Raw genomic sequence first — 57191 nt, 5'->3', positions numbered from 1 at the left:
TTGGACGCTGGGTCTTCGCGTTAACGATAATCTTCAGCGCCGGTGCAATCTCAGCGCTGTCGTCTACCACGATGTGACATACGCCGATACCGCCGGTGATCACCGGAATCGTCGACTGCTCGCGGCATAGCTTGTGCAGGCCCGCGCCGCCGCGTGGGATCAGCATGTCGATGTATTTGTCCATGCGCAGCATTTCGTTGACCAGCGCGCGGTCCGGGCTCTCAATTGCCTGCACGGCACCCGCCGGCAAGCCACACTCTTCCAGCGCCTGCTGAATGACTTTCACCGTCGCGGCGTTGGTGCGCCAGGTCTCTTTCCCACCGCGCAGAATGGCGGCGTTGCCGGTTTTCAGGCACAGGGAGGCGACATCCACCGTCACGTTTGGTCGGGCTTCATAAATAACGCCGATAACGCCGAGCGGCACGCGACGGCGCTCCAGGCGTAAACCGCTGTCCAGCAGCCCACCGTCAATCACCTGCCCTACCGGGTCGGCCAGATTGCATACCTGACGAACATCGTCGGCGATGCCTTTCAGGCGGGCCGGGGTCAACGCCAGACGGTCGAGCATCGCTTCGCTCAGACCGTTGCGGCGCGCTTCCAGTAAATCCTGCTCGTTGGCGAGCAAAATCTCCTGAGACTGTGATTCGAGATAATCAGCGATTTTTTCCAGCACGCGGTTTTTCTCGCGGCTGGAAAGGAGCGCCAGTTTATAAGAGGCGGCCTTCGCGGCGGCGCCCATTTGTTCCAGCATGTTCTGGCTCCTTAACGAATAATCATGTCATCGCGATGCACGGCAACCGGGCCATATTCATAGCCCAGAATGGCGTCGATCTGCTGCGAATGGTGACCCGCGATGCGGCGCAGGGCATCGCTGTTATAGCGGCTTACGCCGTGGGCGATGTCGCGGCCTTCGAGGTTACGAATACGGATCACTTCACCACGGGAGAAGTTGCCTGTCACGCTTTTAATTCCTTTAGGAAGTAATGAACTTCCTCGTTCCAGAATCGCGGCGGTTGCCCCTTCATCGACGACGAGTTCACCCGCAGGCGGCGCGCCAAATATCCAGCGCTTACGGTTTTCCAGCGGGGATTCCTGAGCGTGGAAGCGGGTGCCGACGGAGATGCCTTCCATCACGTCGCCAATCACGCCAGGGCGGCTGCCGGCGGCAATGATGGTGTCGATACCGGCGCGGCACGCTACGTCAGCGGCCTGCAGCTTGGTCCCCATACCGCCCGTTCCGAGGCCGGATACGCTGTCACCGGCGATGGCGCGCAGCGCATCATCGATGCCGTGAACGTCGGTAATCAGCTCGGCTTCCGGGTTAGCGCGCGGATCGGCGGTGAACAGCCCCTGCTGATCGGTCAGCAACAGTAATTTATCGGCTCCGGCCAGAATGGCCGCCAGCGCAGAGAGGTTATCGTTATCACCCACTTTGATTTCAGCGGTAGCAACGGCATCGTTTTCGTTAATGACCGGAACAATATTGTTGTCCAGCAGCGCGCGCAGGGTATCGCGGGCGTTCAGGAAGCGCTCTCTGTCTTCCATATCCGCACGCGTCAGGAGCATCTGCCCGACGTGAATGCCATAGATAGAGAACAGCTGTTCCCAGAGTTGAATGAGTCGGCTTTGTCCCACGGCGGCCAGCAGCTGTTTGGAGGCGATCGTCGCGGGGAGTTCGGGGTAACCCAGGTGTTCACGCCCGGCGGCAATCGCCCCGGAGGTCACAATCACAATACGATGCCCTGCGGCATGTAACTGAGCGCACTGACGTACAAGCTCAACAATGTGGGCGCGATTTAGGCGGCGCGATCCGCCTGTTAAAACACTGGTACCGAGTTTTACCACCAGCGTCTGGCTGTCACTCATGATTCTCTGCCGTTCAACGATAAGGGAAAGTAATGTCAAACGAACGTTTTAACAGGAGTCAGCCCCGTTGCCAACTGCCTTAGCACATCGCGAAACACTTTGTTGCGCGGGATCAGGAAGCGTAGCGGGAGAATTTGACAGTTTTATTACCGAAATAATAAATCACAGTTTTTTAAAATTATTCTTAGTTTGTCATAAAAGTTTCATTCCAGAACGATAAAACCCTTCCTGTTTTTTCACGGGACTTAAGCATGAGCTTATCGTCCAGCGAATTTTTTAGCGCGTTTATAAGACAGGATCGAAAATGAAAAAGAGCACTCTGGCATTAATGGTTATGGGCGTAGTGGCTTCTGCATCCGTTCACGCAGCTGAAGTTTATAATAAAAATGGTAATAAGCTGGACGTGTACGGCAAAGTGAAAGCCATGCACTACATCAGCGATGATGCTACCAAAGATGGCGATCAGACTTACGTTCGTTTCGGTTTTAAAGGCGAAACGCAGATTAACGATCAGCTGACGGGCTATGGCCGTTGGGAATCTGAATTCGCAGGTAACAAAGCCGAGAGCGACTCTACTCAGAAGACGCGTCTGGCGTTCGCGGGCCTGAAGCTGAAAAACTTTGGTTCACTGGATTACGGTCGTAACCTGGGTGCCCTGTATGACGTCGAAGCATGGACCGATATGTTCCCTGAGTTCGGCGGCGACTCTTCCGCGCAGACCGATAACTTCATGACCAAGCGTGCGACCGGTCTTGCCACCTACCGTAACACCGACTTCTTCGGTGCGGTTGACGGCCTGGACATGACCCTGCAGTACCAGGGCAAAAACGAAAACCGCGACGCCAAGAAACAGAACGGTGACGGTTTTGGTACCTCTCTGACATATGACTTCGGCGGCAGCGATTTCGCCGTCAGCGGCGCCTACACCAACTCTGACCGTACCAACGCTCAGAACCTGCTGGCGCGTGGCCAGGGCCAGAAAGCAGAAGCCTGGGCAACAGGTCTGAAATATGATGCGAACGATATTTATCTGGCTGCAATGTATTCAGAAACCCGCAATATGACGCCAATTTCCGGTGGGTTTGCAAATAAAGCGCAGAACTTTGAAGTGGTCGCACAATATCAGTTCGACTTCGGTCTGCGCCCGTCCCTGGGATATGTCCAGTCTAAAGGCAAAGATATCGAAGGTATTGGCGACGAAGATCTGGTGAAATATATTGACGTTGGCGCGACCTATTACTTCAACAAAAATATGTCCGCCTTTGTTGATTATAAAATCAACCAGATTGACGACAAAAATAAACTGGGCGTGAGCAGCGATGACATCGTTGCACTGGGTATGACCTACCAGTTCTAAGATTATCCGAATAAGAAAATCCCGGCAGTTGAGCCGGGATTTTTTTTGCCCGGTGGCGCTGCGCTTACCGGGCCTACGGGATAGTGCATTTTGTAGGCCGGGTAAGGCGAAGCCGCCACCCGGCGCTGTGACGCTATCAGGCAGTCAGCTTCACCGCTTCGCTGGAAAAGTCATCTGCGGGTTCGAACTTGAGATCCAGAGTCGCCAGCAGTGCGCTCGCTTTGTCGTGAAACTCTTTCAGGGTGTATTCCAGGCGGTCAATGACTTCCTGATCTTTAATGGTGGTCGCCTGCCAGTTGCCGTCTTTATTAAACAGGCCAAACTGGTAGCTATACGTAAAGCGTTTTTCCTCTGCTTCCATTTCCATCCACCAGCCCCAGAATTCACGTTTTTCGGGTGCAGGCTTCACGTTGACGCATACAGCCAGGCAGTCGAAAAAAAAGCGATTCTCTTCACACTGCTCTTCTCGAATATACGGGCCAAGAGCCATGAACTTCTTAATCAATCTACTTTTCGGGTGTCCACTCGGTAACGTCATTGCGATCTCCTTTTGTGAAGCCACTGTTTTACCAAACCAGCGAAATTTAGCAATCTATTAACACAATCTCTGAGCTATCCAGCGCGTAATCTCTTTCAGTGCTTTGTCGAAATTCTGATAGACCGGGCTGAACGGCACCTCAAGCAATTTGCCATCCGCAGATGACGAAGTGATTAAGCGCGACTCTTCTTCCGGGCTAAACGGATCGTTTTTCCAGAACCCAGAGAGCATCGGCGTTGGGCAGCGACGTCCCAGCAAGCCTTGCGTTTTTAACGAGTAGCGATTGAGCTCAACGCGCAGCGCTTCGTCTGATGCATCATGCATGCCAAGACGGCTGGCCAGCACATCAAGGTACATTTCAGGTACGTTGCCCTGACGGGCAGGATCGCTGAGCAGGGCGTGTACGACCGGGCCGAGGCAGGCGACGGCTTTAAGGCGAGAAGATTCAAGGTAAGCCAGACGCACCGCGACGTTCGCGCCGAAACGGAAGCCGAATGCCGCCACGCTGGTGTGGTCAACCCAAGGAATGTTTTCCAGTGCTTTTAGCGCATGCTGGTGCAGCAGGCTGGAGTCCTGAGTCAGTTTCCATTTGGAGGAGAAACCAATTGAAGGCATATCAAGCGTCAGCATCGCGATCCCTTTTGGTGCGAAGTAGCGCTCATACAGGCTGTAATAGTCGATTTGCAGCGAATCCAGCCCGCCGCACATGAGGACGGTCGGGAACGGGCCTTCACCTTCAGGCATATGCAGGAACCCGGTAATGGATGACCCACCCGGAATGGTAAACTCGAGTTCGCGCATCTGGCCCGGCAGGCGTTGAGCCGCCTCTTCGTAAGCGCGATTCGCCAGCGCCTGTGCCTGCTCAGCAAGCTCATCACCTTTCAGATGTGGATAAGCGGCAATGGCGTAGAGATTGGCCGCATGCAGCCAGTGCTTGCCGCTGCGCGTGGCATCCTCTTCCTGGCTGGCTTTTTGCTGCCAGACCATCGCCTGTTTAGACCACTCATAGATCCAGTTTCCGCCACGGTAGCCCACCACGGTATCATAGAGTTCGCTGTCGGTACGCTCGGCTTCACTCATCACGATACGTGCCTGCACATCGAGGATTTCACGGGGGTCGATACCGCGCCAGATCCACATCAGGCGATTAATCATGCGATACCAGTGAGGCACGTTTTTACCGTCTAACGCGGACTGGACGGCAGGCTGGGTACCCGGATTAAAGCGACGCACCAGCGTCGACGTTTCAGGGTGTTTGAAACGGGGTTTGAAGAGTGTCTCGGTGAGATTCGCCTGCGTCATTGCGTTGCCTCCATGAATACGTCATATGAAGACTATTGTAACGCGTGGCAGGCCAAAAAGAACAACGCCCGACATAGCCGGGCGTGTAAAGTTACGTACTGGTATTAACGGCCTGAAATAGGCGGTACAAAGACCACGCCCATATCCCATGGCTGTTCAATCCAGGTATCCTGCGGGATATCAATCACGTAATCGTCAACCAGCGGGCGGCCAGCCGGTTTAGCGAAGATAGTGACGAAGTGCGCTTTAGGATACATTTCGCGGATAGCGACCGCAGTACCGCCGGTATCCACCAGGTCATCAATAACGATGAAGCCTTCACCGTCACCTTCCGCACGTTTCAGCACGGTCAGCTCGCGCTGGTTGTCATGGTCATAGCTGGAGATGCAAACGGTATCGACATGACGAATACCCAGCTCACGTGCCAGCAGCGCCCCCGGTACCAGACCGCCACGGCTGACGGCAATAATGCCTTTCCACTGTTCGGAAGGCATCAGACGCGCAGCCAGTTTGCGTGCGTGAATCTGCAACATGTCCCAGGTGACGACGTATTTTTCGCTCATGTGAAGTGTCCCAGCCTGTTTTTATACGGCTTAAAAAGTGTTCGAGGGGGAAATAGGTTGCGCGAGATTATAGAGATCTGACGCACTAAAAACCAGTGTTTAGCGCCCTCTGCCTGAGTTTTTACATGCTTTATGCTACCAGCCAGCAGAGAAAGTGGTATTCTCAGTTTCATCTCGCAAGCCTGACTTGTGGTAACTATTAACCTGCTAACCCTGTGACCTGCAACCCTGTTTGCAGCGCCTCGACAAGGAGACTTATCGTGTCTGAACTGTCTCAACTATCTCCGCAGCCGCTGTGGGATATTTTTGCCAAAATCTGCTCCATTCCACACCCTTCCTACCATGAAGAACAGCTTGCCGAACATATTATGGGCTGGGCGAAGGAAAAAGGTCTGCATGCTGAACGCGACCAGGTTGGCAATATTCTGATCCGCAAACCTGCAACCGCAGGCATGGAAAACCGCAAACCGGTTGTGCTGCAGGCGCACCTGGACATGGTGCCACAGAAGAACAACGACACCGTTCATGACTTCACCAAAGACCCGATTCAACCGTACATCGACGGCGACTGGGTGAAAGCACGCGGTACCACGCTGGGCGCGGATAACGGCATCGGTATGGCGTCTGCGCTGGCGGTGCTGGCTGACGACCGCGTTGAGCACGGTCCACTGGAAGTGCTGTTAACCATGACCGAAGAAGCGGGCATGGACGGCGCTTTCGGTCTGCAGGCGAACTGGCTGCAGGCGGATATCCTGATCAACACCGACTCAGAAGAAGAAGGCGAGATCTACATGGGATGCGCGGGCGGGATTGATTTTATCTCTACCCTGCCGCTGTCTCGCGAAGCGATACCTGCGGGCTTCCAGACCTTCAAGCTGACGCTGAAAGGTCTGAAAGGCGGCCACTCCGGCGGCGATATTCACCTGGGTCTGGGCAACGCCAACAAGCTGCTGGCACGCTTCCTGGCAGGCCATGCGGCCGAGCTGGATCTGCGTCTGGTGGATTTCAACGGCGGTACCCTGCGTAACGCGATCCCACGCGAAGCGTTCGCCACCGTAGCGGTTCCAGCAGCAAAAGCGGACGAGCTGAAAAAACTCTCCACCGTGTACCTGGATATCCTGAAAAACGAACTGTCGGCGAAAGAGAAGAACCTGACCGTAGTGCTGGAATCTGTTTCTACAGATAAAGCCGCGCTGACCGTGCAGTCTCGTGACACCTTTGTTCAGCTGCTGAACGCGACGCCAAACGGCGTGATCCGCAACTCTGACGTGGCGAAAGGCGTGGTGGAAACCTCACTGAACGTGGGCGTGGTGACCATGAGCGACGACAGCGCGGAAATCATCTGCCTGATCCGCTCCCTTATCGACAGCGGTAAAGAGTACGTGGTGAGCATGCTGGAATCTCTGGGCACGCTGGCGGGAGCAAAAACCTCTGCAAAAGGCAGCTACCCGGGCTGGCAGCCGGATGCAAGCTCTCCGGTGATGGCGCTGGTGCGTGAAACTTACCAGCGTCTGTTCAACAGCACGCCAAACATTCAGGTGATCCACGCGGGTCTGGAATGTGGTCTGTTCAAGAAACCGTATCCGGATATGGATATGGTGTCCATCGGGCCAACCATTACCGGTCCACACTCGCCGGATGAGCAGGTTCATATCGAAAGCGTCGGTCACTACTGGACGCTGCTGACTGAACTGCTGAAAGCGATCCCTGCGAAATAACATCTTCATCCCAGCCCTCTTCCTGTGGAAGAGGGTGAAAAATCCAGGCCCGGTAAGCGTAGCGCCACCGGGCTTTTTTACAATCCCAGAACCAGCTGTCGCTCTAGCTGCGGATCCAGCAGCGTGACGTGCAATCCCACCAGCCTTACCCCTCGACCGCCCCGGCGCTCTTCCCATGCCTTTTTTGCCGTCGCGATAAGATCGTCTTTATTCAGTCGCGGCCAGACGTGTTCCTGCGTGGTCTGCTGGAAATCGTTGAATTTTAATTTGATACCCTGACGGGCAATCAGCAGGTCAGGCTTCACCTTGATTAAACGCCGTTCCAGCTCAGGATAAAGCTGTTCCGTGATGATCATTTCGCATTCAGACCAGTCATGTATATCTTCAATGAGGGTGCGCTCAACGCCGACGGATTTACGGAGCCGCTCGCTGTTCACATCGCGATCGTCAATTCCCTGGCTGCGCTCCCACAGCACGCGGCCAAACTTCCCGAAACGCTTGAGCAGCATGGCGAGATCGCTATGCTGCACGTCTTCACAGGTCCGTAGCCCCATGCTTTCCAGCTTTGCGGCAGAAACTTTTCCTACCCCGGGGATTTTGCCGAGCGGCAGCGTTTTTAAAAATGCAGGCACCTCTTCCGGTGTGATGACGTACTGACCGTTGGGCTTATTTAAATCGGAGGCGATTTTGGCAAGGAATTTAACGGGCGCGACGCCCGCCGACGCCGTCAGATTCAGCTCGTTGAAAATCGTCTGGCGGATCTCCTTCGCCATCAGCGTGGCGGAGCCGTGGCAGTGAACGCTGTCGGTCACGTCCAGATAGGCTTCGTCGAGCGACAGCGGCTCTATGAGAGAGGTATAGCGGGAGAAGATTTCCCGGATGTGAAGGGAAGCCTCTTTATAGGCTTCAAACCGGCCGGGCAGAAGCGTGAGATGAGGACAAAGCTTTAAGGCCATCGCCGTCGGCATGGCGCTGCGCACGCCAAATTTGCGCGCAGGATAGTTGGCGGTGCTGATGACGCCACGCTGAACGCGGCTGCCGCCAATGGCGATGGGAATATCCCGCAGCGCCGGGTTGTCTCGCATCTCCACTGCGGCAAAAAAGCAGTCCATATCAACATGGATTATTTTGCGCATAGTATGCCCTCACTTATTACTGGATAAGTATACAGTAAACAAATGAGGGTTGAGAAGCGTGCGTGGAAATTGTCGGGTGACGGCTTCGCCTTACCCGACCTTCAAGATTAAATGATGCGCTGCTGCTCGCGCGCCATCCTTTTCTTTCGAGCATCGCACGGTTCCGGGCAGTCGCAGACCTTCTCCATACCAATGGAGGAAATACCGCCGCAGCTGCCCTGAATGCTTTTCCGCTTAACGATCCAGCCTAACGACATGCCGAAGATGACAAGCACAAAAATCACAAAGGTTGCCAGAAACGTCAGCATCATCAGCCTCCAAAGTCGTCGAGCAAGATGCTCTCATCTTCGACACCGAGATCTTTCAGCATCTTAATCACGGCGGCGTTCATCATCGGCGGGCCACACATATAGAACTCGCAGTCCTCGGGTGCCGGGTGCTGTTTGAGGTAGTTTTCATACAGCACGTTGTGGATGAACCCCGTATAGCCCGTCCAGTTATCTTCCGGCTGCGGATCGGAAAGCGCAACGTGGAAGGTAAAGTTCGGGTTTTCACGCGCCAGCTGTTCAAACTCGTCGTCGTAGAACATCTCGCGCAGCGAGCGCGCCCCGTACCAGAAGCTGATTTTACGCTTGCTGCCGAGCCGCTTGAGCTGGTCAAAAATGTGCGAGCGCATCGGGGCCATACCGGCACCGCCGCCGATAAAGACCATTTCCGCGTCGGTATCTTTCGCGAAGAACTCCCCGAACGGACCGGAGATCGTCACCTTATCTCCCGGCTTCAGGGACCAGATGTATGACGACATCACGCCCGGCGGTGCATCCGGCACATTCGGTGGCGGCGTTGCGATACGCACGTTGAGCATGATGATGCCTTTCTCTTCCGGGTAGTTAGCCATCGAGTAGGCGCGCAGCGTCGGCTCTTTTACCTCCGATACAAAGCGGAAGAGATTGAATTTGTCCCAGTCGGCGCGGTACTCATCCGGCACGTCGAAGTCCGCATACGCCACGGTATGTTCAGGACACTCAATCTGAATGTATCCTCCGGCGCGGAACGGAACATCTTCCCCTTCCGGTACCCGCAGCTTCAGCTCTTTAATAAAGGTGGCTTTGTTATCATTAGAGATAACCTCGCACTCCCATTTTTTGACGCCGAAGATCTCTTCCGGCAGCTCAATCTTCATGTTCTGGCGCACCGCGACCTGGCAGGCCAGACGGCAGCCCTCTTTCGCTTCAAGCTTTGTGATATGCGCCAGCTCGGTTGGCAGAATATCGCCACCGCCCTCTTTTACCGTCACGCGGCACTGCCCGCAGGAGCCGCCACCGCCGCAGGCTGACGAGACAAAGATCCCATTGCCCGAGAGCGTATTGAGCAGTTTGTCACCCGCTGGCGTGCGGATCTGATTCTGCGGCTCGTCGTTAATATCAATCACCACGTCACCGGAATTCACCAGCTTCGCGCGCGCCGCCAGAATTAACCCTGACAGCACCAGTACGATCAGCGTGAACATCACCACGCCAAGGATAATTTCCATCTGTTAGCCCTTATAGCTGCACACCGGAGAAGGACATAAAGCCCAGCGCCATCAGCCCGGTGGTGATAAAGGTGATCCCTAAGCCACGCAGACCCGCAGGCACGTTGGCATATTTCATTTTCTCGCGGATCCCCGCCATGGTGACAATCGCCAGCATCCAGCCGATGCCGGAACCAAAACCGTACACCACGGATTCACTGAAGTTGTAATCACGCTGAACCATAAACGAGACGCCACCAAAGATGGCGCAGTTCACCGCGATCAGCGGGAGGAAGATCCCCAGCGCGTTGTACAGCGACGGGAAGTACTTATCGAGGATCATCTCGAGGATTTGCACCAGCGCCGCGATCACCCCGATAAAGGTGATGAAATTCAGGAAGCTGAGATCAACCCCCTCCACCAGTGCGCCGTCACGCAGCACAAAGTTGTAGACCAGATTGTTAATCGGAACCGAAAGCCCCAACACAACGGTGACCGCCACGCCCAGTCCAAATGCCGTGGATACCTTTTTAGACACGGCAAGGAACGTACACATGCCCAGGAAAAACGCGAGCGCCATGTTTTCAACAAACACCGCCCGCACAAACAAACTCAGGTAATGAGCCATCGTCGGTTACTCCTTTTCCTGCTGTTCTGGTCTCAACGTACGAATCAGCCAGATCAACAAACCGATAATGAAAAATGCGCTAGGGGCCAGCAGGAACAGGCCGTTTGGCAGATACCAGCCGCCGTTCTGCACCGTGTCCAGCACCGTGATGCCAAACAGCTTGCCGCTGCCAATCAGCTCGCGCAGAAACCCAACCGTAAGCAGGATCGCGCCGTAGCCGAGGCCGTTGCCGATACCGTCCATAAAGCTCGCCAGCGGCGGCATTTTCATGGCGTAGGCTTCCGCACGCCCCATGACGATACAGTTAGTAATAATCAGCCCGACAAACACCGAGAGCTGTTTGGAGGTTTCATAGGCAAAGGCGCGCAGCAGCTGATCGACCACGATCACCAGCGAGGCGATGATCGCCATCTGGACGATGATCCTCACGCTGTTGGGGATGTGGTGGCGGATCATCGAGATAAACATGCTGGAGAACGCCGTGACCAGCGTAACCGCCAGCGTCATCACTACCGCCGTTTCCAGTTTGGTCGTCACCGCCAGGGCTGAACAGACGCCCAGCACCTGCAGCGTGATCGGGTTATTGGCGAGCAGTGGGCCAATGAGTACTTTTTTGACTTCTTTCAGTTCACCGGTATCAGCCATTGTTCAGCGCTCCTTCACGTACGTTTTTCAGGAAAGGACCAAAGCCCAGCTCGCCCATCCAGAAATCAAAACTGTGCTGCACGCCTTTTGATGTGAGCGTGGCGCCGGAAAGCCCGTCAACGGCGTAGTCGTCACCGGGACGAGCCGCCCCTTTCATCACCTTCAGCGCAGGCAGGCCGTTATCGTCGAGCACTTTCTTGCCGACAAACTGTGCCCGCCAGTTAGGGTTCTCAACTTCACCACCCAGCCCCGGGGTTTCGCCCTGGTCGTAATACGTAATGCCTTTGACCGTGCGGCCATCGGTATCAAGAGCGACAAAGGCATACATCATTGACCACAGACCATTACCGTAAATAGGAAGTACCACTTCCTGAATGCGTTTTTGGGGATCGCGAACCAGATAAACTTCGGCAAGGTTGCTGCGACGCTTAATCCCCGCGGGATCCTGGGATGCCTCCAGCGTCAGGCTCATCTGCGGATTTTTAAGCGCCAGCGCCTGGTTGAATTTTGCCGGGTCTTTATCGAGCAGTTCACCCGTTTTTAAATCCACCAGACGCGCCGAAATACGTTCAGCAAAGACGGCAGAAACGTCGTCTGCGCTCATTCCTTCCTGCATCAGCCCGGCGACGGCCAGAATGTTGCGCTGTTTATCCAGCTCACGTTGCTCCTGCTGCAGGGGTTTTAACCCCACGGCAGAGCCGGCTACGACAATGGAGCAGACCAGGCAGAGCACCAGCACCACCATCAGCGTCTTGCTGATGCTGTCGTTATTTTTTACTTCAGCCACGCGCCTTCCTCCGCTTGATGTTGGCCCGCACCACCAGGTAATCGAACAGCGGCGCAAACAGGTTGGCAAACAGAATGGCCAGCATCATCCCCTCCGGGTACGCCGGGTTGACCACGCGGATCAGGACACACATTGCGCCAATGAGCACGCCATAGCTCCATTTACCTTTGTCAGTGAAGGAGGCTGACACGGGGTCGGTTGCCATGAACATCATGCCGAACGCGAAGCCACCCAGCACCAGATGCCAGTACCACGGCATGGAGAACATCGGATTGGTGGTCGAACCGATAACGTTGAACAGGGTGGCGGTCAGCACCATGCCGATCATCACGCCCGCAACAATTCGCCAGGAGGCCACGCGGCCAAAAAGAATGATCGCGCCGCCAAGCAAAATCATCAGCGTAGAGACTTCTCCGATGGAGCCCGGAATGTTGCCAATAAAGGCATCAAACCAGGTCACGGGCTGACCCGTCGCGTTGTTCACCAGCGTTTCGCCGCCGTGTGCGGCCCACTGTGAAAGCGGCGTCGCGCCGGAAAAGCCGTCTGCCGCCGTCCAGACCAGATCGCCTGAGATTTGCGCCGGATAAGCAAAGAACAGGAACGCGCGCCCCGCCAGCGCAGGATTAAGGAAGTTACGCCCGGTCCCACCGAAGATCTCTTTGGCAATTACCACGCCGAAGCTGATGCCCAGCGCCGCCTGCCAGAGCGGCAGTGTGGGTGGAACAATCAGAGCAAAAAGAATCGAGGTCACGAAGAAGCCTTCGTTGATCTCATGTTTACGGATGATAGCAAACAGCACTTCCCAGAAGCCGCCCACGATAAATACCGTGATGTAAATCGGCAGGAAGAACACTGCGCCCAGCGTCATCATGCTCAGCCAGCCCGCATCTACAGCGAAGCTTACCCCTAACGACTGTGCCAGACGGTAGTGCCAGTCGGACTGGATCACCTGTGCCAATTGCTGTGCATCGTACATGTGGTGCAGCGCCGGAATGGTCTGCAGGCCGACGTTGTACATGCCCCAGAACATCGCGGGGAACACCGCAAACCACACAAGGATCATCATGCGTTTCAGGTCGATAGCATCGCGAACGTGCGCCGCCCCTTTCGTCACCAGCCCAGGCGTGTAGAAAATAGTCGTCGTGGCTTCATACAACGGGTAGTACTTTTTGAGCTTCCCTTCGGTAAAGTGCGGCTCAATTTTTTCAAAGAGGTGTTTTAAGCCCATCGGTTATCCTTCCTGCTCAATGCGGGTTAACACCTCGCGCAATACCGGTCCATATTCGTATTTGCCCGGACAGACATAGGTACAGAGCGCCAGATCTTCTTCGTCCAGTTCCAGACAGCCCAGCGCCTGCGCGCTATCGGTATCCCCAGCGAGCAGATCGCGCAGCAGCATGGTAGGCAGAATATCCAGCGGCATGACGCGCTCGTAGTTGCCAATCGGGACCATGGCGCGCTCGCCGCCGTGCGTGCTGGTCGAGAAGCTAAACAGCTTATTACGCAGGAAGTGGCCCAGCGTAGTCCGGGTGACGGAGTATTTTTCCGCACCGGGCAGCACCCAGCCGAACAGCTCTTTTTCGCGCCCTTCCTGCACAATGCTGACCTGCAGATGGAAACGTCCCAGATACGCGTGCGCATTGACAGCATGGCGGCCACTGAGGACCGAACCGGAAATCAGGCGGTTTTCACCCTCTTTCATTTCCCCCACCAGCAGTTCATTGATGTCTGCCCCCAGCAGCGTCTTCACCAGGCGCGGGTTTGCAGCCTGCGGTCCACCGATGGCGATTATCCGTTCAGCGCAGAGTTCACCAGTGGTGAAAAGCTTACCGATGGCGATGACGTCCTGATAATTAAGGTGCCAGACCTGTTTCGTCAGGCTTACTGGCTCAAGGAAATGGATGTGCGTCCCGACCAGCCCCGCCGGATGCGGGCCAGCAAACTCATTAAACGTGACCTGCCCTTGCGGATGCCCCCCAAGCTTGCCGCCGCCGGCCTGGCAAACGTGGACTTTCCCCGAAGTCAGGCGGGTTAAAACGGTCAGTCCGGCATCAAAGGCTTTGCGCTGCGCCAGAATAACCGGCTGCGGATCCACGCTGAGCGGGTTGGTGTCGATTGCCGTGACGAAAATCGCGGCCGGTTCCGTGCCCGGAACAGGGGATTTGCTGAAGGGACGCGTACGAAGCGCGGTCCATAAACCGGACGCCAGAAGCTGAGCCTGAACGGCGTCACGGTTCAGCGCAGCGAGTTCTGCGGCGTCATAATGGGCAAACTCACGCTTTTCATCGCCTTCAATGCGGATAACCACCGACTGCAGAACGCGCCGTTCGCCACGGTTGATGGCCACAACGGTGCCGCTCGTGGGGGCCGTGAACATCACGCCGGGATTTTTTTTGTCCTCGAAGAGCGCCTGTCCTTTGATCACGCGATCGCCCTCCTGTACAAGCATTGAAGGGCGCATTCCCAGATAGTCGTCGCCCAAAATGGCGACATGACGGACGCTTGCGCCTGTCGAAACGTGCTGCGCGGGCACGCCTGCAATCGGCAGATCAAGTCCTTTTTTTATTTTAAACATGTGGTTAGCAGGTTTCCATGAACAACAATCCAGTGGGCGCAAAGTGTAACATTTTCCCCTTTCCGCGGGCAGGGTATCCGCCATTGCGCGTGCCAAATTGCGAGCTAATGCGCAAAGTTTCTGGAGCCATCGCAATTTTGATGGTTTATTAAGTAAAACTAATTTGTAAACTCACCGCCCGGCTCTTGCGAAAATCTATAGCGGTGCTAATGTGAGCGCTCCTAACAGAATAATCTGATTTCGGGTCTCTTTTGCCGTCCTGGCAAGTTGGTCATGGTTTTATCAAGGAACTAGTAGTATGCGTAAAATCGCATTGTTCATTGCGATGCTTCTGATTCCGTGCATGTCGTTTGCCGGACTGCTCAGCAGTAATAGCTCAACGACGCCGGTCAGCAAGGAATATAAACAGCAGTTAATGGGATCGCCGGTTTATATTCAGATCTTCAAGGAAGAGCGCACTCTCGATCTGTTTGTGAAGATGGGCGAGACATATCAGCTGCTTGATAGTTACAAAATTTGTAACTACTCCGGCGGACTGGGGCCAAAACAGCGTCAGGGCGATTTCAAAAGTCCGGAAGGGTTCTACAACGTTCAGCGCAGCCAGCTCAAGCCTGACAGCCGCTTCTATAAAGCCATTAACATCGGCTTCCCGAATGCCTATGACCGCGCACACGGTTATGAAGGTAAATATCTGATGATCCACGGTGCCTGCGTGTCTATCGGCTGTTATGCGATGACCGACTCCGGCATTGATGAGATTTTCCAGTTCGTGACGGGCGCGCTGGTCTTTGGGCAGCCTAACGTTCAGGTCAGCATCTATCCGTTCCGCATGACGGACGCCAACATGGCGCGTCACAAATATTCTTACTACGCGGATTTCTGGAAACAGCTGAAGCCAGGGTACGACTATTTTGAGCAGACCCACAAGCCGCCGGTGGTCTCTATCGTAGATGGCCGTTACGTGGTCAGCAAACCGCTGAGCCACGAAGTCGTCCATCCACAGCTGGCGTCAAATTACACGGTCCCCGAGACAAAATAGCACCCACTCGCCTGGCATAATCTTTTGCCAGGTTTCGTTGCCCGTCAGCGGCTGCGTTGCGATAACAGTGACCACATCGTTCGGTGTGGTCTCCTTCTGAAAATCTATCTCCACATCCTGATCGAGAAGCGTCGCAACGCCAAACGGCGCACGGCGGGTGATCCAGAACAGATTCGTCGAGCAGAACGCCATCACATAGCGGCCGTCAGAGAGCAGCATGTTGAACACGCCTTTTTCGCGCAGTTCAGTTGCCAGCGTCGCGATATATTTGAACACGGCAGTCATGTTGCCGGGCGTGCGGGGATAGCGCTCCGTCAGCTTGTGCAGCAGCCAGCAGAAGGCTTTTTCGCTGTCCGTTTCGCCAACAGGGCGAAAATTGCCCGTCTCCAGCGATTTATAGCCCGTGAGTTGCCCATTATGCGCATAGGTCCAGTTACGGCCCCACAGCTCGCGGGTAAACGGATGGGTATTTTCCAGCGCCACTTCGCCGCGGTTAGCCTGGCGGATGTGGGCGATCACCGAGCGGGACTTGATCGGGTAGTCCTGTACCAGTTTGGCAATCGGTGAATTAAAGCTGGGCTGTGGATCTTTGAACGTGCGACACCCTTTTCCTTCGTAGAAGGTGATGCCCCAGCCGTCTTTATGCGGCCCGGTTCCTCCACCGCGCTGCACCAGCCCGGTGAAACTAAAGCAGATATCGGTTGGCACATTCGCGCTCATCCCGAGCAGTTCGCACATACATCACCTCCACAACAGCGGGGGCAAGAATGCCCCCAGCGAAGTCTTACTTAGCCATCTCTTTTTCGATCAGCTGGATCAGGATGTGGATCACTTTGATGTGAATTTCCTGAATGCGGTCAGCATAACCGAAGTGCGGAACGCGAATTTCGACATCCGCCGTACCGTCCATCTTACCGCCATCTTTACCTGTCAGGGTGATGACTTTCATCCCTTTTTCACGCGCGGCGGCGATCGCTTTGATCACGTTGCCGGAGTTACCGGAGGTCGAAATCCCCAGCAGCACGTCGCCTTCACGGCCTACCGCTTCAACATAGCGGGAGAAGATGTGATCGTAACCGAAGTCGTTGCCCACGCAGGAGATATGGCTCACGTCGGAAATCGCAATCGCCGGGTAGCCAGGACGGTTTTCGCGATAGCGTCCGGTCAGCTCTTCTGCGAAGTGCATCGCGTCACAGTGAGAGCCGCCGTTACCGCAGGAGAGCACTTTGCCACCCGCTTTGAAGCTGTCGGCCAGCAGGACCGCTGCGCGCTGAATAGCGTGAATATTGGCATCATCTTTCAGAAAGTTAGCCAGCGTTTCCGCCGCTTCGTTCAGTTCGTTACGAATAAGATCCTGGTACATGAGGATAATCCTTCAGTATTGATGAAATAACACAGTGGAGTGTACCGGATAGCGGGAAAAGCGAGAAGCTAAAGCCATGCGAATCGTCCGGCGTTTTGATTTTTTGTGCCGGCTAAAACACGAACAATGTGAACCAGGTTGTAATTATTTTGTAAACACATTGCTAAAGGAATTCACATCAACTACAACCATATCATCACAAGTGGTCAGACCTCCTACAAGCAAGGGAGCTTTTCTTTATGATGATTTTGAGCATTCTCGCAACCGTTGTTCTGCTCGGTGTGTTGTTCTATCACCGCGTGAGTTTATTCCTGAGCAGCCTGATTCTTCTGGCCTGGACGGCTGCGCTTGGCGCCGCAGGTCTCTGGAATATCTGGCTTTTAGTCCCTCTTGCCATCATTCTTCTGCCGTTTAACTTTGCCCCGATGCGTAAATCAATGATATCTGCGCCGGTGTTCAAGGGCTTTCGCAAAGTGATGCCGCCAATGTCGCGTACCGAGAAAGAAGCGATTGACGCAGGCACCACCTGGTGGGAAGGCGATCTGTTCCAGGGCAACCCGGACTGGAAAAAGCTGCATAACTATCCGCAGCCGCGCCTCACCGCTGAAGAACAGGCCTTTATTGACGGCCCGGTTGAAGAAGCGTGCCGCATGGCAAACGACTTTGCCATCACCCATGAAATGGCCGACCTGCCGCCGGAACTGTGGGCGTACCTGAAAGAGCATCGCTTCTTCGCGATGATCATCAAGAAAGAGTACGGCGGCCTGGAGTTCTCCGCCTACGCTCAGGCCCGCGTCCTGCAAAAGCTGGCGGGCGTCTCCGGGATCCTGGCGATTACCGTTGGCGTGCCTAACTCCTTAGGCCCGGGCGAACTGCTGCAGCATTACGGTACTGAAGAGCAGAAAGATCACTACCTGCCGCGTCTGGCACGCGGTCAGGAAATCCCTTGCTTCGCGCTGACCAGTCCGGAAGCGGGCTCCGATGCGGGCGCAATCCCGGATACCGGCGTGGTCTGCATGGGCGAGTGGCAGGGCGAGCAGGTACTGGGTATGCGCCTGACCTGGAACAAACGTTATATCACCCTGGCGCCTATCGCCACCGTGCTGGGTCTGGCCTTTAAGCTCTCTGATCCGGAAAGACTGCTGGGCGGCGAAGAAGATCTGGGCATTACCTGTGCGCTGATCCCAACCTCTACCCCAGGCGTTGAAATTGGTCGTCGTCACTTCCCGCTGAACGTACCGTTCCAGAACGGTCCGACACGCGGCCAGGATATCTTTGTTCCGATTGACTATATCATCGGTGGTCCGAAAATGGCCGGTCAGGGCTGGCGTATGCTGGTGGAATGTCTGTCTGTGGGTCGCGGCATTACCCTGCCGTCGAACTCAACCGGCGGTCTGAAGTCTGTGGCGATGGGGATTGGTGCCTACGCGCACATCCGTCGTCAGTTCAAAATTTCCATCGGCAAGATGGAAGGTATCGAAGAGCCGCTGGCGCGTATCGCGGGCAATGCCTACGTGATGGACGCCGCAGCCACGCTGATTACCTACGGCATTATGCTGGGCGAAAAACCAGCCGTACTGTCGGCCATTGTGAAGTACCACTGTACCCACCGCGCGCAGCAGTCAATTATTGACGCGATGGATATCGCGGGCGGTAAAGGCATTATGCTCGGCGAAGGCAACTTCCTGGCGCGCGGCTATCAGGGCGCACCGATTGCCATCACCGTGGAAGGGGCAAACATCCTGACCCGCAGCATGATGATCTTCGGTCAGGGCGCAATTCGCTGCCATCCGTACGTGCTGGAAGAGATGGCCGCCGCGCAGAACAACGACGTGGATGCCTTCGATAAGCTGCTGTTCAAACATATCGGTCACGTGGGCAGCAACAAGGTACGTAGCTTCTGGCTGGGCCTGACGCGCGGCCTTACCAGCGCCACGCCGACCGGCGATGCAACCAAACGTTATTACCAGCATCTGAACCGTCTGAGCGCCAACCTGGCCCTGCTGTCTGACGTCTCCATGGCGGTGCTGGGCGGCAGCCTGAAGCGTCGCGAGCGTATCTCTGCCCGTCTGGGCGATGTGTTGAGCCAGATCTTCCTGGCCTCTGCGGTCCTGAAACGCTACGACGATGAAGGCCGTCAGGAAGCGGATCTGCCGCTGGTACACTGGGGCGTTCAGGATGCGATGTATCAGGCTGAACAGGCGATTGACGATCTGCTGGCAAACTTCCCGAACCGCTTCGTGGCGGGTGCCCTGCGCGCGGTGATCTTCCCGACCGGTCGTCACCATCTGGCGCCGTCCGACAAGCTGGACCACAAGGTGGCGAAGATCCTGCAGGTTCCGAGCGCAACCCGCTCCCGCATCGGTCGCGGTCAGTATCTGGCACCGACGCAGCATAACCCGGTGGGTCTGCTGGAAGAGGCGCTGCTGGACGTGATGGCTGCCGACCCGATTCATCAGAAGATCTGTAAACAGCTGGGCAAAAACCTGCCGTTTACCCGTCTGGACGAACTGGCAAAACAGGCGCTCGCAGGCGGTATTATCAATAAAGATGAAGCCGCTCTGCTGGTGAAAGCCGAAGAGAGCCGTCTGCGCAGCATTAACGTGGATGATTTCGAACCGGACGAGCTGGCGACGCAGCCGGTAAAGCTGCCGGAGAAGCACCGCAAACCTGAAGCGGCATAACGCGTTTCGCTTATACAAACCCCGCCTCGCGCGGGGTTTTTTATTGCCACATTTTCTCGTTATGTCGTGCTACAGTGTCAAAAAGTGGTCGTGTGAGGAGTCTGAATTGTGCCTGGTCTGAAGATTTCTATTTTGCAGCAACCTTTAGTGTGGATGGATGGCCCCGCCAACCTGCGCCACTTTGATCGTCAACTGGAAGACATTACCGGGCGTGATGTGATTGTCCTGCCGGAAATGTTCACCACCGGCTTCGCCATGGAAGCGGCAAAACAGTCAATGCCTCAGGATGAGGTGGTCGCCTGGATGCACGCCAAAGCGCAGCAGACCAACGCGCTGATTGCCGGAAGCGCCGCTCTGCAGACCGAACGCGGGCCGGTGAACCGCTTCCTGCTGGTGGAGCCGGAAGGGAAAGTGCATTTCTACGATAAACGCCACCTGTTCCGCATGGCGGATGAGCATCATCACTATGAAGCCGGTAACGAGCGCGTGGTGTTTGAATGGCGCGGCTGGCGTATTTTGCCGCTGGTCTGCTACGACCTGCGTTTCCCGGTGTGGTCGCGTAACCGCAACGATTACGACCTGGCGCTGTATGTTGCCAACTGGCCTGCACCGCGCTCCCTGCACTGGCAGTCGCTGCTGGTGGCGCGCGCGATTGAGAACCAGGCGTACGTGGTGGGCTGCAACCGCGTGGGGACGGACGGTAACGGGCATCACTATCGCGGCGACAGCCGGGTGGTGAATCCGCAGGGCGAGATCATCGCCACCGCCGAGCCGCACCAGGCAACGCGCATTGATGCCGAACTGTCGTTGACGGCGCTGAAGGAGTATCGGGAGAAGTTCCCGGCGTGGCAGGATGCGGACCCGTTTAGCATTGAGTGAAATTATCCCCTCACCCCGCCCCTCTCCCAAAGGGAGAGGGAGGATAAAATATTAACTCACCAGCGCCTGCCCGTCCTTGCGGCTTTCCGTCGCGGCCACGTAGTGTCCTTCCGGCAGGCGGTAAATTACCTGCGCGCCACCGAAGTTGTAATCATGAAGCGGATCTTCCACCACAATCTGATGTCCGCGCTCGCGCAGGGCGGCAATCGTGTTGCGATCGAACGTCGATTCAACGATCACCTCCCTGCCCTGCACCACGCGCCAGCGCGGGGCGTCGATTGCCGCCTGCGGGTTTTGCCCGTGCAGCATAATGCGCAGCGCCATCTGCATGTGCCCCTGCGCCTGCATCGGACCGCCCATCACGCCGAAGGACATCAGCGGCTGGCCGTTGCCGTCCATCGCAAAGCCCGGAATGATGGTGTGGAACGGGCGCTTGCTGCCCGCCAGCGCGTTCGGGTGATTGGGATCCAGCACAAACCCGCATCCCCGGTTTTGCAGGCTGATCCCGGTATCCGGCACCACAATGCCTGAACCGAAGCCCATGTAGTTGGACTGAATAAACGACACCATCATCCCGCTGGCGTCGGCGGTGCTGATGTAGACCGTGCCGCTCTGGGTCGGGGAACCGTAGACAAAATCGGACGCCTTGTCATGATCGATAAGCGCCGCGCGTGACTTCAGATAATGGTCGCTCAGCAGCTCTTTCGCCGCGAACGCCATATGGTCTTCATCCGCCACGTAGCGGTCGAGATCCGCCAGCGCCAGCTTCATCGCCTCAATGGACAGGTGCAGGGACTGCACGGAATCCGGATGATGCTTCTCAATGCCGCACTGCTCAAGAATGCCGAGCGCAATCAGCGTGGCGATCCCCTGGCCGTTTGGCGGCAGCTCCTGCACCGAACCGCCCGCGAAGTCGCGCGACAGCAGCTCTACCCAGTCCACGCGATGGCTCGCCAGATCCTCGGCCGTCAGGTGCGCGCCATGCTCTTTGGCGAAGGAAGCAATTTTCTGCGCCAGCTCACCGCGATAAAAAGCTTCGCCGTTGGTACGGGCGATCAGCTCCAGCGAGTTCGCCTGCGCCGGGTTACGGAAGATTTCCCCCACGCGCGGGGCGCGGCCTTCCGGCGCGAAACAGGCGCTAAAACCCGGCTGATCTTTCAGCTTGCTATAGCCGCGCTGCCAGAGATGCCCAATCAGCGGGGAGACCGGGAAACCGTTGCGCGCGTAGTCAATGGCGGGCTGCGCCAGCGTGGTCAGCGGCAGCGTGCCGAAGCGTTCCGCCAGCGCGACCCAGCCGGATACCGCCCCCGGCACGGTCACCGCGTCCCAGCCGATTTCCGGCACCGCGGTTTTACCGGCAAACAGATCCGCATGCCAGCTCGCAGGCGAACGACCGGACGCGTTCAGGCCGTGCAGCTTTTCGCCGTCCCAGACGATGGCAAAGGCGTCGCTGCCGATCCCGTTACCGGTCGGCTCTACCACCGTCAGCGCCATCGCGGTGGCAATGGCCGCATCAACGGCGTTGCCGCCCAGCTGCAGCATCTTCATCCCCGCCTGCGCCGCCAGGGGTTGCGACGTGGCAACAGCATTATGGCCCATCATTGGCGGGCGTCGTGAAGCGTAACCGGACGTAAAATCAAGCGCTTTGGTCATCATGACTCCTTAGTCGTGGCGCGGATCGAGCGCATCGCGCAGCCCGTCGCCAAGTAAATTAAAACCCTGCACGGCAAGGAAAATCGCCACGCCGGGGAAAACAGACATCCACGGCGCCTGCTCAAGAAACCCTTTCGCGGTGTTGAGCATTGAGCCCCAGGACGGATTAGGTGGCTGCTGCCCCAGCCCTAAAAACGACAGGCTGGCTTCGGCGATAATCGCTGAGGCAATTGCCAGCGTGGCCTGCACCAGGATCGGCGACATCACGTTGGGCAGGACGTATTTGATGATGATCCAGCGATCCGGCAGGCCAATCGCCCGCGCGCCGTCGATATACTCTTCGTTGCGAATAGCGATCACCTGACCGCGCGTCAGGCGGGCGAAGATCGGCATCGCCGAAAGACCGATGGCGATCATGGCGTTCGTCAGGCTCGGGCCCAAAAACGCTCCCAGCGCGATCGCCATGATCAGGAACGGACACGCCAGCAGCGCCTCGATAAACCGCGATATCACGCCGTCCCACATCTTCTGGAAGTAGCCCGCCACCAGCCCCAGCGGCACGCCGATAACCACCGCGATAACGACCGACATACAGCCCGCCATCAGCGAGGTGCGCGCCCCCCAGATAATGCGGGATAGAATGTCGCGCCCCAGCTCGTCGGTGCCGAACCAGTACATCGCTGAAGGCGCTTTGCGCACCGCGAGGAAGTTGGCTTTAACCGGGTCAAACGGGGCGATCCACGGCGCCAGCAGCGCCACCAGCACAAAGAAACCCACCACAAGCGCGCCAATCACCGCGCTTTTATTGGCGAGGAATTTCTTCAGCACCCGGTTCTGCGCGCGCGGCAGCGCGGGGGCTACGGTTTGCGTCGTCAGTTCCGCCATCGTTAACCTCGCATTTTCGGGTTGATAAGGACGTAAAGTACGTCGGCCAACAGGTTGAGCAGCAGGAAGCCGATCGCCACGATCAGCACCACGCCCTGCACCACCGCGTAGTCACGGTTGAAAACCGAGTCGACGATCATCTTGCCGAAGCCCGGAATGGTGAAAACCTGCTCGGTCAGCACCGCGCCGCCCAGCAGCTCGCCGAACAGCAGCGTGGTGAGGGTAATTACCGGCACCAGCGCGTTGCGAAAGGCGTGCTTCAGGATCACCGCTTTCGGCAGTAGCCCTTTCGCCCGCGCGGTGCGGATATAGTCCGCCTTCAGCACGGCAATCATCGAGGCGCGGGTGTGGCGCATCAGCGTTGCCGCGAGACCCGTTCCGAGCACGGATGCGGGGAGCAGCAGCGTGCGCAGGTTCTGGAGCGGATCTTCACTGAACGGCACATAGCCGGACGCGGGGAGCCACTGCAGGTTTACCGAAAAGACCAGAATCAGCAGGATCCCCAGCCAGAAGTGCGGGATCGAGATCCCCGAGATCGCCACGAAGTTCGCCCCGTGATCGACCCAGCTGTTTTTGTTCACCGCCGCGAGGATCCCCATGCTGATGCCAAACACCAGCGCGATAATCATCGCCAGCAGCGACAGCTCCAGCGTGACCGGCAGCTTGCTGGCGATCAGCTGCGTCACCGGTTCATGCGTACGTAAGGAGACGCCCAGATCGCCCTGCAGCGCCCGCGTCAGCCAGTGGAAATACTGCACGGGGATCGGCGCATCGAGATTCAGCTCCGCACGCAGCTGGGCGATGACCGCCGGATCGCGCTCCTCGCCGGCCATGGCGATCAGCGGGTCACCGGGCAGCAGCTTTTGCAGCCCGAATACCATCATGCTCACCAGCAGTAGCGTCGGAATAGCCAGCAGCAGACGTTTGCAAATCAGTTCCAGCATGGGTTCTCCTCAGGACGTTTATTTCGCCAGCGTCAAACCCGCCAGACGCACGATGCCGTCCGGGTATGGCTTAAAGCCCTGCACGCTTTTGTTCAGGCCAAAGATACGCGGCTCGAAATAGAGATAGGCAATCGGCATATCCGTTTGCAGCTGCTTCACCACCTTGTCGTACAGCGGCTGGCGCGCGGCCTGGTCGGTGCTCTGGCGCGCCTGGATCAGCCACTCATCGACCTGCGCGTTGCTGTAGCGACCGTCGTTAAGCGTGCCTTTGCTGTTGATAAAGCCGTAGATGCTGCCGTCCGGATCCGGGCGTCCCGACCAGCCGGAGAAGCTCAGTTGATAATCCCCGCTCTGCTGGCGGTCCAGCAGCGTGGCGAATTCGGTCATCTGCAGGTTCAGGTTAAAGCCCGCCTCGGCGACCATCGCCTGCAGCACCTGCCCCACCTGCTGAGAGGTTGGGTTGTTCGGCACCAGCAGGTTGACGGTCAGCGGCGCGGTGACGCCTGCCGCTTTGAGCAGGGCTTTGGCCTTGTCGACGTCACGCGGCGGAACCGGCAGATTCACGTGATACGGGCTGACCGGTGAAAACGCCTGGTTGGCTGGCGTATACAGCCCTTCAAAGACCACCTGGTTTAGCGCATCGCGGTCGATAGCCTGAGAAAATGCCTCGCGCACGCGGGCATCTTTGAACGGGTCGTTGGCCGGCACCTGGCCGTTGTTGATGTTGAAGGTAATGCCCTGATAGCCCAGGCCAGTTACCTTCGCCAGCGCCAGCTTGCTGTCGGCTTCGACGGTTTTCACGTCGCTGGCGGCGATGCCTTCGGTCAGGTCGAGATCCCCCGCGCGCAGGTTCGCCAGACGCACGGAGGCATCAGGGATCGGCAGATAGATAATTTTGTCGAAGTGGTAGGCGTCTTTGTTCCAGTAGTTATCGAAGCGGCTCAAAACGATGCGGTCCTGGGACACGCGGCTGTCGAATTTATACGGGCCGGAGCAGACCGGATGGGCGGCAAAGTCAGGCTTTTTTGCCGCTTCAGGGGCCATCATCGCGCCCGCGCGGTCGGTGAGCTGCATCAGCAGCGCGGCATCAGGCGTTTTCAGGTGCAGCGCAATCTGCATCGGGCCGGTGACCTCTACCGATTCAACGGAGGAGATCTCGCTTTTACGCAGGGAGCCTTTGAGGGTCAGGGCGCGGTCGAGGTTGTATTTCGCGGCGGCGGCATCGAATTTCTCTCCGTCATGGAAGGTGACGCCTTCGCGCAGATTGAGCGTCAGGGTTTTACCATCGTCACTCCACGCCCAGTCTTTGGCCAGACCGGGGACGACCTTCAGGTTTTCATCCACGTCCACCAGCCTGTCGCACAGGGAGGCAAAGACGAAGCGGCCATAGTAGGTACGCGCCAGATGCGGGTCGAGCATGTCCGGGTCTGCCCCGAGGCCAATACGAAGCACGCTTTCAGAATGGGCGGGCAGCGCCGCGCCAAGCAACATAACGCTTCCCAGTACGGTCAAAAGAGAATTACGGATTGTCATTATCATGAGTTCCTTGAAGGAAGGGACGAGTGGGTAACCGCGTGTTCAAACAGCGCGCGGCGGCGCAGAAATGCGGCGGATGGCGGTGCGATCTGAATAACGCTGCGATCGCGGTTGATCTCCTGCCAGCGGTGGCAGGCAACCTGACGTCCACCGTCGAGCACCTGATTGATCGGCTCGACCTGGCGGCATTCGTCGGTGACGTACGGGCAGCGGGTGTGGAAACGGCAGCCGGACGGCGGGCTGGCCGGGTTGGGCAGATCCCCCTGCAGCAGCGGCGCGTCGCGTTCAGCGCCCGGCTGCATCTGCGGCGCCGAGGCGATCAGCGCCTGAGTATAGGGGTGCAGCGGCGCGTCAAAAATCTCGTCAACGGTGGCGAGCTCGACGATTTGCCCGAGATACATGACCGCCACGCGATCGCTCATGTGGCGGATCACCGCCAGACCGTGGGCGACAATCACCATCGTCAGCCCCAGCTGGTTCTTCAGGCTCTCCAGCAGGTTAACCACCTGCGCCTGGACGGAGACGTCCAGCGCGGAAACCGGCTCATCCCCCAGCAGCAGCTTCGGTCCCGAGGCCAGCGCGCGCGCAATGCCGATACGCTGGCGTTGCCCGCCGGAAAACTCGTGCGGATAGCGCCCGGCCCAGGCGGCAGGCAAGCCTACGGTCTTAAGCAGTTCGGCGACGCGGTACTGACGGTCCGCTTTCTTCATGTTCTGGTGCAGCCACAGCGGCTCACCGACGATCTGCTCCACCGTCATGCGTGGGTTCAGGGACGCGAAGGGATCCTGAAAGATGATCTGCAGCTCGCGGCGGAGCTGATTGAGGCGCGCGCCCGAGGCGTGGGTGATCTCTTCCCCCTGATAAAATACGCGCCCTTCGCTGGCGGCCAGCAGGCGCAGCAGCAGACGGCCAAGCGTGGATTTTCCGGAACCGGACTCGCCGACAATCGCCAGCGTTTCGCCCGGCATGACGGCAAGCGACACGCGATCGACCGCCGTGACAAACCGCGCCGGAGTAAAGAGCTTTTTGGGGCCTGGGAAAAGCTTGCTGAGGTCACGGGCTTCAAGTATGGGCGTGGTCATGCGGTCTCTCCCAGGGCAATGTGATGTTCGAGCGGCACGCGGAAGCAGGCGACCCGATGGCCCGCGCCGAGCGTGGTGAGCTGCGGTTTTTCATCATGGCAGCGCGACTGCGCAAACGGGCAGCGCGTCGCAAAACGGCAGCCTTGCGGCATGGATTCCGGGAGCGGGACCGCGCCGGGAATGGTGGAGAGCTGGCCCTTGCGTGCGCCAAGGGAGGGAATCGAGCCCATCAGGCCGATGGTGTAAGGGTGCTGCGGATCGGCAAATATCGCCTCGACGCTTCCCTGCTCTACCACCTGTCCGGCATACATCACCGCTACCTGCTGGGCGACTTCTGCCACCACGCCCAAATCGTGGGTGATCATCAGTACCGCCGTGCCGGTTTCTTCTTTTAAGGTGTTGAGCAAGGCGAGGATTTGCGCCTGGATGGTGACGTCGAGCGCAGTGGTCGGTTCGTCGGCAATCAGCAGTTTGGGGTGGTTAATCAGCGCCATTGCAATCATCACCCGCTGGCGCATGCCGCCGGAAAGCTGGTGAGGATAAGCCTTGAGGCGCATCTCTGCCGCTGGGATCTGCACTTTCTCGAGGATCTGCAGCGCGACCTTCATCGCCTCTGCGCGCGAGACGTTCTGGTGTCGCATAACCGCTTCGCTCAGCTGATCCCCCAGCGTAAATGCCGGATTGAGCGAGGTCATCGGCTCCTGAAAAACCATCGCCAGCTCGCTGCCGCGCAGGTCGGCATATTCCCGCAGCGAGAGCTTGCGCAGATCGTGGCGGCGAAACAGCATCTCCCCGCTGACGATCCGTGCGCTGGCGGGCAGTAACCCCATCAGCGCCAGGGAGGTGATACTTTTCCCACAGCCGGATTCTCCCACCAGCGCCAGCGTTTCGCCCGCCCTGACGGTCAATGAGATACCGTCAAGCACGCTAACCGGCGAGCCCGCGAACGTAACGTTGAGGTTTTGTACTTGCAGTACGGGCGTGGCGTCCTTAAAGGGGATTGTCGTCATGGCGTGAAGTCGTCCTCAAGGTGGATCGCCTGAATCAGGGCGGTTTGCAGGCTGAGCAGGTGTTCGCGCATGGCGGCCGCGGCTTCATTAGGCTGGCGATGGATAATCGCAGACATGATCTTATGGTGGTGGTCGTTATAGCTGTCGACACGTTCGGGCGTGCGGGCTAATTCACGAAGATGCTGCCAGCCCGGTTCGCGCCGAACGGCATCAATGGCATCAAACAGGCCGAGCATCAGGCGGTTGCCCGCAGCCTCGGCAATAGCCCGGTGAAAGGCGCTATCCCAGAGTTCGTTGAGATCGCGGTCGTCCGGGCTGACCTTGTCGATGCGTTCCAGCATGCGCTGCATAAGCGCGAGGTTTTCCCTGGTGGCACGCAGTGCCGCAAGCCGGGCTAAGCCGGGTTCGAGCTGTAGACGAGCTTCCATCACTTCCAGAAGGTTGGTCTGTTGAACCAATCCCTGAAGGGCCAGCGGTTCAACAGGTGCCGCCGGGCCAATAAAGGTCCCTTTGCCCTGCTTACGCCAGATGCGCCCCTCTTCTTCCAGCACATCCAGCGCACGACGCACTTCACGTCGTCCTACGCCGAGTGTGTCCGACAGCTCACGTTCCGTGGGCAGCGGTATGCCTGGTGTTGACTCGTGCTGGTTGATAAGCCCGCGCAACTGCTCAAGCGCGGTGCTGGAATTGGCCAGAAACCGTGACGGTTTTTCCATATTGGTTCGCTCGCTTTCATCATGACTTTATTTTTATTAACGATAAGTTATTGATATGGAATGACGCTTATCGTGCTAATGATTAAGCAATAAACAAACCAATACTGAATTGGTTCGGTCTTTTTTTGGGGCGCGGGAGATAACCAAATGATTCTGCGTCAATTATTTTTACAGAAAGACACATTCGGAATGAGGTCTGAAGAGAGGCATGGTGGCAAAATGCACAACAACAGTGCGAATAATGCACTACATCTGTGCAATTGTTAATTAATTGCACTATAGATATTAACTTTTTGTTAATAGCGAGAGAGAGGATAAGATTACAGAACGCTGAAACGACGAAGGCCTGAATCATTTCTGATTCAGGCCTTCTGAATAGTGGCGGAACGGACGGGACTCGAACCCGCGACCCCCTGCGTGACAGGCAGGTATTCTAACCGACTGAACTACCGCTCCACTGTTCCCGTTTGGGGAACGAGGCGCATATTACGGTGCGCCTCCGATCTCGTCAACGCTTTTTCTCGCGTTTTGAATCGTTTGCTGCAAAAATCGCCCAACCGATGATTTTACAGGCATTCCGGCGTTTTTTCAGGCACGCCAGAGACAGCTGCCGCCCTTCTTCTGCACCAGATCAAGACGGGATTCGTGGTTAAGCAGCTCTTCGTCACTGGCTAAAACAACCCGTAGCCGACTGGCCTGACGAACAACACGCTGAATGCCCGCTTCGCCCTGCGTCTGCTGAGACTCATTTTCCATACTGAACTTCATTGACGTCTGCCCGCCGGTCATCGTCAGATAGACATCGGCCAGGATCTGGGCATCGAGCAACGCCCCGTGGAGCGTTCGCTTGGTATTGTCTATCTCGTAGCGCGAGCAGAGTGCATCCAGGCTGTTACGCTTGCCGGGGAACATCTTCCTTGCCAGCGCGAGACTGTCCGTCACCTTACAGAAGGTGTTCGTCTTCGGGATATCACGATTAAGCTTGCTGAATTCATAGTCCATAAAGCCGATATCGAACGAGGCGTTATGGATGACAAGCTCGGCGCCCTTGATGTATTCCAGGAACTCGTCAGCCACATCCGCAAACGTCGGCTTATCCAGCAAGAACTCATCGGCAATCCCGTGAACGCCGAACGCTTCGGGGTCCACCAGCCGATCGGGCTTGAGGTAAACGTGGAAGTTGTTCCCCGTAAGACGACGGTTCACCACTTCAACGGCGCCGATCTCGATGATCTTATGCCCTTCGTAGTGCGCGCCGATCTGGTTCATACCGGTGGTTTCGGTATCGAGGACGATCTGGCGAGTAATTGCAGTGCTCATAGCGGTCATTTATGTCAGACTTATCGTTTAACTGAACGTTTCGAATACAGGAAGTCTACCAGAGATGCGTAAACAGGTAGAAATTTTCACCGATGGATCTTGTCTCGGTAACCCAGGGCCCGGCGGCTACGGCGCGATTATGCGCTATCGCCAGCACGAAAAAACCTTTAGTGAAGGCTATTTTCTGACCACCAACAACCGGATGGAGTTGATGGCGGCCATCGTGGCGCTGGAGGCATTAAAAGAACATTGTGACGTGGTGTTAAGTACCGACAGTCAGTACGTGCGTCAGGGGATCACCCAGTGGATCCATAACTGGAAAAAACGCGGCTGGAAAACCGCCGATAAGAAACCGGTCAAGAACGTCGATCTCTGGAAACGTCTTGATGCTGCGCTGGGTCAGCACCAGATTAAATGGGAGTGGGTTAAAGGGCACGCCGGCCATCCGGAAAACGAACGTTGTGACGAGCTGGCGCGTGCGGCGGCCGCTAACCCTGCGCATGAGGACGCGGGCTATCAGCCCGAATCCTGATCACGGCTTTTTGTATTGCCGCGTGGCGCCAACGGTCTGGCGGATTGGCGTTTTCGATTTGCTCTGCTTTATGGGGTTAAGCGTAAGGGGAATGGTTCGCTTACGCGCGACGATAAACTGCAAACAGCCCAGGGCGGGGAGATGGGTGCTCAGCACCACGCCACCCTGACGCGCCCAGGGCAGCACCTGAAAACCACCGTAGCAGAGCACTTCAAAGTTCAGCAGTGAAAGCCAGTCGAGCTGGCGCATCATGGTGAACATCCGGCTGTTGTAAGGTGGATTCCTGCGTAGCACCGGCACCAGCTTACGCAGCCCCATCAGGCTTAACGGATTGAATCCGCTAAGTACCAGCCAGCCGTCATCAATAAGCACGCGATCGGCTTCACGAAGCAGACGATGCGGATCGCTGCACCAGGGCAGCGTGTGAGCGAGTAAACACGCATCAACGGATTTTTCCGCAAACGGCAGATGCAACGGATCTGCTTTTACCTGAACCGGCGATCCGCCGAGAGAGACGTTGACCTGATGCGAGATAGCGCAGCTTTCGGTATTGATTTCCGCGCTGAGATTGCCAATCTTAAGCAGGTGAAAGCCATACATTTTCGCGAGCCAGGGCTTCAGCTGTTGTTCTAACGCTTCGCGATAATATTCACCCCAGGGCAATTCCGCCCAACGTTCCGGTGCTGCGACAGTCTGAGGTATCCTTGCCGGTTTCATCAAAACACCCGCCACGCTATAAGAGGTAATGTATGAATCTTATCAGTATTCCAGCGTTTCAGGACAATTACATCTGGGTTTTGGTTGACGACGATCGTCGATGCGTCATTGTCGATCCCGGAGAATCGGCCCCTGTTCTGCGCGCAATAAAAGAGAACGACTGGCAGCCAGAAGCCATTCTGTTGACGCATCATCATAACGATCACACTGGCGGCGTGCCTGAACTGCACGCTCATTTTCCGCATCTTGTGGTTTACGGACCGGCAGAAGCACAAGATAAGGGAATCACGCATGTAGTCGAAGAAGGCGAAAATATCCTCATACGTGAGTGGGAGTTTTCCGTATTTGCTACACCGGGTCACACTTTGGGACATCTGTGTTTCTACAGTAAGCCTTATCTTTTTTGCGGCGATACCCTGTTCTCCGGAGGCTGCGGAAGATTGTTTGAAGGTACGCCAGCGCAAATGTACCAGTCTTTACAGAAGATTAACGCATTGCCCGATGACACCGTTATTTGTTGCGCTCATGAGTATACATTAGGAAATATGAAGTTTGCCGTCAGCCTGTTGCCTGAGGATCGGGCGATTCAGGATTATTATCACAAAGTGAAGGAGTTACGTGCAAAAAACCAAAAAACACTCCCCGTAATTCTGAAAAACGAGCGCCAAATTAATTTATTTTTACGAACAGATGATACTGATTTAATTAATAAAATTAACCAAGAAACAAATTTGCAACAACCAGAACAGCGATTTGCATGGTTAAGGTCAAAGAAAGATAACTTCAGATAATTGCGGGTTGCCTTTTCAAAATTTCGCCGTTATCATCGCTCGTCTTTTAAGCAACTATTGACACACACATGAAGGCAAAAGCGATATTACTCGCCTCTGTCCTGCTTGTAGGTTGCCAGTCACAGAATGGCAGCAACGTACAACAGCACGCACAGAGCCTTTCTGCAGCTGGTCAAGGGGAAGCAGGGAAGTTTGCAAGTTCGGCGCGCTGGATGGACGATGGAACATCTTTCGCGCAGGATCAAGACTTGTGGACCTCTATTGGCGACGAGCTAAAGATGGGAATTCCGGAAAATACCCGGATTCGCGAACAGAAACAGAAGTATTTAAGAAATAAGAGCTATCTCCACGATGTAACGTTACGGGCAGAGCCGTATATGTACTGGATAGCCGGGCAAGTTAAGAAACGTAACATGCCTATGGAGCTGGTACTCCTACCCATAGTGGAGAGCGCTTTTGACCCACACGCGACGTCTGGCGCCAATGCCGCAGGCATTTGGCAGATCATTCCGAGCACAGGGCGAAACTATGGTCTGAAACAGACCCGCAACTATGATGCGCGTCGCGATGTTGTCGCTTCAACGACAGCAGCTCTCGACATGATGCAACGTCTGAACAAGATGTTTGACGGCGACTGGCTGTTAACGGTCGCAGCGTACAATAGCGGCGAAGGTCGTGTACTGAAGGCAATGAAAGCGAATAAAGCACGGGGTAAATCCACCGATTTTTGGTCGCTCTCACTGCCACAGGAAACAAAGATTTACGTACCGAAAATGCTGGCTTTGAGCGATATTCTCAAGAACAGCAAGCGTTATGGTGTACAACTGCCAACACCAGACGAAAGTCGTGCACTGGCGCGTGTTCGCCTCAGCAATCCAGTTGATATTCAACAGGTTGCTGATATGACGGGTATGTCGGTAAGTAAATTGAAAACCTTTAATGCTGGCGTTAAAGGCTCAACCCTGGGGGCAAGTGGCCCGCAGTATGTAATGGTTCCGCAGAAACATGCTGACCAGTTACGTGAGTCTTTAGCTTCTGGTGAAATCGCCGCCGTTCAGTCAACGCTGATCGCGGATGCATCATCAGTCAACAGCCGCAGCTATAAGGTTCGTTCAGGTGATACGCTTTCGGGCATTGCGTCACGTCTTGGCGTGAATGCGAAAGATCTGCAGCAGTGGAATAATCTGCGCAGCTCCGGCCTGAAAGTGGGTCAGACTCTGACGGTAGGTGCAGGTAGCAGCGCACAGCGTCTCGCCAGCAACAGCGATAGCATTACCTATCGCGTGCGCAAGGGCGATTCACTATCCAGTATCGCAAAACGACACGGCGTAAACATCAAGGATGTGATGCGCTGGAACAATGATACTGACAATCTGAAACCTGGCGACCAGCTGACGCTGTTTGTGAAGAACAGCGCTACGCCAGACTCCTGATAGCACGATCGAAAGATAAAAAGGCACCGATTCCCCTCGGTGCCTTTTTTGTTTAAGCCGCTTTTTGCGCTTCAGCCATGATGGTATCGCTGGTGAATGAACCATCGTTTTGCAGTTCAAAGTACGCCTTTACCTCCGCGGATGCACTCTCCTGATACAGCCTGATCGCCTGACTTAATGCTTCCGGGGTGCGCATACGCGCTATCCACGAGCTAAACTCCAGCGGCAAACGGTCTGTGATTAACGAGCGTGTAATCAGTCCCGCTTCCGTGATAAGCGACAACCACTCTCCGCTGGAGTAGTTTTGCACGTGCGAGGTATCGCGCAGCGCTTCTACCGTTTGCAGCCAGATATTGCGCACCGGATGCCCAGGTGACATCACATCCATAATGATGAATGTGCCGCCCGGCTTCAGAACGCGTTTGACCTCTCGTAATGCCTGGCCGACATCATGCCAGTGGTGCGCGGAATAACGGCTGATAACCACCTCAAACGACGCATCATCAAACGGTAAGGATTCGGCATAGCCCTGGCGCGTATTAATGTTGTTCAGCCCCTTCGCTTTCGCCGCCTCGGCAACAACGTCCAGCATCTGGCTGGATAAGTCATACGCGGTAACGTGCGCCACCTGCTGCGCAGCCGTAAAGCTGGCATGCCCAGCCCCGCAGCCTAAATCCAGAACGTGCGCCTGCGGAAATGCCGACAGGCGCTCACCGAGACGCACCAGATCGCGACCTGAAGCGTGCACGGCGCTGCTCAGATAGGCATTTGCCTGAGAACCAAACTGTTTTTCTACGTTGTCATGATGGGAGTGTGTTGTTGTCATCGTACTGTCCTTTGTGAGTGAAAAATAAAGGGCAGCACCCGCGCAGGCCTGCCCCACGGCAGACCTGACACACCATTATTTATCAGGTTTGCCGGGACTGAATTCGACTAGTAGAGGATTATGATCCGAGGCGCGAGTCACCAGAACAGAGGCATCGTGCACGCTCAAACCACGATAGAAGACAAAATCGAGAGGACGACCAAAGGCTTTTTTGCGCTGGTCATCGCTAAAACGAACCTCACGCAACGACATTTCGCGCGCAAAGCGATAGAGCGCATTCATGCGCGGACGGCTCCAGGCATTGAAATCGCCGGCCATAATGATGGGCCCGCTGTGATGCGCTATCTGATCGCCAATGGGAAGTAACTGCTTACTGTAGACATCCACGCCCAGGCTGAAGTTTACCGCATGGATATTCACAACCATCAGCATTCGGGTATCCGGCAGCGGATAGACCGTCACCAGCGCCGATTTCGCCAGACGCAGGATAGGCTCGCGTTCGCGCAGCGGACAGCAATAGACGGGATGTGCTGCAGAAAGCGTCATCACGCCTGAGGGATGCTGAGGCAAAACAAAGGCGGGTACCTGGTCGGCGGCAAGATAGTTCGTGGTGGCAAACCGTACCAGCTCCGGGGTGGTTTGCGCCTCCTGGAGCAGAACCAGGTGGGCATCTTTTCCAAAATTCTTGAGTACCGATAACCATTCGGCACGCTGCTGCTTAAAGATATTCCACACCAGTACGCGGATTTTTTCATCGCTGCTTAACGGCGTGCCGGCGGGTAATGCCTGGCTTATGCTCGCAAATGACCCCGGAGGCAAGATCCTCTCCGCGGGCATTCCGGCAACATAACGCATGGCATAGGTATTTTTTCGCACTTTTGGAAACAGCCTCTGTAACATGAACCAGTCCGGAAAACGGACTGGTTCTAATGTTATAGGGACTTTAGGTCACACTTTCAACGCAATTTCTGAGAAACCGCTTTCCAGTTTTGTAAGCAAGCGCTTACTGATGTTAACCCAGCGCGACGCGGGCGGGTTTATCAAGACGTCCGCTCAGACCAATCAACAGGAAAGCGACCAGGACAATCACCGCGCCAATCCATGGCGTCTGGGTTAATCCGAAATGTTCGACGGTTTGCCCACCAATGATGGAGCCCAGCGCGATACCAATATTAAAAGCGGCAATATTCAGGCCGGACGCCACATCCACCGCATTGGGCGTATAAAGCTCGGCTTTTTGTACAACGTAGACCTGAAGCCCGGGCACATTACCAAAGGCGAAGATCCCCATGACCAGCACGGTGACCAGCGCGGCGTAGTGTATCGAAGCCGTGAACTGGAAAATCATCAACAGAACGACCAGCGCGGCGAAGATGAATTTCAGCGCCGGTACCGCACCATGCTTATCCGCAAGCTTGCCGCCCCAGATATTGCCAATCGCAACGGAAATACCGTATCCCAGCAAAATCCAGCTCACGGCATTGGGGGAGAAACCCGCCAGGTCCTGCATCATCGGTGCAAAGAAAGTGAAGGCGGTGAATACGCCGCCATAGCCCAGCGCAGTAACCGCGTAGATGATCAGCAAACGCGGATGCGTGAGTACCTTCAGCTGATCGCTCAGGCTGGCGCTGGCCCGGCCAGGAATATTCGACGGCACCAGCAGCAGGCTGGTCACCAGGGCAATGACGCCCAGTAAGGAGACGGCCAGGAACGTTTCACGCCAGCCGAAGTGTTGTCCGATAAACGTGCCCAACGGTACGCCCGTGACGAGTGCAACGGTCAGCCCACCGAACATGATCGCAATGGCGGAGGCCGCTTTCTCTTTGGGTACCAGGCTGGTTGCAATAGTGGAACCAATCGAGAAGAACACCCCGTGCGCAAGGCCGGTCAACAGACGGGCAATCACCAGCGTGGTGTAGTCCGGTGCCTGCCAGGCCAGAATGTTGCCGGCGGTGAACAGCACCATCAGCGCGACTAACAGCTGCTTACGCGGAAAACGCCCGGTCAGTGCCGTCAGCACTGGCGCCCCGACGGCGACGCCCAGGGCGTAGATAGACACCAACAGTCCGGCAGAGGGTAACGAGATCGCAAGCTGGTTAGCAATAGTGGGAACCAGCCCCACGATAACAAATTCGGTCGTGCCAATTGCAAAGGCACTGATCGTCAGGGCAAGTAGCGCCAGTGGCATAAAATACTCCGTATCATCATGATTAAGATGACAGGCAGTATGCGCCAGTGCTTAAATAACAAAAATGGTCAAAATCTCAATAGAATTTTGCAGGTGGTGCAACAATGAAAGCTACATCGGAAGAGCTGACAATCTTTGTCGCCGTCGTTGAAAGCGGCAGCTTTAGCCGCGCGGCCGAACAGCTGGGACAGGCTAACTCAGCCATCAGCCGTTCGGTAAAAAAACTGGAGATGAAGCTTGGAGTGAGTCTGCTCAACCGAACGACGCGACAGCTGAGCCTGACGGAAGAAGGAGAGCGTTATTTTCGCCGCGTGCAGTCGGTACTGCAGGAGATGGCCGCAGCGGAGACCGAGATAATGGAGACCCGCAGCACGCCGCGCGGATTACTGCGCATTGATGCAGCCACGCCGGTTGTGCTTCACTTTCTGATGCCGCTGATTAAACCTTTCCGCGAACGCTATCCGGAGATGACGCTTTCTCTCGTCTCCTCAGAGACGTTTATTAACCTCATCGAGCGTAAAGTGGATGTGGCTATTCGGGCGGGAACGCTGACCGATTCAAGCTTGCGTGCCCGCCCTCTGTTTGCCAGCTACCGTAAAATTATCGCGTCGCCACAGTATATTGCTGAACATGGTAAACCGGAGACGGTTGAAGAACTGAAGCAGCATCTGTGCCTGGGCTTTACGGAGCCGGTATCGCTGAACACCTGGCCTGTCGCCTGTCATGATGGTCAACTTCATGAAATTACGAGCGGATTGTCATCTAACAGCGGGGAAACACTAAAGCAGCTGTGCCTTGAAGGCAATGGTATCGCCTGCTTGTCAGACTATATGATTGATAAGGAGATTGCCCGGGGTGAGCTGGTGGAATTGATGGCCGATAAACGCTTGCCGGTCGAAATGCCTTTTAGCGCGGTGTATTACAGTGACAGAGCGGTTAGTACGCGCATTCGTGCCTTTATTGATTTTCTGAGTGAACATATAAAAACAGCTCCCGGAGGAGCTGTGTGAGGGTTCAGGTTACAGAGGGCGGGTCAAACTTAATCCCAGTCAGGAGCTAAACCTTCCGGGCTGACCAGACGATCGTTGCACTCCAGCGCGGCAATCGCTTTTTTATCGTCAGCATCCAGATGAAGATCCGTTGCTAACAGGTTGCTGGCCAGGTTTTCACGCTTAGTTGATGATGGGATCACGGCATAACCTTCACCCATTGCCCATGCCAGAATGACCTGCGCGGCAGTCGCGCTATGTTTCTCAGCGATACGCGTAATCACTTCATCTTTCAGCGCCTTACCATAGGCCAGCGTCATGTATGAGGTGATGTGGATCCCGTGCTGTTTTGCCCAGTCCACGACTTTACGATTTTGCAGGTACGGAGACAGCTCAATCTGGTTGGTCGCAATATTTTCTGCGCCAACAGCAGCAATAGCTTTTTCCATCAGCGGGATCGTGAAGTTGGAGATCCCAATTTCGCGGGTTAATCCCTGCTTTTTCGCTTCCAGCAATGCCTGCATGAATTCTTCCACGGAGACGGCATCGTTCGGTGATGGCCAGTGGATCAGCGTCAAATCTACATAGTCAGTACGCAGTTTTTTCAGGCTTTCTTTCAGGCTTGGGATCAGCTTGTCTTTGCTGAGATTCTCAATCCAGATTTTCGTGGTGATGAACAGCTCATTACGCGGTACACCACTCTCTTCGAGAGCTTGTCCTACGGCAGCTTCGTTTTCATAGATCTGCGCCGTATCAACCGCGCGATAGCCCAGTTCGAGTGCGGTTTTAACTGATGCAATAACAACGTCGTCTTTAAGGCGGAAAGTGCCCAGACCAAATGCAGGGAGAGTCATACTATTCCTCAATCGTTATGTTCGTAAACTGAGGACGATTATCGCTGGCGTTGTTATAGAGAAAAAGATCGCAAAACGCAGAGGATTTTTGCTGATTTCGCAATAATTAAGCGTCAGATAAGAAAAAAGCCCTGAGCGTTAGCTCAGGGCTTTTAATAAGTGGCGGAACGGACGGGACTCGAACCCGCGACCCCCTGCGTGACAGGCAGGTATTCTAACCGACTGAACTACCGCTCCACCGAAGACTGCTTGTAACCACCGGATTAATGCACCGGCTTACTACTTAATTTGATGCCTGGCAGTTCCCTACTCTCACATGGGGAGACCCCACACTACCATCGGCGCTACGGCGTTTCACTTCTGAGTTCGGCATGGGGTCAGGTGGGACCACCGCGCTAAAGCCGCCAGGCAAATTCTGTTAATCTGTATCAGGCTGAAATTTGATTGTTCTGTCTCTTCGCCAAAACATCTTCGGCGTTGTAAGGTTAAGCCTCACGGTTCATTAGTATCGGTTAGCTCAACGCATCGCTGCGCTTACACACCCGACCTATCAACGTCATCGTCTTTAACGTTCCTTCAGGACTCTCAGGGAGTCAGGGAGAACTCATCTCGGGGCAAGTTTCGTGCTTAGATGCTTTCAGCACTTATCTTTTCCGCATTTAGCTACCGGGCAGTGCCATTGGCATGACAACCCGAACACCAGTGATGCGTCCACTCCGGTCCTCTCGTACTAGGAGCAGCCCCCCTCAATTCTCCAGCGCCCACGGCAGATAGGGACCGAACTGTCTCACGACGTTCTAAACCCAGCTCGCGTACCACTTTAAATGGCGAACAGCCATACCCTTGGGACCTACTTCAGCCCCAGGATGTGATGAGCCGACATCGAGGTGCCAAACACCGCCGTCGATATGAACTCTTGGGCGGTATCAGCCTGTTATCCCCGGAGTACCTTTTATCCGTTGAGCGATGGCCCTTCCATTCAGAACCACCGGATCACTATGACCTGCTTTCGCACCTGCTCGAGCCGTCACTCTCGCAGTCAAGCTAGCTTATGCCATTGCACTAACCTCCTGATGTCCGACCAGGATTAGCTAACCTTCGTGCTCCTCCGTTACTCTTTGGGAGGAGACCGCCCCAGTCAAACTACCCACCAGACACTGTCCGCAACCCGGATTACGGGTCTACGTTAGAACACCAGCCATTAAAGGGTGGTATTTCAAGGACGGCTCCACGCAGACTGGCGTCCACGCTTCAAAGCCTCCCACCTATCCTACACATCAAGGACCAGTGTTCAGTGTCAAGCTATAGTAAAGGTTCACGGGGTCTTTCCGTCTTGCCGCGGGTACACTGCATCTTCACAGCGAGTTCAATTTCACTGAGTCTCGGGTGGAGACAGCCTGGCCATCATTACGCCATTCGTGCAGGTCGGAACTTACCCGACAAGGAATTTCGCTACCTTAGGACCGTTATAGTTACGGCCGCCGTTTACCGGGGCTTCGATCAAGAGCTTCGCGTTGCCGCTAACCCCATCAATTAACCTTCCGGCACCGGGCAGGCGTCACACCGTATACGTCCACTTTCGTGTTTGCACAGTGCTGTGTTTTTAATAAACAGTTGCAGCCAGCTGGTATCTTCGACTGATTTCAGCTCCACCCGCAGGGGCTTCACCTACATATCAGCGTGCCTTCTCCCGAAGTTACGGCACCATTTTGCCTAGTTCCTTCACCCGAGTTCTCTCAAGCGCCTTGGTATTCTCTACCTGACCACCTGTGTCGGTTTGGGGTACGATTTGATGTTACCTGATGCTTAGAGGCTTTTCCTGGAAGCAGGGCATTTGTTACTTCAGCACCGTAGTGCCTCGTCATCACACCTCAGCGTTAAAAGGTACCGGATTTACCTGGAACCTCCGCCTACATGCTTAAACCGGGACAACCGTCGCCCGGCTAACATAGCCTTCTCCGTCCCCCCTTCGCAGTAACACCAAGTACAGGAATATTAACCTGTTTCCCATCGACTACGCCTTTCGGCCTCGCCTTAGGGGTCGACTCACCCTGCCCCGATTAACGTTGGACAGGAACCCTTGGTCTTCCGGCGAGCGGGCTTTTCACCCGCTTTATCGTTACTTATGTCAGCATTCGCACTTCTGATACCTCCAGCAACCCTCACAGGCCACCTTCAACGGCTTACAGAACGCTCCCCTACCCAACAACGCATAAGCGTCGCTGCCGCAGCTTCGGTGCATGGTTTAGCCCCGTTACATCTTCCGCGCAGGCCGACTCGACCAGTGAGCTATTACGCTTTCTTTAAATGATGGCTGCTTCTAAGCCAACATCCTGGCTGTCTGTGCCTTCCCACATCGTTTCCCACTTAACCATGACTTTGGGACCTTAGCTGGCGGTCTGGGTTGTTTCCCTCTTCACGACGGACGTTAGCACCCGCCGTGTGTCTCCCGTGATAACATTCTTTGGTATTCGTAGTTTGCATCGGGTTGGTAAGCCGGGATGGCCCCCTAGCCGAAACAGTGCTCTACCCCCGAAGATGAGTTCACGAGGCGCTACCTAAATAGCTTTCGGGGAGAACCAGCTATCTCCCGGTTTGATTGGCCTTTCACCCCCAGCCACAAGTCATCCGCTAATTTTTCAACATTAGTCGGTTCGGTCCTCCAGTTAGTGTTACCCAACCTTCAACCTGCCCATGGCTAGATCACCGGGTTTCGGGTCTATACCCTGCAACTTAACGCCCAGTTAAGACTCGGTTTCCCTTCGGCTCCCCTATACGGTTAACCTTGCTACAGAATATAAGTCGCTGACCCATTATACAAAAGGTACGCAGTCACACCACGAAGGTGCTCCCACTGCTTGTACGTACACGGTTTCAGGTTCTTTTTCACTCCCCTCGCCGGGGTTCTTTTCGCCTTTCCCTCACGGTACTGGTTCACTATCGGTCAGTCAGGAGTATTTAGCCTTGGAGGATGGTCCCCCCATATTCAGACAGGATACCACGTGTCCCGCCCTACTCTTCGAGTTCACAACCTGTGTGCTTTCGTGTACGGGACTGTCACCCTGTACCGTGCGACTTTCCAGACGCTTCCACTAACACACAAGCTGATTCAGACTCTGGGCTGCTCCCCGTTCGCTCGCCGCTACTGGGGGAATCTCGGTTGATTTCTTTTCCTCGGGGTACTTAGATGTTTCAGTTCCCCCGGTTCGCCTCGTTAACCTATGTATTCAGTTAACGATAGTGTGACGAATCACACTGGGTTTCCCCATTCGGACATCGCCGGGTCAAAGGTTCATATCACCTCGCCGGCGCTTTTCGCAGATTAGCACGTCCTTCATCGCCTCTGACTGCCAGGGCATCCACCGTGTACGCTTAGTCGCTTAACCTCACAACCCGAAGATGTTTCACTTCATGATTGCGAAAATTTGAGAGACTCGAACACACCTTAAAGATGTGTCGTTTCAATTTTCAGCTTGATCCAGATTTTTAAAGAGCAAAACTTCGCAGTGCACCTTTTCAGGTTCACTCTGAAGTTTTCTTGTGTTTGCAGTAAAAGATGGTGGAGCTATGCGGGATCGAACCGCAGACCTCCTGCGTGCAAAGCAGGCGCTCTCCCAGCTGAGCTATAGCCCCATCGTTTTGCAATCTCTGTACCGGTAATTTTTCCTGAGACAAGGCGTGGTAACGCGAAGCATACATCAGTATGTGAGCGTTGCCGCAACGCAGTATCAGGGAAAATTTGGTAGGCCTGAGTGGACTTGAACCACCGACCTCACCCTTATCAGGGGTGCGCTCTAACCACCTGAGCTACAAGCCTGCAGAGATTTTTACTGCTGTTTTTCATCAGACAATCTGTGTGAGCACTACAAAGGCAGGTTCTTTAAGGTAAGGAGGTGATCCAACCGCAGGTTCCCCTACGGTTACCTTGTTACGACTTCACCCCAGTCATGAATCACAAAGTGGTAAGCGCCCTCCCGAAGGTTAAGCTACCTACTTCTTTTGCAACCCACTCCCATGGTGTGACGGGCGGTGTGTACAAGGCCCGGGAACGTATTCACCGTAGCATTCTGATCTACGATTACTAGCGATTCCGACTTCATGGAGTCGAGTTGCAGACTCCAATCCGGACTACGACGCACTTTATGAGGTCCGCTTGCTCTCGCGAGGTCGCTTCTCTTTGTATGCGCCATTGTAGCACGTGTGTAGCCCTACTCGTAAGGGCCATGATGACTTGACGTCATCCCCACCTTCCTCCAGTTTATCACTGGCAGTCTCCTTTGAGTTCCCGGCCTAACCGCTGGCAACAAAGGATAAGGGTTGCGCTCGTTGCGGGACTTAACCCAACATTTCACAACACGAGCTGACGACAGCCATGCAGCACCTGTCTCAGAGTTCCCGAAGGCACCAATCCATCTCTGGAAAGTTCTCTGGATGTCAAGAGTAGGTAAGGTTCTTCGCGTTGCATCGAATTAAACCACATGCTCCACCGCTTGTGCGGGCCCCCGTCAATTCATTTGAGTTTTAACCTTGCGGCCGTACTCCCCAGGCGGTCGACTTAACGCGTTAGCTCCGGAAGCCACGCCTCAAGGGCACAACCTCCAAGTCGACATCGTTTACGGCGTGGACTACCAGGGTATCTAATCCTGTTTGCTCCCCACGCTTTCGCACCTGAGCGTCAGTCTTTGTCCAGGGGGCCGCCTTCGCCACCGGTATTCCTCCAGATCTCTACGCATTTCACCGCTACACCTGGAATTCTACCCCCCTCTACAAGACTCTAGCCTGCCAGTTTCGAATGCAGTTCCCAGGTTGAGCCCGGGGATTTCACATCCGACTTGACAGACCGCCTGCGTGCGCTTTACGCCCAGTAATTCCGATTAACGCTTGCACCCTCCGTATTACCGCGGCTGCTGGCACGGAGTTAGCCGGTGCTTCTTCTGCGGGTAACGTCAATCGCTGAGGTTATTAACCTCAACGCCTTCCTCCCCGCTGAAAGTACTTTACAACCCGAAGGCCTTCTTCATACACGCGGCATGGCTGCATCAGGCTTGCGCCCATTGTGCAATATTCCCCACTGCTGCCTCCCGTAGGAGTCTGGACCGTGTCTCAGTTCCAGTGTGGCTGGTCATCCTCTCAGACCAGCTAGGGATCGTCGCCTAGGTGAGCCGTTACCCCACCTACTAGCTAATCCCATCTGGGCACATCTGATGGCAAGAGGCCCGAAGGTCCCCCTCTTTGGTCTTGCGACGTTATGCGGTATTAGCTACCGTTTCCAGTAGTTATCCCCCTCCATCAGGCAGTTTCCCAGACATTACTCACCCGTCCGCCGCTCGCCGGCAAAGTAGCAAGCTACTTTCCGCTGCCGCTCGACTTGCATGTGTTAGGCCTGCCGCCAGCGTTCAATCTGAGCCATGATCAAACTCTTCAATTTAAGTTTGATGCTCGTGAATTAAACTTCGTAATGAATTACGTATGTTCACTCAGAGACTTGGTATTCATTTTTCGTCTTGCGACGTTAAGAATCCATGTCACTTTGAGTGCCCACACAGATTGTCTGATAAATTGTTAAAGAGCAGTGCAACGCGGCTTTCGCTCACCGTTGCGAGGTGGCGTATATTACGCTTTCCTCTTTCAGAGTCAACCCGTTATTTCAGGATTTTTTCTCTTCAACCGACCGGGCTGTTTGTGAAGTGATTCACATCCGCCGTGTCGATGGAGGCGCATTATAGGGGGCCGCCGAGGAATGACAAGCGGAAAAATGCATTTTTATTTCAACCGCTCATATTTTCACCAGAAAGGCTATTTTTGGTGCTTTTTAATCTCTTTTGGCAGATCGGCCAGACTATTAATTACCCAATCCGCAGCATTCTCAGCTTCTGGCGTCACTGGCTTGCCGGTGCGTACTAATATTTTGGTCCCTACACCCGCTGCTGTGGCTGCCTGCATATCTTCCAGTTTATCGCCCACCATATAAGAAGCCGCCATATCAATGTGCAGGAACTCCTGCGCAGAGATGAACATTCCCGGATGCGGCTTACGGCAATCACAGGTCTGACGATATTCTTCTACGGTTCCCTGTGGGTGATGCGGACAATAGTAGATGCCATCGAGATCCACACCGCGGTCGGCCAGCGACCAGTCCATCCATTCCGTCAGCGTTTCGAACTGCGCTTCGGTGAATTTACCGCGTGCAATACCGGACTGGTTCGTCACGACCACCAGCGCATACCCCATCTCTTTCAGCTGGCGCATGGCATCTATTACGCCCTCGATAAACTCGAACTCATCAATCTCATGGACATAACCGTGATCCACATTAATAGTGCCGTCACGATCGAGGAAAATTGCGGGTACTGATTTTGCCACCGGTTTGCTCCTGAAAAAGGCATGTTCGACTAGTATCTCATGAATCGCAGCGCAATAAAGTGCTCATCGTACATAGTTGGATTGATTTAGACGTCTGGATGCCTTAACATCCGTTTTGTTTACGGTCATCACCCGTATCTGGCAGAAGAAAATGCCACGGCTAACTTACATACGATAAAAATAATCTAATGATTAAACTTTCCAATATCACCAAAGTGTTCCAGCAGGGGAACCGAACCATTCAGGCTCTGAACAATGTCAGCCTGCATGTTCCTGCTGGTCAAATTTATGGCGTCATTGGCGCATCGGGTGCAGGTAAAAGCACGCTGATCCGTTGTGTTAACCTGCTTGAGCGTCCAACCCAGGGCAGCGTAGAAGTTGGCGGCCAGGAACTCACCGCCCTTTCAGAGAAAGAACTCACCAAAGCGCGTCGTCAGATTGGCATGATTTTCCAGCACTTTAACCTGCTGGCTTCCCGCACCGTGTTCGGCAACGTTGCCTTACCCCTTGAGCTGGATAACACGCCAAAAGAAGAAGTGAAGCGTCGCGTCACCGAGCTGCTCGACCTCGTGGGTCTGGGCGATAAACATGATAGCTACCCGGCAAATCTGTCCGGCGGGCAAAAACAACGTGTGGCCATCGCCCGCGCGCTGGCCAGCAATCCTAAGGTACTGCTGTGCGATGAGGCCACCAGCGCACTGGATCCCGCAACCACGCGTTCTATTCTGGAACTGCTGAAAGACATTAATCGTCGTCTGGGCCTGACGATCCTCCTTATTACGCACGAGATGGATGTGGTGAAACGCATCTGCGACTGCGTGGCGGTCATTAGCAACGGTGAACTGATCGAGCAGGACACGGTAAGTGAAGTGTTCTCGCATCCGAAAACCCCGCTGGCGCAGCAGTTCATCCAGTCCACCCTGCATCTGGATATCCCGGAAGACTATCTGGAGCGCTTGAAGACCGAACCCGCTGCTGACAGCGTCCCGATGCTGCGCATGGAGTTCACCGGTCAGTCCGTTGATGCTCCCCTGCTTTCCGAAACCGCACGTCGCTTTAACGTGAACAACAACATCATCAGCGCGCAGATGGATTACGCCGGTGGCGTGAAGTTCGGCATCATGCTGACAGAAATGCACGGCACACAAGAAGAAACCCAGGCAGCTATTGCCTGGCTGCAAGAACATCACGTAAAAGTAGAGGTACTGGGTTATGTCTGAGCCGATGATGTGGCTGCTGGTTCGCGGCGTTTGGGAAACGCTGGCAATGACCTTTGTCTCTGGCTTCTTTGGTTTTGTGATTGGCCTGCCGGTCGGCGTGTTGCTGTACGTGACGCGTCCGGGTCAAATCATTGAGAACGCGAAGCTGTACCGTACGCTCTCTGCGCTGGTGAACATCTTCCGTTCTATCCCGTTCATTATTTTACTGGTATGGATGATTCCGTTTACCCGCGTGATCGTCGGAACGTCTATCGGTCTGCAGGCGGCGATCGTTCCGCTGACCGTTGGCGCTGCGCCGTTTATCGCCCGTATGGTGGAGAACGCCTTGCTGGAGATCCCAACCGGTTTGATCGAAGCTTCCCGTGCGATGGGTGCCACGCCGGTGCAGATCGTCCGCAAGGTTCTGTTGCCTGAGGCGCTGCCAGGGCTGGTGAATGCGGCAACTATTACGCTTATCACCCTGGTCGGTTATTCCGCGATGGGCGGTGCCGTTGGTGCCGGCGGTTTAGGTCAGATTGGTTACCAGTACGGCTATATTGGATATAACGCTACCGTGATGAATACCGTTCTGGTATTGCTGGTTGTTCTGGTTTACTTAATCCAGTTCTCTGGCGATCGCATCGTCCGGGCTGTTACGCACAAATAACGTTACACACAACACAAACTCTACGAGTTAAGGATAAAACATGGCGTTTAAATTAAAGACCTTCGCAGCAGTAGGCGCGCTGATCGGCTCTCTGGCACTGGTGGGTTGCGGTCAGGACGAAAAGGATCCAAACCACATTAAAGTGGGCGTTATCGTGGGTGCAGAACAGCAGGTTGCAGAAGTTGCTCAGAAAGTAGCAAAAGAGAAGTATGGCCTGGACGTAGAGCTGGTCACCTTCAACGATTACGTTCTGCCGAACGAAGCGCTGAGCAAAGGCGATATCGACGCGAATGCCTTCCAGCATAAGCCATACCTGGATCAGCAGATTAAAGATCGCGGCTATAAACTGGTGGGTGTCGGTAACACCTTCGTTTATCCGATTGCCGGTTACTCTAAGAAAATTAAATCACTGGACGAACTGCAGCCAGGATCTCAGGTTGCCGTACCTAACGACCCGACTAACCTTGGTCGTTCCCTGCTGCTGCTGCAGAAGGTGGGCCTGATCAAACTGAAAGACGGTGTTGGCCTACTGCCAACCGTTCTGGACGTCACCGAGAACCCGAAAAATCTGAAAATCGTTGAACTGGAAGCACCGCAGCTGCCACGTTCTCTGGACGATGCACAGATTGCTCTGGCCGTTATCAACACCACGTACGCCAGCCAGATTGGCCTGACGCCAGCCAAAGACGGTATCTTCGTTGAAGATAAAGACTCCCCGTACGTTAACCTGATCGTGACTCGCGAAGACAACAAGGACGCGGAAAACGTGAAGAAATTCGTTCAGGCCTATCAGTCAGATGAAGTTTACCAGGAAGCCAACAAAGTGTTTAACGGCGGCGCTGTTAAAGGCTGGTAATCTCACCTCAGTGTAATATCATCAGGACGGGCTTATGCCCGTCTTGTCATTTGTGCAGTCAACTGATTCAATATCTGACGTTTTGATTATCCATTGAGGAAATATTATGCGTGCTTTACCGATCTGTCTTTTAGCACTCATGCTGAGCGGCTGTTCTATGCTAAGCAGATCTCCCGTTGAACCTGTTCAAAGCACGGCAACCCCGCCAAAGACCGAGCCTGCGAAACCGAAAGTGGTTCGCCCTGCGCCGGTTCGTATTATCACGAAAGCGGACGAACTCGTCGGTAAACCGTTCCGTGAACTGGGCGAAGTGAGCGGCGAATCCTGTCAGGCGACCAATCAGGACTCACCACCAAATATTCCGACAGCGCGTAAACGCATGCAGATTAATGCCGCAAAAATGAAAGCTAACGCGGTTCTGCTGCACAGCTGTGAAGTCACCAGCGGCACGCCGGGCTGCTACCGTCAGGCGGTTTGCATCGGCTCTGCGCTGAACATCACGGCGAAATGAGTGCATTTCAGTTCGAGCAGATAGGCGTTATCCACTCTCCTTATAAAGAGAAGTTCGCCGTCCCTCGCCAGCCCGGTCTGGTCACCAGCGGAAGCGGTGAGCTTCACCTGATTGCGCCTTACAATCAGGCCGATGCGGTACGCGGGCTCGAGGCTTTCAGCCATCTATGGGTGGTGTTCGTGTTTCACCAGACGATGGAAGGCGGCTGGCGACCTACCGTGCGTCCTCCTCGTCTTGGCGGTAATGCGAGAATGGGCGTGTTTGCAACGCGCTCGACCTTCCGTCCAAACCCGGTTGGCATGTCGCTGGTTGAACTGAAAGGCATACGCTGCCAGAAAGATCGGGTGATACTGGAGTTAGGTAGCCTGGACCTGGTCGACGGCACGCCGGTTATCGACATCAAGCCCTATTTGCCCTTCGCCGAAGCGCTCCCGAACGCGCGTGCAAGTTATGCTCAGGACGCACCACAGGCGGACATGCCGGTGTATTTTACGCCTGAGATAACCGCACAGCTCGGTCAGCTGGAGAAACGCTATCCTCGCTTACGGGATTTCATCACCGAAGTTCTGGCACAGGACCCGCGCCCGGCCTACCGTAAAGAAGAGGAAGCAGGAAAAACGTACGCCGTCTGGCTGATGGATTTTAACGTTCGCTGGCGCGTCACCGGGGCAGGTTTTGAAGTGTTTGCCCTTGAACCAAGGTAATTTTGTTCTCCTCTCTTTTGGCATCTTTACCACACTGGTAAACTAAACCACTTTTTTTGTGTCAGGCTGGTGTTTCAGCCTGTTCCAATCGTCGAAATGGAACCGTAACAACATGCGTACTAGCCAATATCTGCTCTCCACTCTGAAGGAGACGCCTGCCGACGCCGAAGTGATCAGCCATCAGCTGATGCTGCGCGCCGGGATGATCCGCAAGCTGGCCTCCGGGTTATATACCTGGCTGCCGACCGGCGTGCGCGTCCTGAAAAAAGTCGAAAACATCGTGCGTGAAGAGATGAACAACGCCGGTGCTATCGAGGTGTCCATGCCTGTGGTTCAGCCCGCTGACCTGTGGCAGGAGAGTGGACGTTGGGAACAATATGGTCCTGAACTGCTGCGCTTCGTCGATCGCGGCGAGCGTCCGTTCGTTCTCGGCCCAACGCATGAAGAAGTTATTACCGACCTGATTCGTAATGAGCTGAGCTCTTACAAACAGCTGCCGCTGAACTTCTTCCAGATCCAGACCAAGTTCCGTGACGAAGTTCGCCCGCGTTTCGGCGTCATGCGCTCTCGCGAATTCCTGATGAAAGATGCCTACTCTTTCCATACCTCTCAGGAATCACTGCAAGAGACTTACGACGCAATGTACGCGGCATACAGCAAAATCTTCTCCCGCATGGGTCTGGATTTCCGTGCTGTGCAGGCTGATACCGGCTCCATCGGCGGTAGCGCATCCCATGAGTTCCAGGTACTGGCGCAGAGCGGTGAAGACGATGTGATCTTCTCTGACTCTTCAGACTACGCGGCGAACATCGAATTTGCAGAAGCGCTGGCACCAAAAGAACCGCGTGCTGCGGCAACGCAAGAGATGACGCTGGTTGATACGCCAAACGCGAAAACCATCGCTGAGCTGGTTGAGCAGTTCAATCTGCCAGTTGAAAAAACAGTGAAAACGCTGCTGGTGAAATCCACCGAAGGCAGCGCTTACCCGCTGGTTGCCCTGCTGGTGCGTGGCGATCACGAGCTGAACGAAGTGAAAGCCGAGAAACTGCCGCAGGTCGCCAGCCCGCTGACGTTTGCCACGGAAGCGGAAATCCGCGCCGTGGTCAATGCGGGTCCAGGTTCACTGGGTCCAGTCAATCTGCCGGTGCCTGTTGTTATTGACCGCACTGTAGCCGCGATGAGCGACTTCTCCGCTGGTGCGAACATCGACGGTAAACACTACTTCGGCATCAACTGGGATCGCGACGTGGCGACGCCGGAAGTGGCTGACATCCGTAACGTGGTTGCAGGCGATCCAAGCCCGGATGGTCAGGGTACCCTGATGATTAAGCGCGGCATCGAGGTCGGCCACATCTTCCAGCTGGGCGATAAATACTCTCGCGCGCTGAACGCGGCTGTTCAGGGTGAAGATGGCCGTAACCAGATCCTGACCATGGGCTGCTACGGTATCGGGGTGACGCGCGTGGTGGCTGCGGCAATTGAGCAGAACTACGACGAGCGCGGCATCGTCTGGCCGGACAATATCGCGCCGTTCCAGGTCGCCATTCTGCCAATGAACATGCACAAGTCTTACCGCGTGCAGGAGCTGGCCGAGAAGCTGTATGCCGAGCTGCGCGCTCAGGGCATCGAAGTGCTGATGGATGACCGTAAAGAGCGTCCGGGCGTGATGTTCGCCGATATGGAACTGATCGGCATCCCACACACCGTCGTTATCGGCGACCGTAACCTTGACAGCGATGAGATTGAATACAAATACCGTCGCAGCGGCGAAAAACAGATGATCAAGACCGGCGACATCCTTGATTACCTGGTGAAAGCCATTAAAGGCTAAACAAAAAAACCCCGCTAAGGCGGGGTTTTTTAATGGTGCTACGTCAGCTTATTTACTGTTACAGTCTTTACCCGCAATAAATTTCGCGCCTTTATCCGCCACCAGCGTTTTCACCATCTCTCCGCTATCCGGGTTTGGTTCAAGCATAAAGTGACCGTCAACCGTCAGCAATACCGGCTTGCTGTCATTACCGCGTGCCACGGCGTAATCACGTTCAAGCTGCGCATTGTTTGCCACGCTAACCTTCCTGCCGGTTGCGCAGTCGGTAAAGATCGCCGCATCCGCCATATAGAAGTACATCCCCCGCATTGCCATAGGCGTGGCAGGCAGAGCCGCTTTTACCGGCGCAAGCGTGTAGTTGAACTGGGATTCAATCGGGTTGCCTTCGCGGTCAAGCATCTCCATTCCCTCGCCTTTGGCGCGGAAAAAAGTTTTCTCACCGGAAGTATCCGTCAGAACCAGCTTCTCAGCCGTACGCGCCCATGTTCCGTAAGTTGCAAATGACGAGGGTTCTTTAGCGCCCTGATAGCGCTGGTTCATTACCCAGGTGCCGTCTTTTTGCAGGAACAGAGACGTTTCAATGCCTTCGCAGTCTGCGCAAGGCAATACGCCGCGCCAGCTCTGCTGCATTGGTTTTAACTCTTCCGTTTGCGTGGGTTGTAACATCTGCGTTTCGGAGCGGTTGTTACACCCGAAAAGCGCAAACAGCGTGCTCACTGCCATCGCTGACCATAATGCTTTTTTCACAATGAATTCCTTATGAAAATTGTGTTCCCTTTCGTCACTCTGTTGGGCGACGAACTTTACCGCGTAGTGCTTTCACTGTGGATTTTTGGGCCTTCGAGGACAGCCGACGCTCTTTCGATGCGCGGGTTGGCCGCGTTGCCCGGCGGCTTTTTTGTACTGCCGTTAATTCTTTGATGACCGCCACCAGCCTGGCTATCGCCGCTTCCCGGTTGAGCTCCTGGCTGCGGTACTCCTGGGCTTTGATCACAATCACACCATCGCTGGTGATCAGGTGATGGCTGGCAGCAAGCAGGCTTTCTTTATAATACTCTGGCAGGCTCGAGGCCCGAATGTCAAAACGCAAATGGATAGCCGTCGACGCCTTGTTGACGTGCTGCCCACCGGCCCCCTGAGCACGGATGGCGGTAATCTCCAGCTCGTTGTCAGGAATGCTGACGTTACGGGACAAGACGATCATGACGCGGGCTGCCACGCCGTCAAATGAATTTCCAGATTATTCTGAGAATCAGAGAGCCAGATGGCGCCATCCTGAATCGTCGCCTGCAACACCATGGTCCGGCTGGCAAACTCGCTCAGCTGAGCCAGCTGCTCATCATCCAGATACCAAACCGTGAGATTTTTAAACTGTCCGCACTTGCTCTTGTTTTGCTGCCACCAAATCTCCGCAGCACGCTGATTATACGCGAATAAGGCCACTTCAGCGGACTGGGTGCAGGCCTTCTTAATTCTGCGCTCGTCAGGCAGGCCGAGTTCGATCCACAAGTCGATACCCAGATGATCGTTGCGCAGCCAGGCTTCAGGCTCGTCTTCTGCGCTTAACCCACGGGTAAACTGCAGACGCTCGTCGGCGTACTTAATCCACGCCAGCAGGCGCAGCATCATGCGCTCCTGGGTTTCGGAGGGATGGCGTGCCAGCGTAAGCGACGCGTCGAGGAACTGGTTGCGATCAAGATCGGCCACATTGACCACTGCTTTATAAATTGTCGCTTTCAGCGCCATGAGAGAACTCCATTCGAATCAGGCGCTCATTGTAGCGAAAACCGCGGCAAAAGGCTGTTATGGGGTGATAAATACACCGCTATCAAGGCGCTGATATTGCTTAAATGAGTATGGTATAGTCACCTTGCTAAACCGAGTTTATCTTCGTAGGCTTAATGATATCTCACAGTAAGTCAGTGCGCTGGCGGGAGGGGATGTGAATAATTATTGTGAGTTAATTCGCAAACGGTATGCGGAAATCGCCAGCGGAGATCTGGGGTATGTCCCGGACGCGTTGGGCTGTGTAATGAAAGTGCTTAATGAAGTGGCCTCTGATGAGAGCCTTTCAGAGTCGGTCAGGGAAAAAGCAGCGTATGCTGCGGCGAATTTACTGGTGAGCGATTATGTCGATGAATGATACTTATCAACCTATCAATTGTGATGACTATGACAACCTCGAACTCGCCTGCCAGCATCATTTATTACTGACGCTGGAGCTAAAAGATGGCGAAGTATTGAAGGCAAAAGCCAGCGATCTGGTTTCACGCAAGAATGTGGAATACCTGATAGTGGAAGATGCCGGTGCGACGCGTGAGCTGCGTCTGGACAGAATAGCCAGCTTCAGCCACCCGCAAATCGGCACCGTCGTGGTGAGCGAATCCTGATGACACTAACGGGCAGCCTGGCTGCCCGTTACGCTTTCTGCCACTCAAAACGGACACCCTCTTCTGTCCAACCCTCTTCCGTAATGAAAACCCCTGCCGCAGCAATCAACGTTTCACCATAGAACAGCAGCGGCGTGGTGTCGCGCTGCCACGGCGGCACGTTGCACTCCTGCCAGATTTTCTTCAGCTTGCGTCCCCCGTTGCGCCCAACGATATGCAGCATGCCGCTAGCCTTAAAGCGCACGGTGACCGGTTCACCGGGCTTCGGCAGCCGCACATGACCAGACGACAGGAGAGAAACGCGTCCTGCCTCACCGGGCAATACCAGCGGTGCGTCAGGAGAAAGCCAGTCGAGCACTACATCAGTCAGCGAGGGCATGGACTTTATCCACCAGAGTTCCCCTTTATAGCGTCTAACGTCAAAACCATTCAGGTGGACGCACGGGGAAGCATCATCCCGCGCCATGGCAACTTCGTCCCAGATACGGCTCAGCATCGCCCGCGACGGCATCGCAGCGTGATGAGAGGCAAGCCAGCGGCGTAACAGCGCGGCGCGACGTACCGGGCTCATCGCTTGCATCGGGGCGATCGCCAGCCCTCCGTCGGCAGAAATCAGCCCAGCCAGCTCGCCGCTCAACAGCTCGTCCAGCAACGACTCCTGTTCGGCGCACAGCATGGCGCTTCTTGCCGTCGCGTCGGCGAAATGCGGCCAGCGCTCGCTTAAAAGCGGAAGGACGCGCAGACGAAGGAAGTTACGGTCATAGCCGTCATCCTGGTTGCTCTCATCTTCGATCCAGCTCAGCTGATGTTCTCGCGCCCAGGCTTCAAGCGAGGCGCGCGTCTCGCCAAGCAGCGGACGCAGTAACGTTGTGCCGGCAAATTCAGAACGCGTCGGCATGGCAGAAAGCCCCGCCGGCCCGCTGCCCCGCTTAAGCGCCAGCAGAAAGGTTTCACACTGATCGTCCAGGTGCTGGGCAGTGACCAGCGCTTCTCCGGTACGTAATGCCCCGGCAAACGCGGCATAGCGGGCTTTACGTGCCTGCGCCTCGATGCCCAGCCCTTCCTCCGCAAGCATGACGCGTTCAACGATGAGCGGGATCGCCCAGGCCGCACACAAGGCTTCGCAGTGCGCCACCCACTCCTCTGCGTGAGGACTTAATCCGTGATGAATATGCATCGCCCGGAGCTGGACGTCAGGTTCCCGATCGCGCCAGCGCTTAAGGCGATGGAGCAGAACGGTGGAATCCAGGCCACCGCTAAACCCCACCAGCAGCTGGCGGTACGGTGAAACGGCTTGTGCGATAGCGGGTAAGGTCATAGGGAATTACACATAAAAAATGCCCGAGCTGAGCGGGCATTATCACACAGGACGAACATTACTGCTGATAAAGCTCCAGCGGCAGGCCGTCCGGGTCGTTGAAAAAGGTAAAGCGCTTGTCGGTGAACGGATCGACGCGAATCGCTTCGCACGGCACGCCGTGTGCTTCCAGATGCTTAACTGCGCTATCCAGGTCATCGACGCTGAAGGCGAGATGGCGCAGGCCGCAGGCTTCCGGGCGGGACGGACGAGCAGGAGGAAAAGGAAAAGAGAACAGTTCAATCACATACTGCCCGTTTAACGCCAGGTCCCCTTTCCAGGAGTCGCGCTCCTCGCGGTAGGCCTCACTCATAAGCGTGAAGCCAAGGATGTCGCAGTAGAAGGCCTTACTTTTCGCGTAATCGGTCGCAATGATCGCAATATGATGAACAGCTTTTAAACCCAGCATAGCTTCTCCTTTTTATGATCCCTGAACGTTACAACCGAAAACCCGCACCATGCAAGCGGTCACCCTTATTTTAGGACTCGCACCCAGTAAACGCCGTTTTCGTCGCGCTTCGCACCGTGGATATCCGTCTCAAAACCGGGATAGTGACGCCCTACCGAACAGAGCATCAGCAGGAAATCGAGCACGGCCCGACTCTCTTCGGTAATCATCTCTCCCGGCATCAGGAGCGGTACGCCCGGCGGGTAGGGCAGGATCATGTTCGCCGATACGCGCCCGACCAGGTTTTCCAGCTCAACGGTTTCGACCTCCCCTTTCACCTGGCGCTGCCATGCCTTGTGCGGGGTAAACTTCATCTCCGGTAAGACATCGAACGCCTGAAGCATCAGACGCGGCAGATCGTGCTGACGGATCAGCCTGTGGATCCCCTGGGCCAGATCCTGAATGCGCATATTACGGTAGAAGTCAGGATCCTCCGCGTAGAGATCCGGCAGCATGTTCTTCACCCGCAGGTTGAGATCGTAGGCTCGCTTAAACTCCATCAGCCCGCGCAGCAATCCCATCGCCCGGGTTTTGTCGATCCCGATGCTGAACAGGAACAGCAGGTTATAGGGACCGGTTTTCTCCACCACCACGCCACGTTCATCAAGGAATTTCGCGACCAGCGCGGCCGGAATACCTTCATCGCTCATCCTGCCCTGCTCGTCCATGCCAGGCGTCAGGATCGTCACTTTTACCGGGTCGAGGAACATATGGTCGCTATCGGCATCCCGGAAGCCATGCCAGTCTTCGCCGGGCGAGACGGGCCAGCATTCTGCCTCATCAATCTCTTCCGGCTGCCAGATATCAAAGAACCAGCCGTCGGCTTCATCTTTCAGCCGCTGCACCTCTTTACGGAAATGCAGCGCGCGCTCCACCGAACGGTTGATGAGGCGTTTACCCGGGTTGCCGCGCAGCATCGCTGCGGCCGTTTCTATGGAGGCTACCAGCGGATAGCTCGGTGAGGTGGTGGTATGCATCATAAAGGCTTCGTTGAACGTGTCTTCGTCGTACTCGCCTTTGATGTGAATAAGCGAAGCCTGGGAAAACGCCGCGAGCATTTTATGGGTCGACTGCGTTTCGAAGAACACTTTACCCGGCACGCGTTCACCGCTCATGCCGCTTTTGCCGGCGTAAATCGGATGGAAATTAGTGTATGGCACCCATGCGGAATCGAAGTGGATCGACGGCACGTCCAGCGTCTGTTTGATCCAGTTCGTGTTGTACAGCAGACCGTCGTAGGTGGAGTTGGTGATCACCGCATGGACAGGCCAGCTTGCGCCAGGAATTGCCGCAACCTTACGTTCAATTGCGTCATGGGTGAACTCCCGGCGCGGAATACCGCCAAGAATACCGAGCGCGTTACGCGTGGGCGACAGCCAGAGCGGTACGACGTCGCTCATCATCAGCAGATGTGCCAGCGATTTATGGCAGTTACGGTCAATCAGCAGGGTGCTGCCAGCAGGCGCAGCGTACATCCCGACGATTTTGTTCGAGGTCGAAGTGCCGTTGGTCACCATATAGCTCTGTTCGGCGCCAAAGGTGCGGGCGATATACTCTTCGGCTTCCAGATGCGGGCCGGTGTGATCCAGCAGAGAGCCTAGTTCGGTGACTGAAATCGACACGTCCGCTTTCAGGGTGTTGCCACCGAAGAAATCATAGAACAGGCAGCCCACCGGGCTTTTTTGATAGGCTGTCCCTGCCATATGCCCTGGCGTACAGAAGGTATATTTGCCCTCCTTCACGTAGGTGAAGAGCGCGCGAGTAAACGGCGGAGTGATGTTATCGAGATATTCATTCGTGTATTGCTGAATTCGGGTCGCAATGTCTTCCGCCACGCCGAGTGAATATTCAAAGAACCACAGCGCCATACGCATATCATTGGCGCTGACGTCCATGGTTGAGTGGGTATTAATAAAGGCGTACAGCGGGAGATATTCGTTCAGCCTGTTGATATCGCTGCACAGTTCAAGATCATATTCGTCCCAGTCGAAGATCACGCCGCAGATACGCGGGTTATGCTCGATGAACTTCAGCAGATCGGCGCTGTTGTGCGGCCAGATTAGCTGATACCCGCGCGACTGCAGGGCTTGCTCCAGCTCCTTAATCGGCTCATCTTTATAAAAGACGCCGTGTGGCCCCATAACGGCAATGATATTCATGGGCTTCCTCCTTTAAAAACATTAGCTAAGCATAGCCCGGCTAAACCGCAGGTATAAAAAAAGCCGCAACAGTGTGCGGCTTTTCAGATAATTGTGAAGCTTACGCGTAACCGTAGGTCATCAGACGCTGGTAACGACGGTTGAGCAGATCGTCTTTGCTCAGCACGTCCAGGTCTGCCAGGTCAGCCAGCAGCTGCGCTTTCAGGGACGCTGCCATCACTTCCGGCTTACGATGTGCACCACCCAGTGGTTCCGGGATGATGGAGTCGATCAGCTTAAGCTCTTTCAGGCGTGGCGCAATGATGCCCATTGCTTCCGCAGCCAGCGGCGCTTTGTCGGCGCTTTTCCACAGAATGGATGCGCAGCCTTCCGGGGAAATAACGGAATAGGTGCTGTACTGCAGCATATTCACTTTATCGCCCACGCCGATCGCCAGCGCACCGCCGGAACCACCCTCACCGATAACGGTACAGATGACCGGCACCTTCAGACGAGACATCTCGCGCAGGTTGCGCGCGATAGCTTCAGACTGACCGCGCTCTTCCGCGCCCACGCCAGGGTATGCACCCGGGGTGTCGATGAAGGTGATGATTGGCATGTTGAAACGCTCAGCCATCTCCATCAGACGCAGGGCTTT

53 protein-coding genes, 4 tRNA genes and 3 rRNA genes (2 of these 60 only partly in view) are annotated in these 57191 nt (G+C 55.4%); 17 read left to right on the top strand and 43 right to left on the bottom strand.

All coding sequences use genetic code 11. From position 1 onward, the window contains the following. Both proA and proB read right to left on the bottom strand, forming a co-directional pair. On the bottom strand, positions 1-751 hold the 5' portion of the coding sequence (gene proA / locus FOY93_RS04370; RefSeq protein ID WP_127729690.1) for a glutamate-5-semialdehyde dehydrogenase. Its footprint begins 503 nt before the window's first position; only the first 751 of its 1254 coding nucleotides appear in the window; it begins with the start codon at positions 749-751; the stop codon falls past the left edge of the window. Positions 752-762: 11 nt separating this feature from the next. After that, the gene (proB, locus tag FOY93_RS04365; RefSeq protein ID WP_021242883.1) at positions 763-1866 is read right to left on the bottom strand and encodes a glutamate 5-kinase; all 1104 of its coding nucleotides are present in this window, start codon (positions 1864-1866) and stop codon (positions 763-765) included. Positions 1867-2170: 304 nt separating this feature from the next. On the opposite strand from proB, the gene phoE reads away from it, so the two are divergent. Beyond that, on the top strand, positions 2171-3223 hold the full coding sequence (gene phoE, locus FOY93_RS04360) for a phosphoporin PhoE (RefSeq protein WP_111965853.1): 1053 nt from the start codon (positions 2171-2173) through the stop codon (positions 3221-3223). A gap of 136 nt (positions 3224-3359) precedes the next feature. Here the strand turns inward: phoE and crl are convergent, their stop codons facing one another. From crl to gpt, 3 genes are all read right to left on the bottom strand, one after another. After that, on the bottom strand, positions 3360-3761 hold the full coding sequence (gene crl / locus FOY93_RS04355) for a sigma factor-binding protein Crl (RefSeq protein WP_008500249.1): 402 nt from the start codon (positions 3759-3761) through the stop codon (positions 3360-3362). Between the two features lie 57 nt (positions 3762-3818). Further along, the gene (gene frsA, locus FOY93_RS04350; RefSeq protein WP_133293834.1) at positions 3819-5063 is read right to left on the bottom strand and encodes an esterase FrsA; all 1245 of its coding nucleotides are present in this window, start codon (positions 5061-5063) and stop codon (positions 3819-3821) included. 104 nt (positions 5064-5167) lie between these two features. Beyond that, positions 5168-5626 carry a xanthine phosphoribosyltransferase gene (gpt, locus tag FOY93_RS04345; RefSeq protein ID WP_010427903.1) on the bottom strand — a complete coding sequence of 153 codons (459 nt, stop codon included), beginning with the start codon at positions 5624-5626 and terminating at the stop codon, positions 5168-5170. Between the two features lie 260 nt (positions 5627-5886). On the opposite strand from gpt, the gene pepD reads away from it, so the two are divergent. After that, positions 5887-7344, top strand: a complete 1458-nt coding sequence (gene pepD, locus FOY93_RS04340; protein WP_136195229.1) for a cytosol nonspecific dipeptidase — start codon at positions 5887-5889, stop codon at positions 7342-7344. A gap of 77 nt (positions 7345-7421) precedes the next feature. Here pepD and dinB read toward each other — a convergent pair whose 3' ends face one another. The 8 genes from dinB to FOY93_RS04300 all read right to left on the bottom strand — a co-directional run bounded on the left by dinB (position 7422) and on the right by FOY93_RS04300 (position 14628). Further along, positions 7422-8480, bottom strand: a complete 1059-nt coding sequence (gene dinB, locus FOY93_RS04335) for a DNA polymerase IV (protein WP_136195228.1) — start codon at positions 8478-8480, stop codon at positions 7422-7424. Between the two features lie 107 nt (positions 8481-8587). After that, positions 8588-8791: a (Na+)-NQR maturation NqrM gene (gene nqrM / locus FOY93_RS04330; RefSeq protein ID WP_136195227.1), complete on the bottom strand. Its 204-nt coding sequence runs from the start codon at positions 8789-8791 to the stop codon at positions 8588-8590. Then, positions 8791-10014 carry an NADH:ubiquinone reductase (Na(+)-transporting) subunit F gene (gene nqrF, locus FOY93_RS04325; RefSeq protein WP_133293832.1) on the bottom strand — a complete coding sequence of 408 codons (1224 nt, stop codon included), beginning with the start codon at positions 10012-10014 and terminating at the stop codon, positions 8791-8793. The genes nqrM and nqrF overlap by 1 nt, the downstream gene beginning before the upstream one ends. 10 nt (positions 10015-10024) lie before the next feature. Continuing rightward, complete coding sequence (gene nqrE / locus FOY93_RS04320; protein ID WP_023334613.1) at positions 10025-10621, bottom strand: NADH:ubiquinone reductase (Na(+)-transporting) subunit E; 597 nt, start codon at positions 10619-10621, stop codon at positions 10025-10027. Positions 10622-10627: 6 nt separating this feature from the next. Continuing rightward, the gene (locus tag FOY93_RS04315) at positions 10628-11266 is read right to left on the bottom strand and encodes an NADH:ubiquinone reductase (Na(+)-transporting) subunit D (RefSeq protein ID WP_045330387.1); all 639 of its coding nucleotides are present in this window, start codon (positions 11264-11266) and stop codon (positions 10628-10630) included. Beyond that, positions 11259-12053 (bottom strand): Na(+)-translocating NADH-quinone reductase subunit C, encoded by a 795-nt coding sequence (locus tag FOY93_RS04310; RefSeq protein ID WP_143344668.1) that lies wholly within the window; start codon positions 12051-12053, stop codon positions 11259-11261. The genes FOY93_RS04315 and FOY93_RS04310 overlap by 8 nt, the downstream gene beginning before the upstream one ends. After that, the gene (locus FOY93_RS04305; RefSeq protein ID WP_143344667.1) at positions 12046-13281 is read right to left on the bottom strand and encodes an NADH:ubiquinone reductase (Na(+)-transporting) subunit B; all 1236 of its coding nucleotides are present in this window, start codon (positions 13279-13281) and stop codon (positions 12046-12048) included. Before FOY93_RS04305 ends, FOY93_RS04310 begins: the two co-directional genes overlap by 8 nt. A gap of 3 nt (positions 13282-13284) precedes the next feature. After that, positions 13285-14628: a Na(+)-translocating NADH-quinone reductase subunit A gene (locus FOY93_RS04300; protein WP_143344666.1), complete on the bottom strand. Its 1344-nt coding sequence runs from the start codon at positions 14626-14628 to the stop codon at positions 13285-13287. A gap of 298 nt (positions 14629-14926) precedes the next feature. Between FOY93_RS04300 and dpaA the strand changes: the two genes are divergently transcribed. Continuing rightward, complete coding sequence (gene dpaA / locus FOY93_RS04295) at positions 14927-15667, top strand: peptidoglycan meso-diaminopimelic acid protein amidase (protein ID WP_111965861.1); 741 nt, start codon at positions 14927-14929, stop codon at positions 15665-15667. Here dpaA and FOY93_RS04290 read toward each other — a convergent pair. Both FOY93_RS04290 and lpcA read right to left on the bottom strand, forming a co-directional pair. Further along, positions 15638-16405 (bottom strand): class II glutamine amidotransferase, encoded by a 768-nt coding sequence (locus tag FOY93_RS04290; RefSeq protein ID WP_111965862.1) that lies wholly within the window; start codon positions 16403-16405, stop codon positions 15638-15640. The two genes, dpaA and FOY93_RS04290, sit on opposite strands and share 30 nt — an antisense overlap. A gap of 46 nt (positions 16406-16451) precedes the next feature. Further along, positions 16452-17030, bottom strand: a complete 579-nt coding sequence (gene lpcA / locus FOY93_RS04285; protein ID WP_021242877.1) for a D-sedoheptulose 7-phosphate isomerase — start codon at positions 17028-17030, stop codon at positions 16452-16454. Positions 17031-17269: 239 nt separating this feature from the next. Between lpcA and fadE the strand changes: the two genes are divergently transcribed. Together fadE and FOY93_RS04275 are read left to right on the top strand one after the other, a co-directional pair. Further along, complete coding sequence (fadE, locus tag FOY93_RS04280) at positions 17270-19714, top strand: acyl-CoA dehydrogenase FadE (RefSeq protein WP_136195224.1); 2445 nt, start codon at positions 17270-17272, stop codon at positions 19712-19714. Between the two features lie 108 nt (positions 19715-19822). Continuing rightward, the gene (locus tag FOY93_RS04275; protein WP_023343415.1) at positions 19823-20593 is read left to right on the top strand and encodes an amidohydrolase; all 771 of its coding nucleotides are present in this window, start codon (positions 19823-19825) and stop codon (positions 20591-20593) included. 51 nt (positions 20594-20644) lie between these two features. On the opposite strand, the gene FOY93_RS04270 is transcribed toward FOY93_RS04275, so the two are convergent. The 9 genes from FOY93_RS04270 to dnaQ all read right to left on the bottom strand — a co-directional run bounded on the left by FOY93_RS04270 (position 20645) and on the right by dnaQ (position 29739). Then, the gene (locus tag FOY93_RS04270) at positions 20645-22246 is read right to left on the bottom strand and encodes a gamma-glutamyltransferase family protein (RefSeq protein ID WP_143345703.1); all 1602 of its coding nucleotides are present in this window, start codon (positions 22244-22246) and stop codon (positions 20645-20647) included. A gap of 9 nt (positions 22247-22255) precedes the next feature. Beyond that, positions 22256-23131 (bottom strand): ABC transporter permease, encoded by an 876-nt coding sequence (locus tag FOY93_RS04265; protein ID WP_028012069.1) that lies wholly within the window; start codon positions 23129-23131, stop codon positions 22256-22258. A gap of 2 nt (positions 23132-23133) precedes the next feature. After that, a complete protein-coding gene (locus tag FOY93_RS04260; protein ID WP_047174664.1) occupies positions 23134-24075 on the bottom strand; it encodes an ABC transporter permease in 942 nt (313 codons plus the stop codon). Positions 24076-24093: 18 nt separating this feature from the next. Beyond that, positions 24094-25608: an ABC transporter substrate-binding protein gene (locus tag FOY93_RS04255; protein WP_172621902.1), complete on the bottom strand. Its 1515-nt coding sequence runs from the start codon at positions 25606-25608 to the stop codon at positions 24094-24096. A 2-nt stretch (positions 25609-25610) separates the two neighbouring features. Further along, positions 25611-26693, bottom strand: coding sequence for an ABC transporter ATP-binding protein (locus FOY93_RS04250; RefSeq protein ID WP_133293828.1), 1083 nt, complete (start codon positions 26691-26693; stop codon positions 25611-25613). Continuing rightward, the gene (locus FOY93_RS04245) at positions 26690-27703 is read right to left on the bottom strand and encodes an ABC transporter ATP-binding protein (protein WP_133293827.1); all 1014 of its coding nucleotides are present in this window, start codon (positions 27701-27703) and stop codon (positions 26690-26692) included. Before FOY93_RS04245 ends, FOY93_RS04250 begins: the two co-directional genes overlap by 4 nt. Then, positions 27700-28419 (bottom strand): FadR/GntR family transcriptional regulator, encoded by a 720-nt coding sequence (locus tag FOY93_RS04240; protein WP_023334601.1) that lies wholly within the window; start codon positions 28417-28419, stop codon positions 27700-27702. The genes FOY93_RS04245 and FOY93_RS04240 overlap by 4 nt, the downstream gene beginning before the upstream one ends. A gap of 379 nt (positions 28420-28798) precedes the next feature. Beyond that, positions 28799-28875, bottom strand: a tRNA-Asp gene (locus FOY93_RS04235). A gap of 132 nt (positions 28876-29007) precedes the next feature. Continuing rightward, positions 29008-29739 carry a DNA polymerase III subunit epsilon gene (gene dnaQ / locus FOY93_RS04230; protein ID WP_048029949.1) on the bottom strand — a complete coding sequence of 244 codons (732 nt, stop codon included), beginning with the start codon at positions 29737-29739 and terminating at the stop codon, positions 29008-29010. Positions 29740-29803: 64 nt separating this feature from the next. Here dnaQ and rnhA point away from each other — a divergent pair, with 64 nt between their 5' ends. After that, positions 29804-30271 (top strand): ribonuclease HI, encoded by a 468-nt coding sequence (gene rnhA / locus FOY93_RS04225; RefSeq protein WP_008500276.1) that lies wholly within the window; start codon positions 29804-29806, stop codon positions 30269-30271. On the opposite strand, the gene FOY93_RS04220 is transcribed toward rnhA, so the two are convergent. Further along, positions 30272-30988 (bottom strand): class I SAM-dependent methyltransferase, encoded by a 717-nt coding sequence (locus FOY93_RS04220; protein ID WP_143344665.1) that lies wholly within the window; start codon positions 30986-30988, stop codon positions 30272-30274. Between the two features lie 32 nt (positions 30989-31020). Between FOY93_RS04220 and gloB the strand changes: the two genes are divergently transcribed. Both gloB and mltD read left to right on the top strand, forming a co-directional pair. Next, positions 31021-31779 carry a hydroxyacylglutathione hydrolase gene (gloB, locus tag FOY93_RS04215; RefSeq protein WP_115874288.1) on the top strand — a complete coding sequence of 253 codons (759 nt, stop codon included), beginning with the start codon at positions 31021-31023 and terminating at the stop codon, positions 31777-31779. Positions 31780-31847: 68 nt separating this feature from the next. Continuing rightward, a complete protein-coding gene (gene mltD / locus FOY93_RS04210) occupies positions 31848-33212 on the top strand; it encodes a murein transglycosylase D (protein ID WP_115874287.1) in 1365 nt (454 codons plus the stop codon). Between the two features lie 52 nt (positions 33213-33264). Here mltD and FOY93_RS04205 read toward each other — a convergent pair whose 3' ends face one another. The 3 genes from FOY93_RS04205 to FOY93_RS04195 all read right to left on the bottom strand — a co-directional run bounded on the left by FOY93_RS04205 (position 33265) and on the right by FOY93_RS04195 (position 36226). Beyond that, a complete protein-coding gene (locus tag FOY93_RS04205) occupies positions 33265-34038 on the bottom strand; it encodes a class I SAM-dependent methyltransferase (protein WP_136195222.1) in 774 nt (257 codons plus the stop codon). Positions 34039-34113: 75 nt separating this feature from the next. Beyond that, on the bottom strand, positions 34114-34914 hold the full coding sequence (locus tag FOY93_RS04200; RefSeq protein ID WP_024909448.1) for an endonuclease/exonuclease/phosphatase family protein: 801 nt from the start codon (positions 34912-34914) through the stop codon (positions 34114-34116). 136 nt (positions 34915-35050) lie between these two features. Further along, entirely contained in the window at positions 35051-36226 is a 1176-nt protein-coding gene (locus FOY93_RS04195; protein WP_136195221.1) for an MFS transporter, read from the bottom strand. 104 nt (positions 36227-36330) lie between these two features. On the opposite strand from FOY93_RS04195, the gene yafC reads away from it, so the two are divergent. Then, on the top strand, positions 36331-37236 hold the full coding sequence (gene yafC / locus FOY93_RS04190; RefSeq protein ID WP_045909864.1) for a DNA-binding transcriptional regulator YafC: 906 nt from the start codon (positions 36331-36333) through the stop codon (positions 37234-37236). A gap of 29 nt (positions 37237-37265) precedes the next feature. Here the strand turns inward: yafC and dkgB are convergent, their stop codons facing one another. From dkgB to gmhB, 8 genes are all read right to left on the bottom strand, one after another. Next, the gene (gene dkgB, locus FOY93_RS04185) at positions 37266-38069 is read right to left on the bottom strand and encodes a 2,5-didehydrogluconate reductase DkgB (RefSeq protein WP_115874283.1); all 804 of its coding nucleotides are present in this window, start codon (positions 38067-38069) and stop codon (positions 37266-37268) included. 160 nt (positions 38070-38229) lie between these two features. After that, positions 38230-38306: transfer RNA gene (locus FOY93_RS04180), tRNA-Asp, on the bottom strand. A 56-nt stretch (positions 38307-38362) separates the two neighbouring features. Then, a 5S ribosomal RNA gene (gene rrf, locus FOY93_RS04175) occupies positions 38363-38478 on the bottom strand. A gap of 72 nt (positions 38479-38550) precedes the next feature. Next, a 23S ribosomal RNA gene (locus tag FOY93_RS04170) occupies positions 38551-41455 on the bottom strand. Positions 41456-41626: 171 nt separating this feature from the next. After that, positions 41627-41702: transfer RNA gene (locus FOY93_RS04165), tRNA-Ala, on the bottom strand. A 107-nt stretch (positions 41703-41809) separates the two neighbouring features. After that, positions 41810-41886, bottom strand: a tRNA-Ile gene (locus tag FOY93_RS04160). Between the two features lie 69 nt (positions 41887-41955). Next, positions 41956-43497 (bottom strand): 16S ribosomal RNA (locus FOY93_RS04155). The 16S, 23S and 5S rRNA genes sit together here with 3 tRNA genes alongside, the layout of an rRNA operon. Before the next feature lie 368 nt (positions 43498-43865). Continuing rightward, positions 43866-44432, bottom strand: a complete 567-nt coding sequence (gene gmhB, locus FOY93_RS04150) for a D-glycero-beta-D-manno-heptose 1,7-bisphosphate 7-phosphatase (RefSeq protein WP_143344664.1) — start codon at positions 44430-44432, stop codon at positions 43866-43868. 188 nt (positions 44433-44620) lie between these two features. Here gmhB and metN point away from each other — a divergent pair, with 188 nt between their 5' ends. The 6 genes from metN (at position 44621) to proS (ending at position 50200) form a co-directional block, all read left to right on the top strand. Continuing rightward, the gene (gene metN / locus FOY93_RS04145; RefSeq protein WP_023310475.1) at positions 44621-45652 is read left to right on the top strand and encodes a methionine ABC transporter ATP-binding protein MetN; all 1032 of its coding nucleotides are present in this window, start codon (positions 44621-44623) and stop codon (positions 45650-45652) included. Further along, positions 45645-46298 (top strand): methionine ABC transporter permease MetI, encoded by a 654-nt coding sequence (locus tag FOY93_RS04140; RefSeq protein ID WP_133293824.1) that lies wholly within the window; start codon positions 45645-45647, stop codon positions 46296-46298. The genes metN and FOY93_RS04140 overlap by 8 nt, the downstream gene beginning before the upstream one ends. A 40-nt stretch (positions 46299-46338) precedes the next feature. Continuing rightward, the gene (gene metQ, locus FOY93_RS04135) at positions 46339-47154 is read left to right on the top strand and encodes a methionine ABC transporter substrate-binding lipoprotein MetQ (protein ID WP_014168729.1); all 816 of its coding nucleotides are present in this window, start codon (positions 46339-46341) and stop codon (positions 47152-47154) included. A 106-nt stretch (positions 47155-47260) separates the two neighbouring features. Further along, entirely contained in the window at positions 47261-47665 is a 405-nt protein-coding gene (gene rcsF / locus FOY93_RS04130) for an Rcs stress response system protein RcsF (protein WP_008501883.1), read from the top strand. After that, a complete protein-coding gene (tsaA, locus tag FOY93_RS04125) occupies positions 47662-48369 on the top strand; it encodes a tRNA (N6-threonylcarbamoyladenosine(37)-N6)-methyltransferase TrmO (RefSeq protein WP_115876395.1) in 708 nt (235 codons plus the stop codon). Before rcsF ends, tsaA begins: the two co-directional genes overlap by 4 nt. A 112-nt stretch (positions 48370-48481) precedes the next feature. After that, positions 48482-50200: a proline--tRNA ligase gene (gene proS, locus FOY93_RS04120; protein WP_090418973.1), complete on the top strand. Its 1719-nt coding sequence runs from the start codon at positions 48482-48484 to the stop codon at positions 50198-50200. A gap of 48 nt (positions 50201-50248) precedes the next feature. Here proS and nlpE read toward each other — a convergent pair whose 3' ends face one another. From nlpE to FOY93_RS04105, 3 genes are read right to left on the bottom strand one after another with little or no spacing between them, the layout of a single operon-like run. Continuing rightward, entirely contained in the window at positions 50249-50947 is a 699-nt protein-coding gene (nlpE, locus tag FOY93_RS04115; RefSeq protein ID WP_136195591.1) for an envelope stress response activation lipoprotein NlpE, read from the bottom strand. Between the two features lie 34 nt (positions 50948-50981). Continuing rightward, positions 50982-51404: an alternative ribosome rescue aminoacyl-tRNA hydrolase ArfB gene (gene arfB, locus FOY93_RS04110; RefSeq protein ID WP_032649720.1), complete on the bottom strand. Its 423-nt coding sequence runs from the start codon at positions 51402-51404 to the stop codon at positions 50982-50984. Then, complete coding sequence (locus FOY93_RS04105; protein WP_023310470.1) at positions 51401-51946, bottom strand: YaeQ family protein; 546 nt, start codon at positions 51944-51946, stop codon at positions 51401-51403. The genes arfB and FOY93_RS04105 overlap by 4 nt, the downstream gene beginning before the upstream one ends. A 196-nt stretch (positions 51947-52142) precedes the next feature. Between FOY93_RS04105 and FOY93_RS04100 the strand changes: the two genes are divergently transcribed. Together FOY93_RS04100 and rof are read left to right on the top strand one after the other, a co-directional pair. Next, positions 52143-52343 carry a YaeP family protein gene (locus FOY93_RS04100; RefSeq protein ID WP_133293822.1) on the top strand — a complete coding sequence of 67 codons (201 nt, stop codon included), beginning with the start codon at positions 52143-52145 and terminating at the stop codon, positions 52341-52343. Further along, complete coding sequence (gene rof, locus FOY93_RS04095) at positions 52330-52590, top strand: Rho-binding antiterminator (RefSeq protein WP_133293821.1); 261 nt, start codon at positions 52330-52332, stop codon at positions 52588-52590. Before FOY93_RS04100 ends, rof begins: the two co-directional genes overlap by 14 nt. Before the next feature lie 28 nt (positions 52591-52618). Here the strand turns inward: rof and tilS are convergent, their stop codons facing one another. The 4 genes from tilS to accA all read right to left on the bottom strand — a co-directional run. Further along, positions 52619-53908 carry a tRNA lysidine(34) synthetase TilS gene (gene tilS / locus FOY93_RS04090; protein WP_143344663.1) on the bottom strand — a complete coding sequence of 430 codons (1290 nt, stop codon included), beginning with the start codon at positions 53906-53908 and terminating at the stop codon, positions 52619-52621. A 58-nt stretch (positions 53909-53966) separates the two neighbouring features. Further along, positions 53967-54356, bottom strand: coding sequence for a VOC family protein (locus FOY93_RS04085; RefSeq protein WP_133293819.1), 390 nt, complete (start codon positions 54354-54356; stop codon positions 53967-53969). 65 nt (positions 54357-54421) lie between these two features. After that, on the bottom strand, positions 54422-56554 hold the full coding sequence (locus tag FOY93_RS04080; RefSeq protein WP_126303547.1) for a lysine decarboxylase LdcC: 2133 nt from the start codon (positions 56552-56554) through the stop codon (positions 54422-54424). Between the two features lie 100 nt (positions 56555-56654). Then, on the bottom strand, positions 56655-57191 hold the 3' portion of the coding sequence (accA, locus tag FOY93_RS04075) for an acetyl-CoA carboxylase carboxyl transferase subunit alpha (RefSeq protein WP_023310466.1). It continues 423 nt past the right edge of the window; 537 of the gene's 960 nt are visible here — the last part of the coding sequence; the start codon falls outside the window, past its right edge; it ends in the stop codon at positions 56655-56657.

The sequence above is a fragment of the Enterobacter sp. 18A13 genome, assembly GCF_007035975.1.
In the GTDB taxonomy this organism is placed as follows: Bacteria; Pseudomonadota; Gammaproteobacteria; order Enterobacterales; family Enterobacteriaceae; genus Enterobacter; species Enterobacter vonholyi.
This window is presented reverse-complemented; position numbering and strand designations above follow the sequence as displayed.

What these genes read in the sequence shown, in the direction of transcription:
- proB (WP_021242883.1), bottom strand. Translation starts at nt 1,866, where the DNA reads ATGAGTGACAGCCAGACGCTGGTGGTAAAACTCGGTACCAGTGTTTTA.
- phoE (WP_111965853.1), top strand. Translation starts at nt 2,171, where the DNA reads ATGAAAAAGAGCACTCTGGCATTAATGGTTATGGGCGTAGTGGCTTCT.
- crl (WP_008500249.1), bottom strand. Translation starts at nt 3,761, where the DNA reads ATGACGTTACCGAGTGGACACCCGAAAAGTAGATTGATTAAGAAGTTC.
- frsA (WP_133293834.1), bottom strand. Translation starts at nt 5,063, where the DNA reads ATGACGCAGGCGAATCTCACCGAGACACTCTTCAAACCCCGTTTCAAA.
- gpt (WP_010427903.1), bottom strand. Translation starts at nt 5,626, where the DNA reads ATGAGCGAAAAATACGTCGTCACCTGGGACATGTTGCAGATTCACGCA.
- dinB (WP_136195228.1), bottom strand. Translation starts at nt 8,480, where the DNA reads ATGCGCAAAATAATCCATGTTGATATGGACTGCTTTTTTGCCGCAGTG.
- nqrM (WP_136195227.1), bottom strand. Translation starts at nt 8,791, where the DNA reads ATGATGCTGACGTTTCTGGCAACCTTTGTGATTTTTGTGCTTGTCATC.
- nqrF (WP_133293832.1), bottom strand. Translation starts at nt 10,014, where the DNA reads ATGGAAATTATCCTTGGCGTGGTGATGTTCACGCTGATCGTACTGGTG.
- nqrE (WP_023334613.1), bottom strand. Translation starts at nt 10,621, where the DNA reads ATGGCTCATTACCTGAGTTTGTTTGTGCGGGCGGTGTTTGTTGAAAAC.
- FOY93_RS04315 (WP_045330387.1), bottom strand. Translation starts at nt 11,266, where the DNA reads ATGGCTGATACCGGTGAACTGAAAGAAGTCAAAAAAGTACTCATTGGC.
- FOY93_RS04305 (WP_143344667.1), bottom strand. Translation starts at nt 13,281, where the DNA reads ATGGGCTTAAAACACCTCTTTGAAAAAATTGAGCCGCACTTTACCGAA.
- FOY93_RS04300 (WP_143344666.1), bottom strand. Translation starts at nt 14,628, where the DNA reads ATGTTTAAAATAAAAAAAGGACTTGATCTGCCGATTGCAGGCGTGCCC.
- dpaA (WP_111965861.1), top strand. Translation starts at nt 14,927, where the DNA reads ATGCGTAAAATCGCATTGTTCATTGCGATGCTTCTGATTCCGTGCATG.
- FOY93_RS04290 (WP_111965862.1), bottom strand. Translation starts at nt 16,405, where the DNA reads ATGTGCGAACTGCTCGGGATGAGCGCGAATGTGCCAACCGATATCTGC.
- lpcA (WP_021242877.1), bottom strand. Translation starts at nt 17,030, where the DNA reads ATGTACCAGGATCTTATTCGTAACGAACTGAACGAAGCGGCGGAAACG.
- fadE (WP_136195224.1), top strand. Translation starts at nt 17,270, where the DNA reads ATGATGATTTTGAGCATTCTCGCAACCGTTGTTCTGCTCGGTGTGTTG.
- FOY93_RS04270 (WP_143345703.1), bottom strand. Translation starts at nt 22,246, where the DNA reads ATGACCAAAGCGCTTGATTTTACGTCCGGTTACGCTTCACGACGCCCG.
- FOY93_RS04265 (WP_028012069.1), bottom strand. Translation starts at nt 23,131, where the DNA reads ATGGCGGAACTGACGACGCAAACCGTAGCCCCCGCGCTGCCGCGCGCG.
- FOY93_RS04260 (WP_047174664.1), bottom strand. Translation starts at nt 24,075, where the DNA reads ATGCTGGAACTGATTTGCAAACGTCTGCTGCTGGCTATTCCGACGCTA.
- FOY93_RS04255 (WP_172621902.1), bottom strand. Translation starts at nt 25,608, where the DNA reads ATGACAATCCGTAATTCTCTTTTGACCGTACTGGGAAGCGTTATGTTG.
- FOY93_RS04250 (WP_133293828.1), bottom strand. Translation starts at nt 26,693, where the DNA reads ATGACCACGCCCATACTTGAAGCCCGTGACCTCAGCAAGCTTTTCCCA.
- FOY93_RS04245 (WP_133293827.1), bottom strand. Translation starts at nt 27,703, where the DNA reads ATGACGACAATCCCCTTTAAGGACGCCACGCCCGTACTGCAAGTACAA.
- FOY93_RS04240 (WP_023334601.1), bottom strand. Translation starts at nt 28,419, where the DNA reads ATGGAAAAACCGTCACGGTTTCTGGCCAATTCCAGCACCGCGCTTGAG.
- dnaQ (WP_048029949.1), bottom strand. Translation starts at nt 29,739, where the DNA reads ATGAGCACTGCAATTACTCGCCAGATCGTCCTCGATACCGAAACCACC.
- rnhA (WP_008500276.1), top strand. Translation starts at nt 29,804, where the DNA reads ATGCGTAAACAGGTAGAAATTTTCACCGATGGATCTTGTCTCGGTAAC.
- FOY93_RS04220 (WP_143344665.1), bottom strand. Translation starts at nt 30,988, where the DNA reads ATGAAACCGGCAAGGATACCTCAGACTGTCGCAGCACCGGAACGTTGG.
- gloB (WP_115874288.1), top strand. Translation starts at nt 31,021, where the DNA reads ATGAATCTTATCAGTATTCCAGCGTTTCAGGACAATTACATCTGGGTT.
- mltD (WP_115874287.1), top strand. Translation starts at nt 31,848, where the DNA reads ATGAAGGCAAAAGCGATATTACTCGCCTCTGTCCTGCTTGTAGGTTGC.
- FOY93_RS04205 (WP_136195222.1), bottom strand. Translation starts at nt 34,038, where the DNA reads ATGACAACAACACACTCCCATCATGACAACGTAGAAAAACAGTTTGGT.
- FOY93_RS04195 (WP_136195221.1), bottom strand. Translation starts at nt 36,226, where the DNA reads ATGCCACTGGCGCTACTTGCCCTGACGATCAGTGCCTTTGCAATTGGC.
- yafC (WP_045909864.1), top strand. Translation starts at nt 36,331, where the DNA reads ATGAAAGCTACATCGGAAGAGCTGACAATCTTTGTCGCCGTCGTTGAA.
- dkgB (WP_115874283.1), bottom strand. Translation starts at nt 38,069, where the DNA reads ATGACTCTCCCTGCATTTGGTCTGGGCACTTTCCGCCTTAAAGACGAC.
- metN (WP_023310475.1), top strand. Translation starts at nt 44,621, where the DNA reads ATGATTAAACTTTCCAATATCACCAAAGTGTTCCAGCAGGGGAACCGA.
- FOY93_RS04140 (WP_133293824.1), top strand. Translation starts at nt 45,645, where the DNA reads ATGTCTGAGCCGATGATGTGGCTGCTGGTTCGCGGCGTTTGGGAAACG.
- metQ (WP_014168729.1), top strand. Translation starts at nt 46,339, where the DNA reads ATGGCGTTTAAATTAAAGACCTTCGCAGCAGTAGGCGCGCTGATCGGC.
- rcsF (WP_008501883.1), top strand. Translation starts at nt 47,261, where the DNA reads ATGCGTGCTTTACCGATCTGTCTTTTAGCACTCATGCTGAGCGGCTGT.
- tsaA (WP_115876395.1), top strand. Translation starts at nt 47,662, where the DNA reads ATGAGTGCATTTCAGTTCGAGCAGATAGGCGTTATCCACTCTCCTTAT.
- proS (WP_090418973.1), top strand. Translation starts at nt 48,482, where the DNA reads ATGCGTACTAGCCAATATCTGCTCTCCACTCTGAAGGAGACGCCTGCC.
- arfB (WP_032649720.1), bottom strand. Translation starts at nt 51,404, where the DNA reads ATGATCGTCTTGTCCCGTAACGTCAGCATTCCTGACAACGAGCTGGAG.
- FOY93_RS04105 (WP_023310470.1), bottom strand. Translation starts at nt 51,946, where the DNA reads ATGGCGCTGAAAGCGACAATTTATAAAGCAGTGGTCAATGTGGCCGAT.
- rof (WP_133293821.1), top strand. Translation starts at nt 52,330, where the DNA reads ATGTCGATGAATGATACTTATCAACCTATCAATTGTGATGACTATGAC.
- tilS (WP_143344663.1), bottom strand. Translation starts at nt 53,908, where the DNA reads ATGACCTTACCCGCTATCGCACAAGCCGTTTCACCGTACCGCCAGCTG.
- FOY93_RS04085 (WP_133293819.1), bottom strand. Translation starts at nt 54,356, where the DNA reads ATGCTGGGTTTAAAAGCTGTTCATCATATTGCGATCATTGCGACCGAT.
- FOY93_RS04080 (WP_126303547.1), bottom strand. Translation starts at nt 56,554, where the DNA reads ATGAATATCATTGCCGTTATGGGGCCACACGGCGTCTTTTATAAAGAT.